A 57,671-nucleotide genomic window follows, 5' to 3' on the forward strand; every position below is an offset into this window, starting at 1 on the left:
GCAAGGAAACTGAACATGTCTATGGACCAGGTGGTCGTTACCGTCAATGAGCACGGCAACACCTCAGCTGCATCCATTCCCCTGGCCCTTGATGTAGCGGTAAGAGACGGTCGCATCAAGCGCAATGAAGTACTGCTGCTGGAAGCGTTCGGCGGCGGCTTCACCTGGGGCTCAGCGTTGCTGAGATACTGAGTCAGCCTACGCACACCCGGTTGCGCCCCGATTCCTTGGCTTCATAAAGGGCTGAATCGGCTCTATCGACCAGCCCCTCGGGCGTGACCTCCGTTGCCACGCCCGTTGTGGTTAGGCCAAGGCTGATGGTTACGTACTCTGCAACTGAAGACAGCTCGTGGGGCATTGCCCGTTCAAGAACCCCTTTCCGACAGGACTCCGCAATCACCCCGGGATCGGCAGTGTCCGGCAAGATGATTGCGAATTCCTCACCGCCATACCGTGCGACCAGGTCCCCGGGCCTCTTTGCCATATCTCTCAGAATGCTCGCGACCTCTTTCAGACAAGCATCGCCTGCCGGGTGACCATATTCATCGTTGTATTCTTTGAAAAAATCGATATCGATCATGATCAAAGACAACCGGGTACCGTCTCGCCCCGCCCGCCTGACCTCTCGCTCAAGCACGGTATCGAAATGTCGCCGATTAGCGAGCCCTGTCAGGGCATCCGTAAGTGAAATCTGCTCCAACTGGGCCTTTGCATCCGTCAACGCCAGGTTGCGCCTGGCACCTGCCAGGAAATACCCGACAACAACGCACACAAGAACAATGCCGGAAGAGGCCACAAACACTGGCAGCAGGCCGCGTTTTTCGCGAATCAAGCGGGCAGACGGAACCGCTTCGACGGTCCACTGACGACCCGCAATCTCGAATTCTCCCGCCCGGTACCGATTATCGTACTGCCATGATTCGGCCGCCGGATCCCCGGATCTGAAAAGCAGCGTCTCATCACCCCCCGTTCGATCAATCACTTCCAACAGAAGATCGCTTCCAAGCTCACTTCCGACCGCTTGCCCAACCAGCTCTCCAACCCGGAAAACACCGTTGATAAAGCCGGAATGATAAGCTTCGGAGTCACCTTGCCCAGCCATGGCGCCCGGCTCGACCCTATACAGAGGCGCAAACACCAGAAACCCTTTTTGATTCTCCGGTTCCTGAACCAGACGGATTCCTGCCGTCGCCACCATTTCACCGGTCGCCTTTGCCCGGTCAAGCGCCTCGAAGCGGGAGCCTTCACTGGCAAGATCAAATCCAAGCGCCGCCCGGTTATCAAAAAGCGGCTCAATGAACTGAACGGGCACGTACTGCGCTCTCGAATTCACTGGAACCAGCCCGTCCGAACCTGCCTCGCGAACAGTGAAGTCCTCAAAAACCTCGCTTTGCTTGCGAGTGAATTCGCTGAGTTGGTCCTGCTCCAGCACAGGCGCCCAGGCAAACGCCTGGATGGCCGGGGATCGATCGAGGACGTTCCTCGTAAGTGTCTCGAAACGGGCCCGGGTCATTTCAGGCATGATTCCCACGGCTGACTTCAGCGCATAGAGAATCTCGAGGTTCAACAAAACCTCGCGTTCAATGCTATCGGAAAGTTGATCTATGTCCGCCTTGAACTCGAGCTCAACGGCTTTCGATTCCTCGATATAGAACAGTCTTCCAAGGGCAAGACTGATGACCACGCCTACGGTAAAAGCGACTGCGGCTGGCACAAATATTCGTCTTTTCGGGTAACCTGCTGCGGACAATCTGAACATCCTCTCGAGTCGCTGGAATTGGCACCAAAAGCCTGCAAAAACACTTGCTCAGATAGCTTTTACGTATCCCGGCATTCCCGGGATGTGAGGGAATGTAAATAAGCAGTGAAGCGTTCCTGAATGAGATTGGCACCCGAAAGGCCATTCGGTTAAACTGTATTTTTATACAGTAATGAGCAATCCCACTGCGAGGAAAAACCATGGCAGTACAAGCAGTCTACTTTTCTGATAGGGACGGCCTGGATATGGCACTGAAAAATCCTGAGACGATGCTGTTCACTTCAAAAGCCGAAGCCGACGCACGAGACAAAGTGCTCGAGTTGGCCGAAGAAATTCAGGTATTCCTGGGCCGCAAGGTCGAGGGGCTGGGTGACGATCTGGCCGAACGCTGCGCCATGGCCATCGCCGAGGATAAAGAACTGTTCCAGAAGGCCCTCAAAAAGCCAGAGCTTCTGAACGCGGATCAGTAAAAAACGTCATGGGCGGCAGGCAGTTGCCGCCCTATTTTCACCCAACTTCTATCCATCTGCCATTGTCATAGCGCTCGATTCCCTGGTCAGCCATTCGGTGCAGACTGACCCACTGGTTATCCACCAGCGCGGCTACATCCCGCTGGCGATGCAATACCGATTCGATTCGATCCTCTGGTGCATCAATAAGAACCGTCAGACGGACCGGTTCATGACGCCAATAGGTGCCGTCATGCACAGACTGTAACGGCAGACCGATTCTCAAATGCGCGCCGTTGCCTTCGACCACACCCACGTTACCCCCAACCACCGAATGCAGCAGCTTATTACCGGCACCGTAAACCTCGGGAACGGTAACGGACGCGAAATACTGGAGGTTGATCCAGTTGGCGACCACCATGGGTGCCGCCAGTAGAGATTCAAGGAGAGAACCATCAGCGTCTTGAGCCGGGTCGTAGTCATGCAGGAATACCCGCCCCGACAGGTCGCACCCCCGGGTTTTGTTTCGTTTGGCAAAAATGATGGCCGCGTTATTGGCCAGGCCCCACTCCGGGCGCACCTCAGACCAATCCCGGGTTCGGGTTTCCATCGCCTGCTTGAGGTTCGCATCGTCCAGACCATTCATTTTCAATGGTGTGGCCCGCTCCTTCCGCACGCGAACGCCAGCCTCTGCAAACCCGGCTTCAAGGTCCGCCAGCCTCTGTACATGGGAATCCGGAACCAGGTGGCGATCGGCAATCGTTACTTTATCCGTCGCCGTGCAATGCTCGGCAGCCACCACCCACGTAAAGTCCGGGATCCTGATGCCCTCGTCCGCCAAGCCTGCCCGAACCTGTGGGTCGTTCAACAGGCGCGCCGCCAGCCGCGCGTTGACGCCGCCACTCTGTCCACCGCAGGCGCCACACTCCAGCCCGGCCCGGTTCGGGTTGTTGTCGGTATGACTTCCGTGGCCAACCAGCGCCAGCAAGGGTGCAAACCCCTTGGTCAGAGACATGCCACGGAGCATATTTGCGACCAGCGCAACCTTTTGGGGATCCGACAGCGGGTCCCCGCCAAGACTGTGCACCAACCGGCCCTCGACGGTTTTTTCATCTTTCGCTTTATGGCCTTTTTTCAACGAGTCCTTCAGCAGCTTCCAGGCCCAGGCCAGACCGGTCGTTTCGACCAGCGTGAAGGTCGACAGGCTGGTGTATTTCGCCTTCCTCACCGATTCCCGGGCAATTTCTCTCTGATCCAGGGAGCGGTTCTCTGCCAAATCCTCGCGCAAGCTGCCCCTGGTATCGATCAACCGGTACGAGGCGGGCAACAGACCCGGCAAACGGCGAGCCGGCGCGAACGGTCCGTGCTGCTGGTGGTCAATTGGCATCCCGAAGAACCCGGCAAAGCCTAGGGTCTGAACCCCGGGGTAAACCTCCTCCAGGTGGCGGCGAATGACTTCAGAGCGAACGTCAATACAAAAGACGGCCTGGGCGTCCGGTCTTTGGCTTTCATGATCGGATGCTTGTTGCTTGTCGGGACCAGCCGCGAGCCTACTCCAGAGAGTGCGTTGATAGCCGATTTCAAAGGCACGTTGCCAGCCCCAGAGCCTCGTGCGAATGTCGTGGTCTCCGTTGCGACGCGCCCGTGCTCTTTGCCTCTGCCACTCGGCTTTCTGGGCCGTTGTTGCAAAGGCAACACCGGCGGATTCCCATACCAGCATGATGGCCAGTATCTCCGCGCACCGATCCGATGAGCGGCCCTCAAGGCCGGCCCGCCAATCCTCACCCCGGCACCAGGACGCCCAGCCGTTCACCTTCAGCAACAGGCTGTGGCACAGGGCCTCAAGCTCTTCCCCGAAGACACCGATCCGATTCAGGGCATCAGGAATGGCTTCGTCCATCTTGTCTGGCACGCTTTTGAAGAAGGCCCTTGCGCCTTTGAGGCCGGTACTGAAATCGAGAGAAAGGTCGCTGCGAACAGACTCCAGCCAGAACTGGAAAAGACCCGTTTCGGGGCTATCGTCAACAGCTGACCAGCGGCCCTGCCGCTGATCGAAGAAGGCGCCACACACACGCGACACCTGATCACAGGCCGTGTCGGCCAGACCACCCTGATCGTCGCCGCTTGCCAACCTGTAGGTATCGAGTATGGAGCTTTTCAGGGGTGCTCTTGTGGAAGGTGCCCGACCAAGCCAATCCAGATACCAGGCTGTGTTCTGCACATCGCCCCGTTCGGCGATGCTTGCCTGCAAATCCTCCTGGCGGATCCGACCACCTTGCCAGGCCTCCCGATAGAACTCTGTTGGCATAAGCATGCTGAATCCGCCGCGCTCGCCGAGCACCTGGTCAGCCCGCGAAGCCGGCAGGTGCCGCAGCCCCCAGAACGGATTCACCGCAATCCACTGGTCCAGGGGCCAGACTGGAGCGATAAGCTCGCAGGCCTGCCGGAAAGGCTTGTGCCAGTCATCCGTCATTGAACGCAGCTCCGGGACCGACTCGCTGACGCCACTCATGATCTATCCTCCAGTCTGAACGGATGGTGAGGAACACGGTGAAACATGGCCGGCACCTTGAGGGCTTCCGCTGCCAGGTAATGCGTCAGCCGGTCAAACGGCAACTCGAGATAAAGCCCCTGACGGAAATGGACACACAGCGTTCGGGTTATCCGGAAACGGGCCCCGAATACGATCATCAAAGAAAAGACAGCCAACACCGCGATCATTGCGGACGCAACCGACCAGGCTGCAATGGGGATAACGAAACCCTCGTGCACAGGCACTGCCGGGCCAACCAGGAAGTGCAGCAGCGAGTACAGGGGAACCAGCAGCACCGCCAGGCCTGCAAGCCTCAGCTTCACCGCAGAGGTCGCTCCGGCCGGAATACCCATGGCAGCCGCGGAGACCGCCAACACCAGCAAGGCTCCGAATACCGGGTTGTTCTCCACGATCCACGGAGCCAGAACGAGGATAGCGGCGGCCAACAGGCCGGTAGAACCGGCCCAAAACAGCCGACTGGCCGGCGACGATTCCGGAAATGGATTTGCCGCAGATACTGCCACGGTGCGACCGGAAGCCAGGAAAGAGTGTGCCTTGTACAGCGAGTGAGCCAGCAGATGCAGCAGAGCCAGGGTGTAAGCGCCCATACCGATCTCAAACAGCATGAACCCCATCTGCGCGCAGGTGGACCACGCCAGGGCATGCTTGACGGAGTACTGCGTCATCATGGTCAGGATCGCAACGATCGCTGTCATACCACCGAAGACCAGCAACACCATATGGCCGGCCGTAAAGCCGTCAAACACGGGGAACAGGCGCAGCCAGAGGAACCCCCCAAGGTTGATTACACCGGCGTGAAGCAACGCCGATACCGGCGTCGGCGCTTCCATTACGCGGATAAGCCAACCGTGAAAAGGAATCTGGGCGCACTTGAGTACTGCCGCCAGGGCCAGAACAACCGATGCCACAGTCAGGGCAGTGGATCCGCCTTCACGGGCGGCCTCAGCCTGAACCATTTCCGGCAGGTAAAAGGTGCCGTAGTGAAGATACAGGGCCACCACACCGGAGATGACCAGTGCATCGCCTACCCGACTGACAATAAACTTCTGCACTGCCGCCATACGGGCCTGGGGGCGGTCCTGGTAGAGGGTCAGCAAATGATGCAAGGCCAGACTGACACCAATCCAGGCGCCCGCAAGAATCAACAGGTGGTTGGTGAATACCAGGATCAGGACAGAGGCAACGGTGACCAGAAACCAGGGGAAAAACCGGTCGCGGCCGGGATCCTGGCTGAGGTAGTTGTTCGCGAACCGCAGTATCACCCAACCGATAAAGGCCACCATGAGCGCCATCCAGACTGCAATACCGTCCGGGTAGAGACCGTATCGACTCCCCAGGTTCGCCAAGGTATTACTGTTTCCTCCAACGCTGGCCTGCAACAAAAGCAACACGCCCACCGTCAGAGACGCAGCCATAGAGGACACCAGTAGCCATCCGGCTACTCTCCAGCAGTGGTTCAGCTTCAGCGGGCTTTTCAGCCAGCCACTCAACCCTGCCAGTACGAAAAGACTCACCGGAAGCAGCAGCCAGATTGCGAGGATCAATAGCGATGACGATTCAGCGATTGGGTGCATATCAGCAAACCTCCTGTTTGCCAGTACTTTGCCTTGACCAATCACATATAAAAAATGGTTTATACTGATCACTTCATTCTTTTTTTGAGAACGAAAAGCCATGAAGCTCAACTACCACCATCTCTACTATTTCTGGAAGGTTGCCCGAACCGGCCATCTGACCCGGGCCGCCGACTCGCTGCATATTTCCCAGTCCGCGCTGTCCGGACAGATCCGGAAGCTGGAGGAGAGCCTGGGGCATGACCTTTTTATCCGTGAGGGGCGGCGCCTCAAGCTGTCTGAAGCGGGCCGCATGGCCTTTTCATACGCAGAAGAGATATTCCGGCAGGGTGAGGAACTGACAGCGTTGTTTGCCTCTGGCGCCCAGCCCAATCGGGAGATCCTGAGGATCGGGGCGGTCGCTACCCTTTCCCGGAACTTCCAGGAGGGGTTTCTCCAACCCCTCCTGAACCGGGAGGACCTGGAACTCAGCTTGCAAAGCAGTCACATCGATGAATTGCTCCGGCGGCTTTCGGCCCACCGGCTGGATTTGATCCTTGCCAACCAGTCGGTACACGGCGACGAGCAGAATCCGTGGCGGTCGCGTTTGATTGCAAAACAACCGGTCAGCATCATCGGCCCCCGGGGGGTGGATGTTCAAGGCGATTTTGTCGACGTGCTGCGCGGCAGGAGCCTGATCGTTCCCGGGCCCGACAACAACATACGCCAGGCCTTTGATCAGCTGTGCGAATACCACCGGCTGCGGCCGAGCATCGCCGCGGAAGTGGACGATATGGCCTTGATGCGACTGCTGACCCGGGACACCGGCCACTTTGCCATCATGCCGCCGGTGGTCGTGCGGGACGAAATGAGAAGCGGTGCTCTGGCGGATTATGGCGCTCTGCCCGGCGTTTTCGAGGAATTCTACGCCATCAGTATCCGACGCCAGTTCGAGACGCCGGCGCTTCGGGAACTGCTGTCTCAAACCGAGGACAGTTTCCTGAGCCGCACGCCGATTGGTCATTCTGACTAGCCCGTGTGGCGAGAAATGTCATCCCTACCGGGTGGTTACATGCGTATACTGACTTCGAAAGACCACAATAATAATGTCGGACACCTGAATATGATCCAAGGCAGTCGCCGTGAACACCCGTCCATTCTGATTATCGGCACCGGTTTCGGTGGCCTGGGAATGGCCATCAAACTGAAACTGGCAGGCTTCACCAACCTGACTCTGCTGGAAAAAGCCGACCATGTTGGCGGTACCTGGCGCGATAACACCTACCCCGGCGCTGCCTGCGATGTACAGTCACACTTCTACTCCTACTCCTTCGAACCGAAGCGCGACTGGTCGCGAAAATTCGGGTTGCAGCGGGAAATACTCGGCTACATGCAGCACTGCGTCGAGAAATACCGGCTTGGCGATCACATCCGTTTCCAGGCCGAAGTACAGGAAGCCACCTTCGACGATCACTCGAACCAGTGGACAGTCACATTGGCTAACGGTGAGCAACTCACCGCGGACGTACTCATTACCGCCACGGGCCAGTTGAACCAACCTGCCTGGCCAAAACTCGACGGCCTGGATCGCTTCCAGGGCAAGATGTTCCACTCGGCCCGGTGGGATCATGACTACGACCTGACCGGTAAACGGGTGGCCGTTATTGGTACCGGCGCCAGCGCCATACAGTTTGTCCCGGAGATTGCACATAAGGTTGAACAGCTGGACCTGTTTCAGCGCTCCGCAGCCTGGGTGCTGCCCAAACCGGATCGGCCATTCAAGCACTGGGAGCAGACGCTGTTCCAGAAACTGCCTCTCTGGGACCGCTTTTATCGTTACCTGATTTACTGGAAAAACGAGAGCCGGGCCCTGGCGTTCACCAAATTCAGTGGCCTGCTGGAGTATTACGCCAACCAGGCCAAACGTGAGGCGAGAAAGCGGGTATCGGACCCCGCCAAACTGAAAAAGATCATTCCCGACTACAAGATCGGCTGTAAACGCATTCTGATTTCCAACGACTGGTATCCGGCCATCAACCGGCCCAACGTGAACCTGATTACAGACCCCATCGAGCGTATTGATGAAACCGGCGTGATCACCCGGGACGGTCACCACCATCCTGCAGATGCCATTATCTGTGGTACCGGTTTCCGGGCCTCGGAGTTTCTTTCGCCCATTCGGATAACCGGCCGTGACGGAAAAACCCTGAACGACGCCTGGAAGAATGGCGCCGCCGCCTTCAAAGGCATTACCGTAAGCGGCTTCCCCAACATGTTCATGCTGTATGGCCCCAACACCAATCTGGCCCACAACTCGATCCTTTACATGCTGGAATCCCAGTTCCGATACGTCCTGGAATGTCTCGAAGCACTGGAAAAATACCCCCAATCCGCCATGGATGTGCGCCAGGACCGTCAGGACCGCTTCACCCAGGTGGTTCAGCAAGGCCTGGAAGATACGGTCTGGAGCTCCGGCTGCACGTCCTGGTATCTCGACGCCAACGGCCGAAATACGGTCAACTGGCCGGGATTCACCTTCACCTACCGATTCGCTACCCGCCACGTGGACACCGCTGATTATCAATTTCTCTACCCGGGGCAGCCCCCGGGCTAGGTGTCCGATTTCAACATTCCCTTGAAGGCTGGCTTAATTCATAGGATGATTGGGTTATCGGTTTGAGGGATGATAAACACTATGCTGGAACGTATCCGCAAAGGCTCGCTGGTGGAAACCGCCATAGAGAGCCTCAGAAACGCTATCGAGAAAGGCGATTGGTCGGTGGGAGATCGCCTGCCCGTGGAATCGGAGCTGTCTGATTCCCTCGGAGTCAGCCGAAATACCGTGCGGGAGGCAGTTCGCGTACTTGTGCATGTAGGCATGCTGGAAACCCGCCAGGGCGATGGTACCTACGTGCGCGCCACTCGCGACGCCGGGGAAACCCTACGGAGGATTGCCCGCACCCAGCTGGCGGACCAGCTCGAAGTACGCATCATGCTGGAAACGGAAGCCGCCAAACTGGCCGCGGCGAGGCGAACCGACCGGGATCTGCAGCAGATGACCAAGGCCCTGGATGCCCGCGCCAGGGCGGGACAAAACCTTCAGGCCCGCATCCGCCACGACGAAGCCTTCCACCACGCCCTGGTCGCCGCGTCCCATAATTCCGCGCTGGTAGAGCTCTACGATTACTTCTCCCACGCCGTCAGCCAGACCATAGAGCAGACCGAGACGGATACGGATCTTCCGGAGCCCTCCCAGGAAGACCACGAACTGCTGCTCGCCGCCGTCAGACGGCAGGATGAGAGCAAAGCCGAGACTCTGGCCCGGGAACTTCTTAAGCCAAGCCTGCAGGCGCTCAAGCGCAGGGAGTCCTGATTCATGAAATTCCGCATCGACACCTTTACCTTGCTGCTGCTCGGTGCCATCGTCCTCGCGACGTTCCTGCCGGCCACCGGCCAGGCCGGGGACGCCCTGGCAACCGCCGGAACCGTTGCCGTCGCCCTGCTCTTTTTCTTTCATGGCGCGGCACTCTCCCGGGAACAGATCATCGCCGGTGCCACTCACTGGCGACTGCACATCCTGATCACCTCGCTCACGTTCATCTTCTTTCCGCTGGCGGTGCTGCCGATCAACGGACTCAGCGACATTGCGCCTTCCTGGATGCCGAGGGATCTCGGGCTCGGATTCCTTTACCTGGGCGTGCTGCCGTCGGCGGTTTCTTCCTCCATCGCCTACACAGCAATGGCCAGGGGCAATGTACCCGCAGCCATCTGCAGCGCAGCCGCCTCCAATGTCTTCGGCATGATGCTGACGCCGTTCCTGCTGTTGCTGCTGGTGAGTACATCCGGTGGCGGGGATTTCTCCATTGCGGAGGCCCTCAAAGACATTATCCTGCAACTACTGCTGCCCTTTGCCATGGGCCACGCCCTCAGGCCCTGGCTCGGAGGGTTCCTGGGAAGAAACGAGACGCTGATGTCGCGCTACGACCAGTGCGTGATCTGGCTGATTGTTTACTCGGCCTTCTCGCATTCAGTGGAAAGCGGGCTCTGGGAGAACCTGCCGCTCCGGGCCATTCTGTTCGCCATCGCGCTGTGCCTGGGCTTGCTGCTGTTGTTTATGGTGTTCGCGAAATTCCTGGTGCGGCGATTTGGCTTCAGCCTGGAAGATGAAGCTGCGGTGGTGTTCTGCGGCTCGAAGAAGAGTCTGGCGTCTGGCTTGCCGATGGCCAAAGTTCTGTTCTCGGGCCATCCCGGTTTCGGCATGATCGTGTTACCGATCATGTGCTACAACCAGATACAGGTGATTGTGGGAGCCATCCTGGCCCAGAAGTACCGCGAAAAAATTGAACGGGCAAACGCGAGCGAGACCAGCTAACCGGGATGGCGGAATTAACCGCCTCCCATTCCGCCAAACAGCGCGGCCAGGATCACCAGGCCGACAATCCAGCCAATAACCGCCGGCCAGAAATTCACCATCTGCGGAGGCTGGTCACCCTGCTCTTCTGCCATGCCGGGTTCCGGGTAGTTGCGCTCGTCGGCTACCTCAGGAGCCTCCTCCATGCTGAACCAGCCAAACCACTCCCCCAGAAACTGGGCAACCGGGGCCGGAAAGGTTCCGTTTTCAGCCATTGGTCGCACCTGGGGCTCCAGTTGCCTGCCAATTTCACGTCGCAACTGCGGCTGATCGGCAGGCGGTTCGCAAAGAATGGCTTGCCAGATACCCGCATCCTTGCTTCTGGATGAATCATTGAGCAGTGCCTTGATCTGAATAACAACCTCACGAACTACCTGCCCATCATTGGCATCGAAGGGACGTTCACTTGCCTCTTCTACCTCATGAGTCGGCTGGCCGGGCTGCGCAGTGTCGGCTGGCCGGGTTGCCGGCGCTGGCGCATCACCCACCGCTTCCCGAAACGCCTGCTCCAGATTTCTTGCCTCGCTTTCCGAAGCAAATTTGAGCTGTTGCTCATACGCATCCTGGATTCTCCGACGATCGTCGGTGGGTTCAATTCCAAGGATTTCCCAACAATTCATACAGCTGCCACTCCCGGGCCGAGATACATTACATTTAAGAGAGACAAAACGTCTGTAGTCCCTTACGATAGGACCCAATGATAATAAAACCGCTTTATCCGTTTTTCTCGGCAGATTATAGAACGTCAACCATGCATCAATCGACCAAAACGGCAGGGATGGGTAAGCGCCACCCTCGCGTAGCCTGCTTCGGCCTCAGCCTTGCCCTGTCCGCTCTGCTACCAACCACAGCAGTCGGCCAGACCGATACCCCTGATTTCATACCCGGCTTACTTGCCCTGGAAGGCGAACAAAGCGAAATCCCCGAAGTGCTGACGACAACACGATTGCGCCAGTCAAAACTCCGAGTGCCCGGAACCACTACGATCATCACCGGAGACATGATTCGCGACCTCGGCATCATGAATCTCGTAGAGGCACTCCGGCTGGTTCCTGGCATGGTGGTTGGCCACTGGGGAAGCACCAATCCGGTGGCAACCTACCACGGTACCTCCCAGTACGAGCAGCGCCGGCTGCAGGTTCAGATTGACGGGCGAACTGCCTATCGAATCAGCCTTGCCGACGTCGACTGGCTGGGCATGCCGGTGGCACTGGAGAACATTGAACGCATTGAAGTGAGCCGGGGACCGAATTCCGCCGCCTATGGCATCAATGCCTTTCTCGGTAGCATCAATATCATTACCCGCTCACCGCAGGATACAGCCGGCGTGGAAGCCTACACCTCGGTAGGGTCCCGCGGACATCTGCGCACGTTTACGTCGGTGGGTGATGCCGACGCCGATAAAAGCTGGCGTCTGTCCTATGAAAAGCGGAAATCCAACGGTTTTGACAACCAGATTGATGGCGGACAGGAAATCCCCTTCCACGATGGCCACGATATCAACAACTTCAATTTCGACAGCGTATTTCGCATTGACCGCCAGCACTCCATTGACGTGCGGGCAGGCGTTCTGGACGGTGTGAATGAAGAAGATCTCGAGAAGTCGGGCAAGCTGGGAGCTACCACAAACCCGGACATCATCATGGACGATTACTACCTCCATGTCCGGTTCGATGGAGCGACCTCGCCTGATCATTTCTATCATATCCAGGCCAGTTACCAGAATCAGCGGCAGCGCCAGCGCTGGACCGTTGCAGCGCCTGCAGCGGAGATAAACGCACTGCTGCCGACCGGGTTCCCACCCTTCCCCGAGGACCAGGGACCGTTCATCGCTGACCTGAATGAAGACCTGGAAGAAACCCGGCAGGAAATCGAGTTCCAGGACACCATCATTTTCAGCGATCAGTTCAAGCTGGTCTCCGGCCTGGGCTATCGCAAGGACTCGTTCAATTCTGAGACCTTCTTTAACGGGAAAGGAAATAACTACCAATCCAGGGTATTCGCCAACGCCGAGTACTCGCCTTTCCGCTGGCTGACCTTCAACGCAGGCGGCAACTGGGAGCAGACCACAACCACCGATGAAGATTATTTCTCGCCCAGAGCCGCCGCGAACTTCATCCTGAACAATAACCATGCCCTGCGGTTTGTGTTTTCCCGGGCGGTACGCACACCGGACGCCTTCGAACAGAATCCGGACTGGGGCTATACGCCGACCAATGTTCAGCCACCCTTCGAGGCATTGGACGGCCAGCGAATCGAGGTCGAAAACCTCCTGGATCCAGCCACATCCACATACGGACAGAGGCTGGAGGAGGAATGGATCACCTCCAGGGAAATCAGCTACTTCGGGCAGTTCCATCTGGAAAGGGCCCTGCTCTCCGTGGAAGTACGCTACTTCAATGACGACTTCCGCGACATGATCAGCGGCGTCATCAACGAAGAAGCATGGTATATCGCCAACAACGTGGATCTGGAGCAGGAGGGCGTCGAACTGGAAACCTCCCTGGAATTCTCAGGCACCAAACTCCGAGCCACCTACGCCTATCTTGAGCAGGAGGGCAGATACACGGGTGATCCCAACGCACTCCCGCTGAACAAACAGGAACGGGCTGTCGATCTTCTGGCCCGTCTGTCCGCCCGCGATTCCGGCAGCTTCGCCTGGATCCAGGATCTACCGAAGGGCTTCATGACGTCAGCGGCGATGTACTGGACCAATGAAGTCAGGGAAACCCGGTTCGAACGTGCCGATTTTCGTTTGGCGCGCCGGGTGGACAAAACAGATTACAGCTATATGCTGGCATTGACGATCCAGCATTACCTGAACGCCAAGCCATGGATCAGCCCGGATAACCGGATTGAAGATCATAACCAGTTCTTTGTTGAGGCTGGTATTCGTTTCTGAATTTAACAAGGAAAGCATGAGCCCTGGACGGTATGGAGCGAAGGTCAGGCACGAATCACCCTAATCGGCCCGGAAGCCGAATCCAGGGTCTTGTCCACAAGACCCTGTGGCTTCTGCTTTTGGCCGTTTTTTCCACGTTTGTCAGCTCTCAGGAATCGACGGCGAGAACTGTCTACTTTGCCGGCTCGGGCAACGCGCCACTTGATCAGCACCTCGTGCAGCTCCTCAAAGCAGAGCTTGAGCCATCCATTTCCCTGGTGGAGGTCACCGACGAGCAGCTGGCCGCGCTTGATTCCGGACCAATCATTACTGCTGGACCTTCCGCCTTCTCCCGCGCTCGCCAGGCAAATCGCTCCGCGCCCGTTCTCGCGCTGCTGGTTGATAAATCCTTCATTTCGGGTTTTGCGGACCGCTCCCCCGGCCAGATCACAGGCGTTCTGTATGACGTCCCTCTCATCCGTCAGGCTCTGACGGGAAAGGCCATCCTGCCACAGGCTACCAAGATAGCCCTGCTGGCAACCGCAGATTCGGTGGAACTTTACGAACCACTGATTGATAAGCTGCCGACCTATGGCATGTCGGCCCGGCTGTTTCTTGTCGATGACGACGACAAGCTGATTCCCACGCTCGTCCGGGCTCTCGGTTACGGTGATTTTCTGTTAGCCGCCCCGGACAGCGCCATCTACAACCCCAGAACCATCAAACATATTCTGCTGACCGCTTATCGCCGTAATCAGATCGTCATTGGACCAACGCAAGCTTATGTGAAGGCGGGATCACTCGCATCCAGCTATGCGCCGTTTCCGGAAATGATCGAGATGGCAGATGAGTTTCTGACCACGTATTTCGAGACAGGAGAGTTTCCCTCACCCTCCTATCCGGAAAAATTCCGGGTTGAAGTGAACGCTCAGGTTGCTCGTTCCCTGAACATACCCCTTCCCAGCCGTGAAGACATTGCCCAACGGGTGGACAGACAACTGACCGTCAATGGGGAGGTGGCCGATGAGTAACCTCAAGAGACAGCAGCGGCCCCTCTCCCGCACGCTCCTGCTCCTGGGTGCGCTCCCGGCCGTTGTCATGTTCATCGTGCTCATGGTGTTCTTCACGTCCGCGCGCCTGGAGGACGCCCGCCGGGATTTGTCAGACAGCGGCCAGATGCTTGCGGATAGCCTGGCGCCCGCACTCGAGTACGCCGTGGTTTCGGGTAACACCCTGGCACTGGATCAGATCCTGTCCCAATCACTGCGACGCAGCAACGCAGACTGGATCCGTGTTTCAGACGTGATGGGAGAGCAGATTGGTTTCGTCTCCCACCAACCGGTCAATGCCGGTGACTTGCCCAGTCGCTACCAGATTTTCGAGGCCGATATTCTCCAGCAACCCCTGGAGCTTGGTTCGGAACGAACAGCGGAATGGTTTGAACCCGATTATGGCTTTGGCTCCGGCTCCCTGCGAGTCGGCACTGTACAGGTAGGCATGGATCACGATGTTCTTGCCGACAGGCGGCAGGATATTCTCTGGACGTCCATCGCCGTTGGCGTGGCCCTGCTTTTGTTCACTATTTTGATCATCAACCATTTTCTGGGGACCATCCTGGCGCCCATCCGGGACCTTGCCGGACGAATCGGAAAGCTGACCGCCGGCGACTATCAGGAACGCGCCCTTAACACCCACCAGAGTTCCCGCGAGATCGTGGCCATTGAGGAGCAACTCAACGAACTTGCCCGACACCTCGCAGGCCTGAGAACAGCTCGTGACCAGACACTCACAGCGTCTGAAAGCGCTCGGGAAAAAGCCGAGATGGCGAACCAGGCAAAATCCGAGTTTCTGGCCACCATGAGTCATGAGCTTCGCACCCCTCTCAACGGGGTTCTCGGCATGGTGGATCTGATCCAGGAAGAGCCGCTCACCCACCGCCAGCGGGAGTACCTGAACACCGCCCGGCAATCTACCGAGGATCTGCTCACGGTGATCGCCGATATCCTGGACTATTCCAAGATGGACAGCGGCACCCTGAAACTTGAGAGCCAGGAATTCGATCTCAGGGAATTGATTTCCAACTGCACCGCCACCTACCGGCACCTGGCGGAACAACAGGGCCTGGCCCTCAACCTCAAGTTCTACGGTGACTGGCCTGACAACCCGGTGGTGATCGGCGACCCGGCACGCCTGCGTCAGATACTTGCCGGATTGGCCGACAACGCTATCAAGTTTACTGGCGATGGGTTCATCAACATTCAGGCTGGATTTTTTGCCCTGGAAGACAACTGCATCATTCTTAATTGCTCAATCAGCGATTCCGGTTCCGGGATTCCGGTGGATCGCCTGCAGGACATCTTCAACTCTTTCGAGCAGCTGGACGGTGGTGATAGCCGACGGTATGGCGGCACCGGCCTGGGATTGTCTCTGGTCCAACGGCTGGTGGAACTTATGGGTGGCCACATTCAGGTCGAAACCGATCTGGGCAAAGGCTCTTCGTTCCGCTTTGAACTGCCCTTCGAGCTGGCTAACCCGGCCAGCCAACCTGAGCCCTCGGGCCCGCCGCCCAGGGAAGCCATCAATAGCACCAGCCATGCCCTGGTGGTGGAAGATAACCCCGTGAACCAGCGCGTTGCCACGGCCATGCTCAAGCGGCTGGGCTTCCAGACGGATTCCGCCAACAACGGCAAGGAAGCACTTGAGAAGGTCACCACCAATCACACCGGTTACGACATTATCCTGATGGATTGCCAGATGCCGGTGATGGATGGTTATGAGGCAACCCGGTTTATCCGGGAATGGGAACAGAGTAACGGCCAGATCGGCACGCCGATCATCGCCTTGACGGCCGATGTACTCCCCGGCACCGAGAAGAGCTGTCTCGACTGTGGAATGAATGACTATCTGGCCAAACCGGTCCGCAAGGAAATGTTGCGGGAAGTGCTGAGCCGCTGGATTCAGCTCTAGAAGAATGCCGGCGCCGTCATCGCGGGCGCCGGCGCAGGATCAGGCGACGGGTTCCCGCATGGTGACAAACTCTTCCGCAGAGGTGGGGTGGATGCCCAGGGTAGAATCGAACTGGGCCTTGGTGGCTCCGGCCTTGATGGCTACTGCCAGGCCCTGCGTAATTTCGCCAGCGTCCGGGCCAACCATATGGGCACCGAGTACCCTGTCGGTCTCATCATCCACCACCAGTTTCATCAGGCTTCGCTCATCCCGTCCACTGAGGGTGTATTTCATCGGGCGGAACTCGGAGCGATAAATCCTGAGACGATGCCCCGCTTCCCGGGCCTCTTCCTCGGTCAGCCCCACGGTGCCGATGTTGGGCTGACAGAACACGGCGGTTGGAATTGCGGAATAGTCCATGTCGCCTTTGCCATCCCCGAACAAACGCCGGGACAGCACCATGCCCTGGGCCAAAGCCACCGGCGTAAGCTGTGGGGTTCCGATTACATCACCCAGCGCGGTAATAGAAGGCACCGCGGTCTGGAAATGATCATCCACCACAACATGGCCTGACGCACTGAGCTGAACACCAAGATCGGTCAGGCCAAGCCCGTCGACGAGTGCCCGGCGTCCGGTCGCCGCCATCACCAGCCCGGTTTCCAGGGTTTCACCATTGTTCAGTTGGACCCGGTAATGGGCATTCTCGGCTTCGACCGATTCAATGGTCACACCAAAACGCAGGTTTACGCCTTTCTTTCGCATTTCCTGTTCAGTGAACCGGCGGATGTCTTTATCAAACCCACGCAGGAACAGATCGCCGCGATACAACAGCGTGGTCTCAACACCCAGTCCTGCCAGGATGCCGGCAAACTCTACGGCAATATAGCCGCCGCCCCACACCACGGCCTGCTTGGGCAGCTGTGGCAGGTAGAACATCTCGTTGGAGGTGAGGATGCACTCCTTGCCAGGCACGTCCGGAATGACCGGCCAGCTACCCGTGGCAATAGTGATGTGTCTGGCCCGGTAAGACGTTTCGCCGACCACCACTGTGTTGGCGTCTGACAGAGACGCGGTCCCTTCGATGATGGTTACGCCCGCATTCTCCAACAACCGGCCATAGATGCCGTTCAGACGCTCGATCTCGGCGTTCTTGTTCGCCACCAGCTTTGGCCAGTCGAAACTGACATCATCGAGAGGGACCTGCCAGCCATAGCCGGCGGCGTCTTCCAGCTCATCATGAACATGAGCGCCGTATACAAACAGCTTCTTGGGCACGCAGCCCACGTTCACACAGGTTCCGCCAAGGTACCGGGATTCAACCACGGCCACTTTTGCGCCCCTCTGGGCGGACATACGGGCCAGACGAACACCGCCAGAGCCGGCTCCGATAACGATCAGATCAAAATCCTGCTGGTCAGACACAGCTTCTCCCGTTAAACGTTAAAAAAGTCAGGTTTGGCCGGGCGCGGCCGTTTTACTTTCCGGATGCACTTCCCTGAACAGCACGTGATCCTCGAAATCGCCTAGCTGTATTTTGCCAAGGCTCCGGAAACCCTCGGACTCGTAGAAAGGCAGATAGCGATTGTTGCCTGTATCAAGCACCAGGCCGCTACCCCTTGGATTCTCTGCACACAGCCTTTCAACAGTTTTCAGCAACAGCCGGCCATAGCCGCGATTCTGGTATTTGGGATTTACGCCCATCATTGGCAACTGGTGCGCCAACGGCTGTGGCAACATGTCCCGGATTTTCTGGTGGTAATCCAGGTATCGGCGCGTGGATGCAAAACCGGTGGTCAGCACCATACGGATCCGCCAGCTGAGCTGGTCAGCCAGGTTCATCCTGAGCTCCGGGTCCCCGATAAACGCCACGGCAACGAGCGTGTCGTCTACCATCACACCAATGGCCTCCTGATCGAGCTCAAAATACAGGTCGATCAGTTCCCGTATGGTTGCCCGAACCCGTTGATCGTAACCGGGGCGCCGATGATCAAAAAGGTACTGGAACGTCGGCTCGTTTCGATAGGCGTGAAACAGAATGGATCTGGCTTCATTGACCGCTGTTTCGTCCAGGCGAACAATGGCTGGCTCGGATTTGTTCTTGTTGTCGCTGCCGTTACTCATCGCTTCCCTCTCCTGCATCAGTTCCGGACGGAAGGCCCGGAATCTGGTTTTCAGAATCAGATGGCCAGGGTTAAACGAACGGACACCCGGCCCGGTTCACTTGCCCGGTCCATGGCTGCCTGGTCGATCACAACACCATGGCTGCCATTCAGCCGCTCCAGCCACGCCGCCACCTCTGCAAAAGGTGCGTTCTCGAGCCAGACGCGGATTGCATCTTCCCCGCTGGGTTCAAACCGCTGGAGCGACAAACCCGCCTCACCGGCGGAACGGGTCACCAGGGCCATCAGGGCACGGCCATCGGCAGGCTTGTCTGCCGAGGCCGACGTGCTGGCACCTCCAGAATTACCCAAACGCTGGATCGTCTGTTCATTTGCCTGCATCCAGGCCAACAGCTCGCCGGCATTGTTCCGCGCAGATTCCGCTTGATCATTGAATACGGCCGCCGGGCGCCAGACGGCGAAATACAGAATGCCAAGAAAAACAGCGATGGCGAGCACGACCAGAGCCTGCTGGTCGCGGCGGGGCAATTGATCATACTGTGCAATGAGTTTGCCGACTGCCGGCTGATCCTTGATTCGTGAAAGCATAGCCTTAACCTCCTGAAACCGTCAGGCGGCCGCGGGCGCCGCTCGCTTCGTTCACAACCGAGCCAATCTGCGCTTCCAGGCCCTGGTTCGCGAGGCCGTTTCGCAGGGCGCTCAGGCGATCGTAGCTGTCTGCTCTCACATCCACGATAAGCTCACCCCTTGAGCGGCTGTAGTTCACCGAATTGAAGTTCACCCCCTGACTACCCGGGAGGCGGGCATATTGCTGGCCGGTGTATTTCATCAGGGTGATGAAGTCCACTTCCGGTCCACTGGAGCCGGCCACCCGCAACTGACCTTCGATCACACGCCGGACATTACCTGCGTGAGTACGCCGATCATTGGGGAAAGCATCGCGATAGATTGCCATGGCCTCGTTTTGTAGCTCTTCCGCTTGATTCTGATAGTACAACCCCATGCCCAGGTTCAACGCCACCTGAACGCCGAACCAGACTGCCGCCACCGCAATCAACGGTTTCCAGGGTTTCAGCGGGCTGGCTTTGCCCGATTTGGACGAAAACACGCCCTGACACAGATTCACCGGCTCGCAGAGATGATGGTGATGGGCGTAGGCGAGCAGTTCCAGCGGCATAAGCTCCAGGGTTTCCCGACGAACCGCAAGACGGCCCGAGCCAGCTAACTCGGTAAGTGCAGATTGCTGGACATCGAACTCTTCGTCGGTGCCGTACACGGTGACCGGGATCTCCGCCACCACTTCTTCGGCGGATGGCGCCGCGAGGGTGTGGGCAAACATACCAAGATTGGCAGACTGCATGCTCAACCACTCGCCCCGCTCGCTGACCATCATGGCCGTTTCGCCGTCCAGACAGACAGACCAGCCGCCTTCGGTGCGGGGCAGCAACGAGGCGTCCGGGAAAATGGCATCCAGGCGGAGATGGTCCCAACCGCTGAATAACTGCACCCATTGCCCCATACGCTCGCGGTCTATGGCAGCGACCCGGTAACCATGCTCGGTATGGGAGCCCAACGCCAGGTGCACGGAATCTATATCCTGGGCAATCTGCTCCTCAACGGCGTAGGGTAAGGCCTGATTGATAAACCGACTTTGCTTTGCGGGAATGTCAGCCAGGCAGTAAATCGCTTCCTCACCGGGAATCAGGCCGATCAACAGAACGTTATCCAGGGCATTCTGCCCCAGGGTATGCTCGATGGCATCACGGCTGTCGCCGGCACCCCGGGCCTGGGCATCGCCGCTGGCGTCGTGCAGCACCCAATTGAACATCTGGGCGTCGGGATCCTGGTCAGCGTCCGCGAACGGCGGTATCGGGCGGACGTAGAGGCGATAAGACATGATTATCCTTCTGAAATGGTAAAGGGCTCTTTGGTAATTCGGTTCTTCTGCCCGGTATCCCTGTGAACCGTCTGGACTTCCCCTTCCGGAGTACGGAACACGGTACTGACCATATTCACGACACGGTTATCGTAGGTAATCCGCGAGGCAACTTCAAAAAACCGTGTCTGCAACCCCAGGCCGACCGATTTGAGCCCGAGGCCCGCGAACTCCGGTAATGCCATAAAGTCCTGAAGGTTCTCGAACCGTTCCTCTTCCCGCTTCTCAAGAATAGACGCAGCCTGGGCGTCCGTCAGCTCCTCATGCAGTGAGCGGATCACCATGGCAGTGGCGGTGTTCACATTTATGCCCGCCCCGTTTACCGGCAGTGCCGTCACGTGAGGCCGCAGGGCCCGATAAATCTCTTCGGTCATGCCCTCGATCAGGCGTAACTCAGTCACCGTTGTAAAGGGCTGGTTCGCCGCGCGGTATCCCTGCTCCGCCATCAGGTACTGGCCATCCTCGGCGCCATAAGCGGTTACCGTTTGGTCGTTCGGGTCTATCCAGTCCACCAGCGAGTCCACGGAAACGGCCGTAATCCCCAATGCAGCGAACAACTGAACAAATCGATCCCTGACGATAGGGTCCACCTGACCATTGGCACCGACCAGATCATTCAGGTTCAGTCGACCACCCAGGTCGTCAATCTGAACTTCGGCCACGCCGTTATCATCCAGTGGCAACACGGCTGCATTGGCAGCCCAGAATTCGTCCAGGCTGTCGACCATCAGGTTTTCTTCCTTGTCCTCGTCGTAATCCCTGCGCAGGATCTGGCGAGCAAAGGCTTCTGCACCCAGCGCAATACTCTGGCCCTGCTGCTGTGCCAGGTAGTGACCTGCCTTGAACACCCGGAGGCTTTGTTGCTGGGTCATGCCTGACGCCAGCATGACCACCAGTGCCATGGCCAGCAGCACCATAATCAGGGCAACGCCGCGCTGACGGTTTGGAAAAGCCGGGATCTTCACCATATTGGCCTAGCCTCCCTGCCCCGTTGCGCCGGTGGTTTCACCGGGTTGTTGCGTGGTGCCCTCTTCTTCGGTGCTTTCTTCCTCCGCTTCACTGGCAGCCTGGTTGGCCTGGTTCAGCGCACCCTGGGCGACCGCCGGATCAAAATCCGGCAGGGCAAAGGTCCGTACGAGCGTGCCAAAACGCTCGTGCTCCAGGGTCACTTCCATACCCAGTGGCAACGGAACATCCGGGCGGCTGCCCGGGGTCAATCCGGCCATGACTTCATCGGTGGGCCACTGCGGCTGCCAGCTTCGGTTGGAATCCAGAAACCTCACTTCCAGGCGTTTTATGCCTTCCAGAAGCAGCACATCGCGGCTGTCATCTTCCTGCCCCTGGTCCACCATGGGCCAGTACCGGCGCCGTAATTCGCTGCCGGTGTATTCCCAGCCAACACGCTGCAAGCCACTGCGGCGAATTCCAAGGGGATTACGCCAGCCCTGACGGGTCAACACCAGGGAAAAATCATCATCACGACTCGACAGTGCCGGCTGAAAATCTCCGTAAATATCCCTGGCCGGCCGGTTTACCACCTGCATGATATCCCGCTCAAGCAACAGCATGGCCCGCTGCAGGCCGTCGAACTGTTCAGCCAGCTCATTCACCCGATCTCGGGAGTTGACCACCCCATTGATAACCTGCCACACGCCCAGCCCAATGACGGCGGTTATGGTGACCGCGATCAACACCTCCAGCAGGGTAAAGCCCTGTTGCAGCGATTGGGAGGTCTTTGGTGGGGCGATCATCACTGTGCCCCCACAAAAGCAGACAGGGTATGGACCGGAACCGGAGCCGCGCCTTCCTCACGGTACAGGGCAACTGTGACCTCCACTCGCCGCATCTTTGCTTCTGCAGTGGCGAGAACTGCCGTGGTAACACGCCAACGATAGGGCCCGAAATCAGTGTCCTTGGAATTTTCGGAAATGCCGGGGATAGTTTGCTGCAGGCGGATTTCATTGATCCGGTTATCCGCCAACCAGCTGGCAAGGGTTTTATCCCGAACCCGCTCGTAGCTGGAAATGTACTGGCTCCCTACTTCGGCTGCTGCAGTTGCAATCAGACCAAAGACAAGCAGCGCGATGAGCACTTCAATCAGCGTGAACCCGCTTTGCGTTTTCACCCGCTGCTCCCCTCATCGCCCGGCTTGCGCCACTCCATGGGCGATACACCATCAGAGGCAAGGACGTGTACGTTGTCAGACCCGCTGCCGATGGTGAATTCAAGCTCGAACGGTGTTGTCTCGCCACTGGAAAAGAACACCACGTCCGGGAGCAAGGTGTCTTCAGAGGACGCCAGCCTCGGTGCATCGCTCTCGATAAACTCGGTAACCGTTAACCATTCGGGAAGGCTACGGGCCCGGAACATGCGCTCGCCAGAGGCTTTCCAGTCCCCCGTCTGATCCTGGAAGGCTACGAACTGGTAGCCGTCATCCTCAAGCCTCAAGCCCAGTTCCAGGTTGTTGAGTACGGCCTGCTCAGACGCCGTCTGCATGAGCAGATACAGCTCCCTGACTTCGTTCTCCAGTTCCCGCTGCTGAGAGCTCCCTCCCATGGTAAACACGGCAAGGGATGCCAGCAGACCCACAACCACCAGGACCACCAGTATCTCAATCAGGGTGAAACCGGTCTGTCGGGAGCTGACCTGCACAGTTATTTAGCCTTCGGTATCCCAGACACTGATATCGGCGGCATCGCCGTCGCCGCCTTCCTGGCCGTCAGAGCCGTAGGAATACAGATCATAGGGGCCTTCAGTGCCCGGGCTCACGTACTGGTATTCAGATCCCCAGGGATCTTCCGGCACGCTCTTGAGGTAACCATCCGCGTTCCAGTTCTTCGGTTCCGGGCTGCCGCTGGGCTTGGAAACCAGCGCTTCGAGACCCTGCTGGGTAGACGGGTAATGACTGTTATCCAGGCGATACAGGTCCAGCGCATTGGCAATGTTGCTCAACTGGGTTTCGGCCACGGTGACTTTTGCCTGATCACTACGGCCCATAATGTTTGGCGCCACGATGGCCACCAGCAGGCCGAGGATCACCATCACCACCATGATTTCGATAAGGGTGAAGCCGCGGCTGTGGTTGTGTGTGTTGAGTTTCTTGATGGTCATTGTCTCACTCGTCATTGGCATTGATTGCTTTCGGTCCGGATTCGTCTACTGACAATCCGGCATGGGTGTCATCCCACGAGATTACTCATATTCAGTATCGGTAACATGATGGCCAGCACGATTATCAGCACCACTACGCCCATTACCAGCAGCATCATGGGCTCAAACAGCCCTACGATCGCAGCAATCTTGGACTGCAGAGTGTTTTCCTGCATTCGTGCGGTCCGCTCCAGCATGCTGTCCAGTTCACCACTGGCCTCCCCGCTGGCGACCATGTGCAGCATCATCGGCGGGAAATACCCGGTCTGATCCAGGGAACGGTGCAACGAGCCGCCTTCACTCACTTTCCTGGCCGCGTCCCTCAATTCCTGCCTGAGAAAATCGTTGGAGAGCACCTCACCGGCAATGCGCATCGCTTCTACCAGCGGCACACCACTGGTAGTCAGAATACTCAAGGTGCTGGCATACCGGGCAGTGTTTACCCCGCGAACCATCCCGGAGAACAGGGGCAGATGTAGCAGACGCTTGTGAAACCGCAGCCGGAATCCGGGTTTGGTCAGGAAAAAACGGAACACCATCAGCGCCGCAACCAGCAGTACAAACAGGTAGACACCGTAATCCGCCAGAAATTCCGACACTGCCAGCATCGCCATGGTCAGCGTTGGTAACTCCTGCCCCTGCTTGAGAAACACATCAATGATATCCGGCACCACGTAGGTGAGCAGGAACACCACGATGGCTATGGCGACGATACTCAGAATGATGGGATAGATTGCCGCCAGCTGAATCTTCTGGCGTGCCTCCTGACGGCTTTCCGTGTAATCCGCCAGCCGGTTGAGCACCAGGTCCAGATGGCCGGCGTGCTCGCCTGCGGCAACGGTGGACCGATAAAGCCGCGGAAACGCGCGCGGGAACTCGCCCAGGCTGTCCGCCAGGGTGTAACCTTCCATGACCTTGGCCCTGATAGCGATCAGCATGCTGCGAATTCTTGGCTTCGGGGACTGCTGCGCGGCGGCAGAAAGTGCCTGCTCGATGGGAATACCCGATTGAATCAGCGTTGCCAACTGGCGGGTGACCAGGGCCAGGTCGGCAGCCGCCAGGGAGCCCCGGCTGCTCAGGGGATTGCTTCGGGCCTGCTTTTCTGCTGCCGGCTCAACCGCCAGTGGCGTCAGGCCGCGCTCCCGCAACTGCTGGCGAACGGCTCTCGGGGCATCCGCCTCGACCACACCATGTTTCTGCTTGCCGCGGGCATCAAGCGCCTTGTATTCGTATGCAGGCATGGCTTACTGACCCCGGTGTGTAACGCGGAGCACTTCTTCCACCGTTGTCACACCATCCAGTATCTTCTGCACGCCGTCTGCGTGAATACTCGGGCCATGCTGGCGCGCCACCTTTTCAAGGTCCAGTTCACCAGCCCGCTTGTGAATCAGAGCGCTGATTTCCTCGGAGATCTCCACTACCTCATAGATACCGATACGGCCGCGGTAACCCAGTTGGTTGCAGTGGCTGCAACCCGTTGCCCGGTAAATCGTGGGCGGATTGGCGGGGTCCTGCTGCAGGAACTCGCAGTGCTCTTCGGTTGGCGTGTAGGGCTCCCGGCATTCGTGGCACAGAACCCGGACCAGCCGCTGGGCAACAATGCCGACCAGGCTTGATGAAATCAAGAAGGGCTCAATCCCCATGTCCATAAGCCGGGTAATGGCGCCAACGGCTGTATTGGTGTGCAATGTGGAAAGAACCAGATGGCCGGTCAGACTCGCCTGAACCGCGATCTCCGCCGTCTCCAGGTCCCGGATCTCACCAATCATCACCACGTCTGGATCCTGACGCAGAATGGCCCGAAGGCCCCGGGCAAAGGTCATGTCCACTTTGGTGTTGACCTGAGTCTGACCAATGCCTGGCAGGTTATATTCAATGGGGTCTTCAACGGTCAGGATGTTGCGGCTGCGATCGTTGATTTCCTGAAGCGAGGCGTAGAGCGTAGTGGACTTACCCGAACCGGTCGGGCCGGTCACCAGCAGGATGCCATAGGGCCGGTAAATCAGCTTGCGCAGAACTTTCAGGTCCCGCCCCGCCATACCCAGGGATTCCAGCCTTATGGCACCGGCCTGTTTGTCCAGCAAACGCAGAACCACGCGTTCACCGCTTGAAGACGGCATGGTCGACACACGAATATCCACTTCCCTTCCGGCAACCCTGAGAGCGATACGACCATCCTGTGGCACCCGCTTCTCGGCGATATCCAGCTTCGCCATAACCTTGATCCGGGACACCAGCAAAGGCGCCAGGGCCCGCTTGGGTTCTACGACTTCCCGCAACACGCCATCCACCCGGAAGCGAACCACCAGCCGCTTCTCATAGGTTTCGATGTGAACGTCCGAGGCGCTGGTTTTCACCGCTTCGGTAAGAATGGCATTGATCAGACGGATGATTGGAGCATCGTCTTCCTGCTCCAGCAGATCCTCGGTTTCCGGCACCGAGTCCGCCAGGGAGGCCAGATCCATATCGTCGCCGATGCCCTCAACCATCTGCATGGCTTCGGCGGAGTCGTTCTGGTAGGCGGAGTTCAGGGCCTGATCGAATCGATCCGGGTCAATGGTGGCGAAACGGGCCCGGCCGCCACTGATTCGGTTCGCTTCTGCAAGGGCTGAATGGGACGCACCGGGGCGAACCAGAATAACCGGTTCACCGGCATCCGAACGGGTCAGGATTACTCCGTTGCGCTTGGCGAAAGTAAACGGAAGACGGCCCAGCGGAGCATCCTGCGGCTGAAGTTCAGTATCTGTGTCCAAGGTCGTCCTCGTTCGTGAAACCCTTTTCGATTCAACTAATTCAGAAAGGCTACCACAGGATATGGACCCGCTGAATAACTCTATACACTATACTGCCAATAAAACGTTGCAGTCTGATAACCTGTGAGCTTTTTCCCGGCCCACAAACTTGCATTCAGGATGATCAATGCTCCTAAATAATGAACGGCTTCCCCTGATTCTTGCGCTTGTGGCAGGGGCTGCCATGGTGGCTCTGACAGCCTGGCAGGGTTACCGCTTCTGGCAAATGGAAAGCCAACGAGGAAACTACGACACTGCGCAGCCATTGGTCACAGATCCGGCTGCCAGCCGTGAGCCACCGAGCGTAAACCTGTCGTCCCTGGACCTATTTGGGGCCGCATCGGGTGAAGCCGCGCCGGCGGAAATGGATACCGAGAACCTGCCGGAAACCAACCTCCGATTGTTTCTTCGCGGTGTTCTGGCCGCTGATGGCGAATTCCCCGGCAGCGCTCTCATCGAAGATGACAAAAGTAACACCGAAGCCTACCTGGTGGGTGATGAATTGCCTGGTAATGCCAAGCTGCGCTCGGTCCACCCGAACCGTGTGATCATTGAACGCTCCGGCAAACTCGAGAACCTGTATTTCCCGGAATCCGAGGACCGCAGCGGCATGTCCTTCACCGCCGACGAACAGGAACCGTCCACGCCTGCAACGCAACAGGCTGCCACCCCCTCGCCCTCAAGAGCGCCCGCCTCCGCCACCAGCGATGAGCAGCGCCGGGAAGAAATCCGCCGGCGCCTTGAGCAGCTCAGGGAACGCCTACGGAACAATAACTGAGGCGCGCTATGGAAACGGCCGCTATCCAGATACGCCGCCGTTCCAGCCTTCTGCCGGCGCTGTTATTAGCAGTTTCCGTTGTGGGTGCCTTTGAGCTCAGTTCCCGCCTGATGAACTATGTACAGGAGGAATTCGGCACCGAGGCCCACCAGCGCCTGGAAAACTGGCAGCGCCTTCATGCCCTGGCCGCGAACGCCCCCGTCGACCGGCAGCTTCGACTGGTCAACTCCTTCTTCAACAGGGTTGCTTTCGTCAGCGATATCCGCCATTGGGGCGAGGAAGACTACTGGGCAACGCCAGTGGAATTGCTCACCACGAATGGCGGCGATTGCGAAGATTTTTCGATCGCGAAATATCTGACCCTCAAATCCATGGGTGTTCCCGATGACCAGTTGCGGATTGTGTATGTCAAAGCACTGGAGCTGAATCAGGCCCACATGGTGTTGGCATGGTACCCGGAGCCAGACGCGGACCCGCTCATTCTGGACAATCTTATAAATGACATTAAACCTGCCTCTCAACGCACTGATCTTGAACCGGTTTATAGCTTCAATGGCGAAGGCCTCTGGCTCAATCGATCCGGCGGAGCCCGCAAACGAATCGGGGAAGCGGGACGCCTTTCCCGGTGGCAGGATCTGAACAGCCGGCTGACCGAATCACTCCGGCCCTGACCCCTATTTCAACAAATCGGCTGGCGGCAAATGACAGCGCGACTGGCGCCAAGCGACATCTGCAGGGCGCCCGGACCCGCTAGAATGCGCCACACTGCTTTTTAATCAGGAGAATGAAACACATGCGACGCTGGAACGGCTGGGGCGATGAAGGATTCAACCTGGCAATGCCGGAACAGGGCCAGGATTTTCTGGTTTCGCGGATTGGAATCGGCCGCCCTCTGGCCGACGCCACTCTGGAGTCAGTCTGCGCCAAAGTGCCGGATTCCCGGCTGAAGCCGCCGGCAGAACTGGAATCACTGATCGACACAACCCCGGAAGCAAGGGTGCGGCATGCCCGGGGCCAGAGCCTGGCTGACTGGCTGGCCATGCGCAGTGGCGAATTTGGCGTGTTTCCTGATGGCGTTGCTTTCCCTACCAGCAGCGACGAAGTTCAGGCTTTGCTCGCCTGGGCCGCCGAGCAAACCATTCACCTGATCCCCTATGGTGGTGGTACCAGTGTGGCTGGGCATATCAACCCGCTCGACAAAGGCAAGCCCGTGCTTACCGTGGATATGGGCAAGATGAATCGCCTGATGGATCTGGACCGGGAAAGCCAGATCGCAACCTTCGGCGCGGGTACGCCTGGCCCACTGGTCGAGTCCCAACTCCGGGCCCACGGCTTTACCCTAGGGCATTTCCCACAGTCGTTTGAGCTGTCCACCGTGGGCGGCTGGGTGGCCTCCCGCTCCAGTGGCCAGCAATCCCTCCGCTACGGACGAATTGAACAACTGTTTGCTGGCGGCCGGGTCGAAACCCTGCAAGGCACCCTTGATCTGCCTACCATTCCGGCTTCCAGCGCCGGCCCGGATATCCGCGAAATCATTCTGGGCTCCGAAGGCCGCATCGGGCTGATCACCGAAGTGAAGGTTCGGGTAACCCCGCTTCCCGAACACGAAAGCTTCCATGTGGTGTTTTTCCCTGACTGGAACAGTGCCCGGACTGCCAGCCGCCAGCTGGTGCAGAACCGCACGCAGCTGTCCATGCTCAGGCTCAGCAACGCGGTAGAAACCGAAACACAGCTCGCCCTGGCCGGTCATCCCAAACTGATCGGCATGCTCGAGCGCTTTCTGTCACTCCGTGGCGCAGGCACTGGCAAATGCATGATGACCTTCGGCATCACCGGCACCCGGCGCCAGACCCGGAACGCCCTCAAAGAGGCCCGAGGCATCTGTAAGGCCCAGAATGGCGTCTATACCGGCACCCGGCTCGGCGATAAATGGGCAGCCAAGCGTTTCACCATGCCCTATCTGAGGGAAGCCCTCTGGCAAATGGGCTACGCCGTCGACACTCTGGAGACGGCCACCGATTGGGACAACGTCGATAATCTCCTGGGATTGATCGAGACCAATCTACGGGAGGGACTGACCGACCAGCAGGAGAACACCCACGTATTCACCCATTTGTCGCACTTTTACAGCCAGGGCTGCAGCATTTACACCACGTACGTGTTCCGGGTGGCCGACAGCTACGAGGAAACACTCGCGCGCTGGCAAAAGCTCAAGACCACAACCTCTGAACTGATCGTGAAAAACCGCGGCACCATCAGCCACCAGCACGGTGTTGGCAAGGATCACGCGCCCTATCTGCCGGTGGAGAAAGGCGAACTGGGAATGCTCGCCATCCGATCCCTGTGCAACACCTTTGACCCCAATACCATCCTGAACCCGGAAACCCTGGTGAAGTGAGCACAACGCCGAATGGGAGCCTCGTTATGACCCGGACTGAAAGCCTCAATGCGCTGCGTTCAGGGACAACCGAATATGATGTGGTGGTGGTCGGCGGCGGCATCACCGGTGCCGGCGTGGCGCGGGAAGCAGCAGGCAGCGGCCTGCGCACCCTTCTGGTGGAACAGAAGGATTTCTCCTGGGGCACCTCCAGCCGCTCCTCCAAGATGGTCCACGGCGGCCTTCGGTACCTGGGCAGCGGCCATTACGGTCTTACCCGGGATGCTGTGCGCGAGCGGGAACGGCTGATGGCGGAAGCACCGGGGTTGATTGACCCCCTGCGCTTCATCATGCCGCATTTCAAAGGCCAGTTCCCCGGACCGCGCCTGTTTCAGACGCTGCTCCGGGTTTACGACTTTATTGCCCGCAATCGCAGCCGCCACTTTCTGACCCCGGCGGAATCCATTCTCTGGGTGCCTGGCCTGACCAGCGAAAAACTTGCCGGCGCTAGCGGTTTTACCGACGCGGTTACCGACGACTCCAGACTGGTGCTGCGCCTGATTGCCGAAGCCCGACGTGATGGAGCCCTGTGCCTGAATTACACCCGGGCGATGGAAGTAAAGCGCAGCGATGACGGAAAGGTGTCTGGATTACTGATTCAGCCAGAAGAAGACGATACGCCCATCATGATTTCCGCGCCCCTGGTGATCAATGCCACGGGCGCGTGGGCCGACCGGCTGCAATCGAGCCAGACCAACGGGGACACCATGCACATCCGGCCGTTGCGCGGCAGCCATCTAGTCCTCCCGTGGTCCTGCCTGCCGGTGTCCTGTTCCGTTTCCCTTTTCCATCCTGAGGATGGTCGTCCGGTGTTCGCCTTCCCCTGGCTCGGCACAACCGTTCTCGGCACTACTGATATTGATCATGAAGGCGATCTTGATCAGGAACCGGTTATATCCCCAGGAGAGACCGCCTATCTGCTTGAGGTCGCGTCACGGCTGTTTCCGGGAAGCCCCATTGCCCGCAAGGACATTCTCTCAACCTGGGCCGGGGTGCGGCCCGTGGTAACCGACGGCACGGGCAAAGCGCCCTCGAAGGAAAACCGGGAACACGAACTCAGGGTAGACCGGGGCCTGGTCAGCATTGCCGGGGGCAAGCTCACCACCTTCCGGGTTATCGCCCGGGAAGCGCTCAACCGGGGACTTGGCGAAGACGCCGCCACGGTTCTGCGGCCAGAATCCGAGCCGGTATTCCAGCCAGAACATGGTTCGGCAAGACCAGCCGCGATCGGCCATCAGTGCTGGCAACGGCTCCAGGGGTTCTATGGCCCCTTGCTTGACGAGGTTCTTGCAGCTGGACCATTGGAAGCTGTTAATGCACACCAGGCTTCCGAATTGCTTTGGGCAGAGCTCTGCTGGGCCTGCCAGAAAGAAGATGTGCGGCACCTGGATGATCTGCTCCTGCGTAGAACCCGATTGGGCCTGGTGCTTCCGAAAGCGGCCGAAAGCCTTCTTCCGGAGATCCGCAGGCACTGCCAACCCCTGCTTGGCTGGGATGACGAGCGCTGGGACGATGAACAGGCCCGCTACCTGTCGATCTATCACAATGCCTATTCGATGCCGTCGGGGGAGCCGTCCGATGCCGGCTGATCCACTGATTCTGGCCATCGACAATGGCACCCAGAGCATTCGCGCGCTGTTGTTTGATACCCGCGGCAACCTTGTGGGCAAAGGCAAGCAGGAAATCGAGCCCTACTTCTCGCGGGAGCCCGGCTGGGCCGAGCAGCATCCGGATTATTTCTGGGAGCAGCTCGGGGAAGCCTGCAAGCTACTTTGGAGTTCCACGGAAGCTACGCCAGACCGGGTTGCCGGGGTCACCGTGACCACTCAACGGGGCACCGTGATCAACCTGGATGCAAACGGCCAACCTCTGCGCCCTGCGATCATCTGGCTCGACCAGCGCCATGCCAGAGTTGATGGCCCGGTCAAAGGGCCCTGGGGATGGCTGTTCAAACTGGCCCGGCTGGAAGACACCATCAACCGGTTTCGGGAAAAGACCCAGGCTAACTGGATTGCCCAGAATGAACCCGAGATCTGGGCAAAAACCCGACACTTTCTCTTGCTCTCGGGCTACCTCACGTACCGGCTAACAGGAAAATTCAGGGATTCCACCGGAAGCCAGGTTGGATACCTGCCCTTCGACTACAAGAAGCACCGCTGGGCCGGCCAACGGGATTTCAAATGGCAGACCATGCCGGTCGAGCGTTCCATGCTGCCTGAACTGGTAGCGCCCGGGGAAACATTGGGGCATCTGACCGACGAAGCCTGCCGACACCTCGGCTTGCAAAAAAGCCTGCCCGTTATCGCAGCCGCCTCCGACAAAGCCTGCGAGATACTCGGGTCCGGCGGGCTGACCCCAGACATCGGTTGCATGAGTTACGGCACCACCGCCACCATCAACACCACCAGCAAGCGCTACGTGGAACCTATCCGGCTGATGCCGCCCTATCCTTCTGCACTGCCCGGTCACTATTCCACGGAAGTGATGATCTACCGGGGTTTCTGGATGGTGAGCTGGTTCAAGCGGGAGTTCGGCCTTCGGGAGAGGAAAATCGCCGAAGAAAGGGGCATTGAGCCCGAAGCGCTGTTCGATGAACTGGTCAAAGCCGTTCCCCCCGGATCCATGGGCCTGATGCTCCAGCCCTACTGGTCGCCCGGTGTTCGTCAGCCGGGGCCGGAAGCAAAAGGCTCGATCATTGGATTCGGGGACGTTCACACCCGCTCGCACATATACCGCGCGATCCTTGAAGGCCTTGCCTATGCGCTGCGGGAAGGAAAGGAAAAAATCGAAAAACGAAGCGGTGTGAAGATCCGGAAGCTTCGAGTGGCAGGTGGCGGCTCCCAGAGTGATGCCGCCATGCAGTTAACCGCCGATGTGTTCGGATTACCGGCCGAGAGGCCTCATACCTATGAAACCTCCGGGCTCGGTGCCGCCATTGATGCGGCGGTAGGCCTGGGCCTGCATCCGGATTTCGATACGGCAGTGACAAACATGACCCGGGTTGGCGACGTTTTCCATCCCAACGAAGAAACCCGGGCCCTGTACCAGAGGCTCTATTCAGAGGTGTACCTGCGGATGTACCCCCAGCTCCAGCCCCTCTACCGGAAAATCCGGGAGATTACCGGCTATCCCCGGTAACACGCTCCGCGACCATTTCAGCGGTAATTGCGGAGAGGGTCCAGCCAAGGTGGCCGTGCCCGGTATTGTAGAACACGGTTGGCAGGCGCCCTGGCCCAACCCTGGGCATCATGTTCGGTAGCATTGGCCGCAATCCGGCCCAGGGAACTACCTTGCGAGTACAGACTCCAGGGAAGCACTGCTCAACCCAACGGGTCAGCGGGCGGATTCGGTCGTCCTTGATGTCGCGGTTGTAGCCGCTGAACTCGGCAGTACCGGCAACGCGGAAACGGCCATCGCCCAGGCGACTGGTGACGATCTTGGTGGCGTCATCCAGCAGACTGACAGTGGGTGCAGCCTTCTGCGAGGCTTCGTCTTCCAGCTCTACGGTAATGGAGTAACCCTTCACAGGGTAGATATTCACCCGGTCACCCAGCTTCTTGGCCAGCCCACGACTGCCGACACCGGCACAGATCACCACGCCGTCGAAGGTATCCCGGGTTTGCTCGGTGCCGTCATAAGCGGTCACCCAGGCATTACGCTCATCGGCGCTCAGCTCGGTCACGGTATGGCCATAACAGGTTTTTACGCCAAGGCGCTGGATGGCGTCGGCCAGGCCGTTGGTGAACTTGTGAATGTCACCTGTGGAGTCACTCTCGGTGAAAAAGCCACCGTAGTAGGTACCGGCCAGAGTCGGCTCGATGGATTTCATTTCCTCCGGGGTAACCGAACGGCGCTCAAGGCCGCCAGCGGCCAGAAGCCGAGACACTTTGGCGGCGTGATCGAAGCCGGCCTTGTCCCGGTAGATGTGCAGGATGCCCTGCTTCTTCAGATCAAAATCGATGCCCTCTTCCTGCGCCCAGGCAAACAGGTGGTCGCGGGCAGCAATGGCCAGACGGGCGGTTTCCGTGGTGTTTTTCTCGTACTGGGGAATTGCGGCGATGAACTCGGCGAACCAGCTCAGTTTATGCCAGGAAGGCTTCGGGTTGACCAGCAGTGGCGCATCACGGCGGGACATCCACTTGATGCCTTTCATGACGGTCTGCCAGTTGTTCCACACCTCGGCGTTAGAGGCAGAGAGCTGACCACCGTTGGCGAAGGAGGTTTCCATCGCCGCATAGCGGTGTTTCTCGTAAACCGTAACGTCAAGCCCGCGCTTGGCAAGGGTGTAGGCTGTGGTAATACCGGTAATACCACCGCCGATAACTGCAATTCGCTTCATTCCAATCTCCGTGAGCGCCAAGGGTTTCCTCCCTGCTCGACATGGCAGAAAGCACCCCTTCCGTCACGGGACCTGAGAGATTCACGGTCGGTTCAACAAAACCAGCCGCTTGCTCCTTCGGTGTGCCGACTGACGCGATTGTCGACAGCTCTTCGGAAAGTATTCATGTCAGCGGTCCTTTTGCCTGAGAGTTTCCGGGGCAGTTGCTCCTTCGGCGCTGATCGCAAGGGATTCAGTCTCTCCCGCAGACATGTCTGATTGGTAATAAAACCCAACCCACGGGCCTAAACATAGCAAATAACCCGGAGCCAGGAAACCAGCCGCTGCAAAGCATTCACCCTGCCACTAAGCAAATCAACTAGATAACACGCCGGCCCCGAACTATGATCAGTTCAATCGCATCATCGCTTTGCGGTGCACCAGTCGCTAACCAAGAGGATGCTTACCCGCAATGGGACAAAGACAAGGATTTCGATCAGCGATAGAAGATGGTGAAAGCAGGTTCTACGAGCTGATTGAGAGTCTGCCGATGATCGCTGTCCAGGGTTACGACAGACAGCGCCGGGTCATTTATTGGAATGATGCCAGCGCCCGTCTTTACGGTTACTCTCGCCAAGAAGCACTCGGACAGTTACTGGAAGACTTGGTCATTCCCGATCACATGCGTGACGGCGTGATTGAAGCGCATCGCGACTGGCTTGAAAACAACATCAGCATTCCTTCCGACGAACTCGAACTCAAGCATAAAGAAGGACACCTGGTTCCCGTTTACTCCAGCCATGTCATGATCAAACAGGAGAGCGGCGCCTGTGAGATGTTCTGTATCGACATCAGCCTGGAAGAACAAAAACGTGCCAGAGATGAGCTATACCGGCGAGCGAGTTTTGACGACCTGACCGGATTACCGAACCGGCATTTCATGGAAGCGGAGTTGTCGAGCCGACTCGACGAGGCAGATCGCCTGCAACAGGAACTGGCGGTCGTTTTCATCGATCTGGACAATTTCAAGATCATCAACGATACGCTCGGCCATCATCATGGTGACAGCCTTCTTAAAGCGGTGGCGGAAACCTTGAGGGCCGAACTACGGGGCGGCGACCTGCTGAGTCGCTTTGGTGGAGACGAATTTGTTCTCCTGATCTTCGACTTCGATGGTCCCGAAGCTCTACATGAGCTGATTTGTCGTTTGATTGATGCCCTGGAACATCAAGTCCACCTGGAAGGCGACTGTTACCAGGTTACCGCCAGTTTCGGTGTCAGCCTGTTTCCGCACAATGGCTCCACCGTTGCGGAGCTTATGGGTAATGCAGATGCGGCCATGTACCAGGCCAAAGAAACCGGCAAGAACGGCCTCTGTTTCTATACCCCGGATATCAATGATCGACTGGTGCAATACCAGGAAATCACCAACCTGCTCCGGGACGCCCTGAACAACGATGGCCTGGAACTGGTGTTTCAGCCCCAGATCAGCCTTAGCGAACGGAAAAGTGACTCCTGCGAGGCCCTTCTTCGGTGTTTTGATGGACAATCACGGGCCGTTTCGCCCGCCATTTTTATTCCGGTGGCAGAGAAGTCCGGCCTCATTAACCGGATTGGCGACTGGGTGATCGAAGCGGCCTGCAAACAACTCCACGCCTGGAAAAGAACGCCTCTGGCCAACCTGCGGGTTGATATCAACCTGTCGGGACGTCAGCTCACGAATCCGCACCTTGCCAACCATATTCTTGAAACCCTCGAACGCTATGAGCTGGAGCCGCACCAGTTAGGGGTCGAGCTGACCGAGAATGAAGTTTTTGGCAGTGATGAGAACCAGACCAGACAACTCGAAAAACTGAAAGAGGCTGGCTTGCACATTTCCATCGATGATTTCGGCACCGGATACTCATCGCTCGTCTATCTCAGAAAACTCCCGGTCTGTGGCATAAAAATCGACCGGAGCTTTCTCCAGCATGCGATGCAGAACAACGCCGACATGGCCATCATGGAGGCCATGATTACGGTCGGGCACAGTCTGGGTTTGAGCGTGCTTGTGGAGGGCGTCGAGACGGATGAACAGGCCCAGCTGGTGACAGACCTGGGCTGTGACCTCGCCCAGGGTTTTCTGTATGCCAAGCCGATGCCGGCCCAAAAGATGGAAGAGTTCCTGGCAAGCTTCTGAGCAGAAAACCTTATCCCTGCTCGTATTCCCGAACCAGCTCCTGCAAGAAATACAGCCCGGCAGAACTCAGGAAACACCGCCCTGCACCGGCACGAAACAGAAGATGGCGTTTATCGAGGTAGTCCAGCGCTTCCGGCACGCCTTTTTCGAACCGGGCTGCCCTGAGGATCTCCTGATACTCCTCATCGCTCGCCAACGCCGACAGGTCTTGCTCATTCAGCCCTGCATCGGGGCGCCCCAGGTATTCAAGATCCCGACCGCTGCGCGCGAAATAGCGCCCGATCAGCAGCAGGATCACCTGCACCCGGAAGGCGTTTTCATCGTGTTCCTCGTTCTCGTCGTCACTGCTCTCCTTGAGAAAGAAAAACGCGCCGGTTTCGTTGAACACCAGTTCGCTGCCCAGGTGCTCGTAGAAGGTCCGGAAATGGGACAGATGGTTGTACAACAGGTTGTAAAGCGGGTTGGCTCGCAGTTCGGAACGGTTGCTGTCCCACACATCACGCACAATCACCCGGCCGGCCTGGAACTCCCGGTAGATCGCGGCGCTCTGGGCCGGCAGGATCTGCTCGAAGTTGCTCGAGCCCTGGGTTTGATCCACAGATTCGGTGGTTTCCATCGCATCAGAGAAATCAGGCATGGTGTTGCTCTTCTTGGTTGACCGGGACGTTTCTTTCAGTCGTTTCCAGACGGCGCTTGCGGTAGACAAACTGCTCGCTGTCCGATGACTGATCCAGGATTCGGAAACGGTTGGTGGTGACCACCTGCAGGCCCTCCGGCGGCGAATTGACCAGCCGATTCAGGGCCGCCAGCAAATCCGGGAAGCGATAGCCCGGAATAAAGCCGTCCAGACGGCCGTGTAGCTCCCGTACCAGATCGAGTGTTGGCCGAAGCTCCAGCGTTTCCAGCCATTGATAAAGCTGGTTGATGCGCTGGACATCGATTCGGGTATGACGACCACTGCCCTCCACTTCCTGTAGAACCGGAACCTCGGCCTTGCGACGAAGGTCGTTCAGGCGAAGCTCCAGTTCGCTGAACAACAGCTGGTAGTAGCTGGACGATTCACCGAAGGCATAATGTTTGGGGCGCTGCTGGGCCCGCAAACCCACCAGAAAGCCGGTACTGCGGGCAAAGTCACCACCTTCCAGCCACTTTCGTTTCAGGCTGAGGGTCTCGGTTTCGCCCTTGAGTTCCTGCAGCTTGCCGTAGAAATGCTCCATGGCGTTGTACTGGACCATGCCCTGGCGAGTCTTGCGCAGGAAGTGCTCCACCTCCTGAGCCACCACCTGAATGGGTTTGTACAGGGCGTTCAGGCTGATGGAGGAACGGAACAACTGGTCCGCCAGGCTGTGATCACCATGACTTTCCAGCAGCCGAACCATGGCTTCCAGGGTCTCAAACAGGTTGCTGCCATCTGGCAGCCGGGTATCCGGGTTCAGGAACACCAGGGTTGGCTTGATGTGGCGCTCGTAGAGGGTAACGATCTGCTCAAACAGGTTCTGGCGGAACTCCAGGAATTTCTCCGGCGCCCGGCTGGCGTCGCCGGACAGATCCGCAAGCTGGGCACTGATGGTCTGCATACGCAACACGTTCTGGCGCAACAAACCAATCAGCTGACTGACCCGCTCGTTCAGATCATCCCGCAGTTCAGTATAGTCCGGGTCCGCGTCGCTGAAGCTGCTGGTTTCCAGCCGATTGCGCACATCCCGCAGGGTTACCAGATGACCCCGCAGGCGGGCATCCGTCAGTTCCTGGTACAGCGAGGCGTTACAGGCCCGCATCAGGTTGATCAGGGCATCCTGGAACACAAGACGCCGCTCGCCCTCGGCCTTGATGATGTCAATCACCAGGCCACTGCGGAACAGATTGTCGGTATTCAGCGCAAAACGCACACGATCCCGGTCGGCGTTGCCCAGGGTGCGCGTGTAGTCCATCACCTCTGCCACCAGATCGCTCTCGCGGATATACCGGGCTTCGTTCCGGTCCATTCGCTCAATCATCCGGAACAGGATCTTCGGGTGCTCGAACAGCAGCCGGGTGGTATCCAGGGTGCTGAAGCGTTTACTCATCCACCGGCTCCATCAGGCTAGCCTGGGTCTGGTCGGCCCAGTGGCTCATGGCCTCGCCGTTGGTGAAGCCTTCGGCCCCGCCCCAGAACACCAGAGTTCGCTGAGGGCTGTAGGGCCGCGCCGTCCGCATCTGGCCTACTTCCAAATGCCGGCCGATCAGGTAGATCACCTCCGCGCTGGCACTGTGGGTGGCCGCAGAGAACAGGTTGAAGCCTTGCTTGCGGAGACGCTCCAGCAGTGACGGCATCTGGCTAATGTCCACGCTGGCCAGCTCATCCAGCACCATGGGGAACGACAGCTGCACGCCCGGGTACAGCACCCGTTTCAGCAGCCGGTACACCAGCTCCAGATTGATCAGTGCAGTGGTGGAGGTGGACTGGCCTTTTTTGTCCAGGCTCGCGGCGTTCTCCTTGCGAGTGCGGTAGGAAATGCCGGTGATCACCTTGTCCATGGTCAGGCGCTTACTGCCGCCCTCCCCGAAAAAGTCCGCCACGAACACCCGCAAGCGATCGTAGAACGCATCGGACTGCAGCTGGTTGCCATACGGGTCGATGTTGTTGGCTTCTTCCACCAGGTTGCGGAATTTCGGATCGGTGTGGATGTCCACCCGGATTTCCACCAGATCGTTGATCCGCACGCCCTCCAGCTCGCGGTTGAGCTGCGCTTCGAAACGGGCAACGTGCTCGTGGTTGGATTTCAGGGCCTGCCGGTAGCTGGCTACGGTTTCGTTGTGGATGCCCACCTGCTGCTCCAGCACGTTCCAGCGTTCGGCCATGCCGGCAAACAGGTCAGAGAGGCTTTTGAAGGTTTCCCGGATAACCGATGACGCGGGGCTGTCTTTCTGCAATTCGCCTTCGGTATCTTCATGGATGCCCAGATAAACGAACTGACGAAGGTGGTCGAGGATGCTGCGCCGACGCTCTTCCAGGTCGTCCAGCTGGGTTTGAAGGTCGTCAAATGCAGCTACGGACACCCGTTCGATGTCCAAAGGCTGTTCCGCTTCCACCGCTTTGAGATGCGGGAATCGATGCTCCACGGTGCCGACGCTGCGGCTGAGGCCCGCCAGCTCCCGCTCCCTTTCTTCGATCCGCTCTTTCTCGGCTCTGGCCTTGGCGGCTTTCTGCTGCACCGCATCCTGCTTTTCCTGCTCCAGCCGGGCCTGTTCTTCCAGTTTGGCCAACTGTTCTTCGGCCGCCTGCTTCTCCTCAGTGGCATCCCGCAGGGTGGTCGCGGTGGCCGGGTAGCGCTGGAGCGTTTCGAGATCCTTTTCGATGGCTCGGATCTCTTTCTCGGTGCGCTCGATCAGCCGTGGCCGATCATGCTCCTGATTGGCGGTGTCTGCCAGCTCCGCCCGCTCCTTTTCCAGGCCATGAAGCTCGCCTTCCATATGCCGGCGCTGCTCTGCAAAGTCGGTCTGCCGGGCCGGCTGTGCCTGGTATTCCGTATCGAACCAGTCAAAGCCTTTATCATTGGGCACGAACAGCCGGGCGAAAGCCTCAATGGCAGCCTTGCTGTCGGCATCCAGATCCCGGCCCGGGCTGGCCATCACTAGGCGGGGGTCCACGGCCCGAAGCGGTGCAGCGGTAACTTCGTCCAACTGGTTCTGCAACTGCCAATGCTGCTTGCTTTCCCGTTCCTGCAGGGATTCCAGCTTGCGCTCAAGCTCCTGTTTTTTCTTCTGGATCTGCTCCAGCCGAATTTCCGCCTGGGCGGCGCTTTTCAATGCGGCCAGGTGGCCTTTCCTGCTATCGAGTTCCTCCTTCTGGATCTCCTCGATTTCCTGCAGGGTCATTTCTCCATATTGGGAGACGAGCAAATCGCCATCTTTCTGGTTCTGCTCCGCCTGTTTGATACGCCGATCAGCGGAACGGATCTCGCCCTTCAAGCCGCTGGCGTCCTGCTCAAGCTTTTTCAGAGCCTGCAGCACATGGCGCAGGGTCTCGTTCTGTTCATTGAACGCCTCCACTGCGGCTTTGCGTTTTGCACCAATGTCCTGCAACGCATTGCTCACACCATCCCGAAACGCGGCGAAATCGTGCTGGCTGCGAAGCAGCGTCTGGTAGGCCTGATAATCCTTTTGAAGCCTTTCAAACCGCGAACGCTCTTTCTCGATCCGGTTAAGCTGGGTTTGCTGCTGCTTCAACTGGTCATGGCGGTTCAGGAAGTCGTCGATGTTGAAATCAAAGGCATCGTCGGCGAATTTCTTGTCTGCCTCGATGATGCTGGCCACCGCATTGGACATGGCCTGATCGTCTGCCTTCATCTCAAACAGCAGCAGGATCAATGTGCGCAGCGACTGCACCCGGCGTTCGTCGGACTCACCCAGGGGCAGCACGGAATAGCGCACCGCATCGGCGTTCATCAGCTCGCTGCTGTACAGCATCTGTTTGAGTTTGGCCGGGTCATTCACCAGCCGGGTTTCTTTGGAACGCTTTTTCAAAGCCTCGGACAAACGGCTGAACGACAGTTCCGGCACCGCCTGGCCAATTCCGTCCTCATCATCCCCGTCCCAGAACAACGGGCGGAGTTGATCGTAACCCACCGGCACAAAGGCGCGGCCATAGCTGAGCTGGCTCGCGCTGTCCCGATACAGAATCTGGCAATGCACACCGGCCGGGTTCTCGGCTTCCATGATCAGGAAACTGAACTGGCTGGGAAAATAATGCTGGTAACTTTCCTCGTTGGTGTAAAAGCTACCGGCACTGGCATTACGGAAGGCAAATTTCTTGCGGCTGTTCTTAAAGGTGTTTTCCGGCAGCAGAAACAGACGCAGACTGTTTAGAAGGCTGGATTTTCCAAGATTGCCCGGGCCCAGGATCAGACCGTGGTTGTCCACCGGAATTTCTACGTAACAGAAGCCGGCGGAATCCACCAGTACCAGACGACGGATACCAAAATTGAAATTGCCTGGGCTCCCCTGGGAGTCACTCATCCAGAATCATCTCCTGTTCCATGAATTTGCCGGTCGATCGAAAGGCCTCTGCCAGGCTATCAAAGCCGAGCCCTTCCGCCAGCGATATCGCTCTTGTAAATCGTTCGGTACTGTCCGGTGTGTTGCGAAACCGACCCAACCAGGGTTGCCAGTCGCGGGGCTGAACAAACCTGGCTTTGTCACCAAGAGAGGCTGCGATTGTCGAGAACATTTGCAGACCACCCGCATCATAATCGAATGCACAGAATACTTCTTCGTAGCCCTGCAGCCAGTCAAGAATCGCGCCCCGGGTAATTCGGTTGCCACCTCCCAACATCACGTCACACTCCGCTAGCTCAAGAGAGTTGCCCAGTACTTCACCGGCGAAATCGAGCATCTGCGCATACTGATAAAAATTACGCTCATTCTCTACCACCAGCACCGACCGAGCTTGCTGAAACCCCATATCCACGGACTCCGTTCCAACAACGACAGTGTCGGGCCTGCTGTGCGACAACCCCTCATGGTAAACGAGAAGAAAACTGACCTCTGTGCCATGGCGGTGAGAGTTGCCCTTTTTCGCGGCGTCTACCCGGCTTACCGGCGTTTGCGCAACAGCCTGCAGCTCCTTGAAAGCGGCTTCATCCAGGATGAAGACAAGCCAGCGGTTGCCTTTGACCTTTTCCGTCGCGAACAATTCTCTATGGCGACGTCGAAAAGCCTCGGGCAACTTCTTCAGGAAAGCTTCATAATTAATGGGCTGGCCACGGAGGATTTTCTGGAGGTAATCGTTCAATCGTTCTCCCCGGCCAGCATATTCATGATCAGTCGGATCATAGTGTTTTTGTTCGCAGGTTCGGATTCGGCCACTAACAATGTCAAGGCGGCCAGACCGACATCATTGATTACCGGCTCACCACTGTTGTTAAAAAGCCGACTATTGCGGTGCAGGAAATCCACAAACAGAAAGGCCGCGCTGCGTTTGTTGCCATCGGAAAACGGGTGATTCTTGATCACAAAATACAACAGATGTGCCGCCTTTGCCTCCACACTGGGATAAGCGGGCTCGCCGAAAACAGACTGGTCCAGGTTGCCCAATAGCGAAGCTAGGCCATCACCCCGGTCACGCGCGAACAACTCGGTCGCTTCGCCCCTAGACATTAACTCGCTCTTCAAGCCATCCAGGCCTGATCGAGCCTCCTTCAGCGATGGCAAAGTGCCACCGGCCTGAGACTGCGGATCGGTTAGCAGCCCTTCGTCATAACGTTGCAAAAGAAGAAAGGTCTGGGCATAGCGGCTGACGATGTCGACCAATCCACGACCGCTGTCTGTGTCGAACGCAGGACTCTGGGCAGCCTTACGAACCAGTCTCAAAGCCGCTTCCAATTCCTGGGCGTTTTCTTCAAAACGGTGCCGATTGATGGTCCAGCCCTGAGTGAGGTGCTCACGTAGAATACGGGTGGCCCACTGGCGGAAACGCGTTGCTTGACTGGAATTAACGCGATAGCCCACAGAAATAATCGCATCCAGATTAAAATACTCAACCTGATAGGTTTTGCCATCCGCGGCAGTTGTTGCATTTTTTGCAACAACTGCCTCCCGGTCCAGCTCCGCGTCGCGGAATATGTTCTTCAAATGCCGAGAAATTACTGATTTATCGCGACTAAAAACATCTGCAAGCTGCTGCAGGCTAAGCCAGACAGTTTCTTGATCAGCATCCAGGCGAACTTCTACTGCCCGATCGGCACTCTCATAGATAACGATCGGGGTATCGCTTCCTTCACTCATGCTACTTCTCCATCCTTGAAAATTGACTATCAGCCCCTGCTTTACGACTAGTGGCCTCAACTACGAAATCGTCCATCAATTCCTTTCCCGGAAGCTTTGTTAAGCTCTACTTTAAAGCTCAATAGCAGATTCGCAATAATACGAAGAAAACTGCCAGAACCCTGACTTCCATTGGCAGCCACTCGGTGACCAGGTCATTGGCAAGCAGTCTGATGGCGAGGTTGTCTGTCACGATGACGGTATTGGCCTCTTTCACGGCACTGTACGACTGGACAAAGACGACGGATTTTCGTCTGTGAAAGCTGACTTGGCGGCTATTCCGTAGCTAAGCTGGCAAGGCTTCAGTGATGCCGCTGGCGATCATGATGATGCGTTTTACGATGCCCTTATCGGACAGAACCGGTAAATAGCTGGCTTCCAGCCAGACCGACTGCCCGTCTGCACCAAGATTCAGGAATCGGCCCTGTTGCACCTGGCCTGTAACCAATTCACGCCAGAACCTGATGTACGCCTCACCACGCGCATCCTCCGGCTTGCAGAGCACCCGATGATGCTTTCCAATCAGCTGTTGCTCCTGGTAGCCAAGCAACTCGAGAAAGACATCGCTGACCGACTCAAACAGTCCATCGCCGCTCATTACCGCAACTGCCACTGACCGCTGAATCGCCTGCCAATAGGCCTCCAGTTCGGACACCCGGTTCTCGGCAGCCTCCAGCTTTTCCAGAGCGGCCTGTAGTTCCTGCTTTCGTTTGCTTTGAAACACCATCAGTTTCCTTTTGTTCAGCGTATGCCTTAACCGCCGGGTATGAGAGCATTACGATGCTCAAAAGAATCAGGATTCCCGGCACAAGACGACCATGCGGAGTTTACAATGACCAAACTCGCCCTGATAACCGGCGCCAGCGCAGGCATTGGCCATGAGGCCTGCACCCTGTTCGCCCAAAAAGGCTACCGGGTTGTCGCCCTCTCAAGACAACCAACCGGCGTGGAGTCCGCAGATCGGGAACTGGCGCTGGATCTTGAATCCTTCGAGCAGATTGAAGGCCTGGCCGATGCGCTGGAGGCTGAAATTGCGGAGGCGGAGAAAGTCATTCTGGTGAACAACTCCGGCTACGGGCAGTTCGGCGCGGTGAGCGACCTGTCCCAGTCCATGTGGCAAAAGCAATTCAGCACCCACGTATTCGGCCCCATCAAGCTGGCGGCCGTGTGCCTGCGGCTCTGCGAGCAACATGGAACACCCCTGAGGGTCATTGCCGTAAGCTCCGTTCTCTCACTGACGCCCCAGAAAATGAAAGGCGCCTACTGTGCCGCAAAATCCGCAATGAACACGGCCCACGAGAGCTTCTGGTTTGATGAACAGGGCAGCGAAAGCCTGGAGAGTGTCTCGCTGGTGCTCCCGGGCCCCGTGAAGACCCGGTTCAGAGAACATGCTCTGGCCGCCTTGCAGCCGGTGCTTGGGCAAGCAAGCGAGGTACACCGGGAAAAGTATGAAGCCATGAGAGCAGCGCTTGCGCCGGGTGCCAGCTTCAAGCCGTTTACAGCCAGTGCATCGGATGTCGCCAAAAAGATCCTCACCGCTGCCGAGGCGACCAGACCCAAACCTCGATACCTGGTGACACCGCAGACCTACGCCGGCGAATTCATTACCCGGTTTATTCCCCGCTCAATCCAGAGAATCATCTTGAGGTAGAGCGAGCTTTCTTTATCCGCCGGGCCCTACTTAGTTCATCCTTCACGTAAGCGCCGATGGCCTTGAGGATACCCAGGTCCGGATCGGCCTCTTCGTCATCTGCCAGCCGGAAAATCTGCTGGTAGTACCACGCCTGACCACCCAAAACATTAATCACCTTGAACGGCATCAAAGGACTGGCCGGTGAGAAGATCCCGCTCTGGGCGAGTTTGATGTCATCCTCATAGCAGACCGTCTTCTCGATGCGCCCTTCAAGCAGATCCCTGGGCGTATCCGGGTCCGTACAGAGCGGTCGGCCCAGGCCAATGACATCGGTCTCCCCGTTGGTGACCACCTCCTCCATAAAAGCCCGCGTCCGGAAACCGCCGGTAACCATCAGCGGGCAATCGCACACCTCGCGAATCTTCTGGGCGTAATCCAGGAAATACGCCTCCCGCTTGCGAAAGCTCTCCCGCATGGCCGGCCCCTCACTGGCCGTGTCGGCATCACCGCTGTACCCAAGCAGCCGTGGCTGTTCGTAGGTGCCGCCAGACACCTCCAGCAGATCAATCCCCTCCTCATTGAGCCAGCGCACCACTTTCACAGACTCATCAAGACTAAAACCGCCCTTGCGGAAATCGTCGGAATTCAGCTTTACCGCGACCGGAAACTCCGGCCCGACAGCAGCGCGAGTCGCCCGCACCACTTCCAGCAGGAAACGGGCGCGATTCTCCAGCGACCCACCCCAGCGATCGGTGCGCTGATTGGTGACCGGCGACAGAAAAGACGACAACAAATACCCATGGGCCCCGTGCACCTGAATGCCAGTGAAGCCCGCGTCCTTGGCGATTCGGGCTACATTGGCAAAACACTGGATAAAGTCGAGAATCTCCGGCTCCGTGAGCGCCCGAGGGCGCGCATAGTTGCCCATCAAAGATAGTTGCACCGCCGAAGGCCCCATCGGGCGCGAAGTCACGTAACGCGGCGACTGGCGACCGGCGTGGGAGATCTGCATCCACAAATGGTTTCCGTTACGGGTGCCCGCTTCGGCCCAGGCACGCAACTGCGCCATAGCCTCCGGTTCGCCCTCAGCCGGCGCGGGATCAATCGCTACGTTACCCGGCCGCTCCAGCACACGATGATCGATCATCACGTTGCCGGTAATCAGCAGCCCTGCTCCGCCATCGGACCAGCGACCGTAGAGGGATTCGTGGCTGTGGGTGGCGTGGAGATGATCGTCCGCCAGCCCTTCGGTCATCGCGGCCTTGGCGATGCGGTTGGGCAGGACTGCTCCGCAGGGGAGTTTTAGGGGTTGGGAAAGGGGCGATTCGAGCATGGCATCGTCCTTGGTATTCGGATTTGTATTTATCTGGAACATGTTATGCGGGTTTACCTATCTTATTCTATGGTGTTCAACACGTTACCCAACAAAATCGGCCTAAAAAGCCGATTTCACTCAGCCCGAAGCCAGTAAAGTGATGCATACAAAGACACAGCAATACTCGCAGGAATGCTATGCGCAAGAGGTCGTTCCGCGATGGTAATGCTTGCGGGAATCGATTTGGCATGGCAAAGCACAAGAAACCCAACAGCGATAGCCTTTGGCGAGCTCGAAGGTTCTGTGCTTGAACTGACGGAAATTAAGGAGGGGGTTTTTAGTCCGGAGTCGGTATTAGCCGCGCTTCAATCCGCCCAGTCGCTCCAAGGAATTGCTATCGACGGCCCACTTATTATTAACAACGAAACTGGGCAACGGGCCTGCGAGCGATCACTGAGCCAACAATATGGTTCAAGGCATGCTTCCTGCCACACCTCAAATCTTACCCTGTACCCGAATGCGGAGGGTGTCCGGATTGCAACTGAGCTGGAACAACGTGGTTTCAGACATTTAGGTCAGCAAGGCAAGAAGTGGCAATTGGAGTGTTACCCGCACCCTGCCCTTATTGAGATATTCCAACTTCCCGAACGACTGAAATACAAGAAAGGCACGGTTGCGACGAAGCGTGAGGGGCAGCAGAAGCTCGCTGACCTGATGCTCGGCCTGAAAGAAACAGGATCAATCGAGCTCAGCATTCCAGATCACTTGCGCCACTTTTTCGACCCTCAGCATATTGCCGGTCTTCGAGGTCGCGCGCTGAAACACAATGAAGATGTGCTTGATGCCGCGGTTTGCCTGTATGTCGCAGCTCTTTATCAATCCGGCCATCTGGTAACGATTTTCGGCGACGCCGAAGACGGCTATGTGGTTGTGCCTGACTGCGCCAAGTAAACATCATTACTGGGCTTCAGCGCACGCATGCTTCCCATAGCCATTCCTCTAATGTTTTCTCCTATTTGTCTCAAAACCGCCACAAAGAATTACTCGATAAGCGAAGGCATCTGCTGTTCTTGCTCCTTTCTTCGCTCTCGATTTCCTGAAAATAGGATGTGTTGGAGCAAACTTGTTAATTCTGTATTTTTCTCGTGCCGCAGCTTGAGCAACGCGCTTCTCTTCTCGCCTCTCCTCAGTCCTCTTAAGCTCTTTTGCGAGCTGCTCGAGCACTGCTTTTGGGTGCTTGTATTTCGACAACTGACGCCTCAATTCAGTAATTGCATCTGCACGGCCTTCTTTGGCTCCCCGCATCAGAATCAGTAGTTGTGAAGGAGCGCTTGCACTGTCTAATTGAATCGAATTCATCACCTAAACCTCAATCGCTAATTCCGATTTAACAAAATGATCAGCCTCTCTGGAAACCGCTTTAGCGAGTTTTCAGAGTAGTGAGCAAATCGGACATTCTTTTACCCGAAAAGTGATGAATTGTGGCGAACCCCTGCGCGTACGGAAATTGCTTCAACGAACACACAAAACAATTCAAACCGTCGGTCTTTAAGAGTTATAGTTGTAGTGGAAAGCAACATTCTGCTGAGGCAAGTCTCACAGCAGTTTGTCGGATATATTTCACATCGTGACGGATATTAGGTTTATGACGGAAGAGCGCTGTCCGTTTTGCAACATAATCAAAGATCGGATTCTCTTAGAAAATGGCAGTGGTTACGTAATAAGCGATGGATTTCCAGTTTCACCTGGGCACAGCTTGATTATTCCCCGAGATCACTATGCAGATTTTTTCGATATTCCGGAAACCGTTCGCTATGACCTTTTTCGGCTAGTTGATGACGGAAAGAAATTCCTCGATAGCCAGCTATCCCCGAACGGCTACAACATTGGAATAAACTCGGGAGCCGCGGCTGGCCAAACTGTGCCGCATCTTCATATTCACTTAATCCCTCGGTTCAATGGTGACCAAGCTGATCCAAGAGGTGGGATTCGCTGGATATTTCCTTGCAAAGCGAATTACTGGTCATGAAGAGGTCACTGCCGCCTCAGCTTGGACTCGACATTGGGTCGCTAAGCAAGCTGTTCCATAACACGACAACCTCTTATAAGTACCTTTTTTTCATTGGACTGCTGAACTGCTTAGTAAAGCGATTAGAATCTCAAAATCAGTCGAGGATTTTTGACCTTCGGGAAATTATTCAAGAGCTTCTTGCGTTTGGTTGGTATCCCCACAAATTCTTCAGACTTTCCTATGGCCATGCTGACCAGGTTGGCCGCATGCTTGATGACCTTCACTTTGACCTGAGCGAACGCGCCATAACAAATCCAAGCAACGTCATTGCACTGCGCAAAGCTATTCAAAATCAATTTGATGAAATAGGGGCAGGCCAGCTGAAACGATTCGTTCCTTTCCGCTTGCTCTCTCCATTCTATCAGAGCGAACTAAAAGGAGTTCCGGATCATAGAAAAGACCGTTACATTTTAGCTCTCGCAAACGCTCAATTTGGGATGGGCGATCCGCCCATTTACCAGTTTATTGGACAAACTGAATCAATAGAATTGCATGAAGCCTGGGCAGATTATTTCGAGAAGAATTTAACGATAGTTCGTGGCTGGGCCCTCAACGAATGGGCTTTCTATCTGCAAAAGCGCAACCCGAATACTCCAGCGATCATCAAGAAGATTCAGCCCCCGCTTACAAAATCAACATTAAGCACCCAGCGTGATATTTGGAAATTGATCCTAGAGGAACAAGAATTTATCTGCATTTACTCCGATGAACCCATTGAACCGGGACACTTCCAACTCGATCACTTTATCCCTTGGTCTTTCATTTGCCATGATCAGCTTTGGAATCTGATTCCTGCCATGCCCCGTGAGAATACCTCAAAAGGCAGAGTCTTACCTAGTGCACGCCAGGTAGAGAAGTTTATAGCGGCGCAGCAAAGGACAATCGCGGCTTCTCACAAAACAATGAAAACAGAAAAATGGCATAGCATTGCCGAAGACTATTCCGCAGGCCTAAATCTTCGCTACGATGAACTCCTGGACCCGAACGCTCTAAGAAAGGCCTACGAGCAAACCTTATACCCGCTTATATCCCTTGCTCACCAGCTTGGATACTAGGTAAGAGTCCCAATTAGGTAGGCGGCAGAAATTATGAGCAAGCAAAAAGCAAACTGGGGCAAGAAAGTAGGATCAAACCTGTATCTTCACCTGTCTTCCATCAAGTGGGCCTCACCCGACCTTCAGTCAAAAGTTAATCAAGCTTCCCAAATAGCGAATCTAGTGCCGGGAAAAGACTTTAACGTGATTAAAGCGGGCGACAATCGCAAGGATTTGTCTCTACTAGATTACCCAAACTTTTTTGACGAGGCTTTCCCAATTTTGAACCGTTACTGGTCTTTCGATTTAGACCAAGAAACCTTCCGATTCCGCACCTACAAAGAGTCTTTCAATCCTCCGTTACTGCATCGTAAAGAATTATTACTAGACCCAAAGCATCCTGACAGAGACCGTTTTACACAGCTCACAAAAGAAGCTGAAGCTATTGGGCTGTTCGATGATGCTTCTCGGATAGGCTTTATCCAGGATTGGGATGCCTCATTAAAAAGCCGTGGTTACCAGGTCATTGGTCATGAACTAGTGCCAGTGGGCAATGCAGAAGCTTTTGATAATGAGATACCACAAGACCTCTCAGATACGATCATACGACGCCATTTGACTGCCTTATCTAGAGCGAATCTTTCAGCTCCGATGCAGACCCTCGCTCGTTTTGGATACCTCGACGGAAGCAAAACCATTTTTGACTATGGGTGTGGGCGCGGTAGCGACGTCACTTTCTTGACCGAAAACAATGTTCAGGCAACGGGATGGGACCCTCACTACGCGCCCCATAATCCAAAGCATACAGCAGATATCGTCAACCTAGGCTTTGTCATCAACGTGATTGAGGATAGGCAGGAGCGAAATGAGGCATTACGCGGAGCATTCGAACTCGCAAACGAATGGTTAATGGTTTCGGTAATGCTAGAGCATTGCAATAGTGGTAACGGAAAACCCTATGCTGACGGAGTATTGACGTCACGAAACACCTTCCAAAAATACTATTCCCAAGGAGAGCTTGCACAGTACCTGGAGGCGTTATTAGATATAGAACCCGTGCCAGTTGCCCCCGGTATTTTCTATATCTTCAAAAGTTCAGAGGCAGAGCAACGGTTCAGCACCCAACGCGTCGCAAAGCGACGCTCACCAATTAGACGCGTTTGGATGCCATTAAGCGTAGAAGACCGAGCCGCTCGCGCAGCGCACCGATTAGAAAGAAAATACGATGAGAACGCGGAATTACTAGAAAGACTCTGGGGAATTTGGCTAGATCTCGGTAGAGAACCCAAGCCAAAAGAAGTTGGATTTCTTGCGGATATCCGCAGCCAAGTTGGATCTTTTCCTTCGGCATTAAAACTTATTCTTCACAAGAAAGGAGAAGCCGGCTCCTCTGAGTTAGTCGTAGCCCGCCAAAATAGAATTGATGATTTAACCGTCTATTTCGCGAAGCTCCGGTTTTCGGGAAAACGACCACCACGGCCATTAGCGCCAACCCTCAGAGAGGACGTTAAAAATTTCTTCGGCAACTTAGAAAATGCAATGACGCATGGCGAAGAGCTTCTCTTAAGAGTCCTCAACAAAGAGGCCATTAACGCAGCCTGTGAGTCCGCCGCGGAACTCGGTTTAGGTTGGCTGAATGAAGGCCATTCCCTTCAACTTCATACAAGCCTAGTATCCCAGTTACCGCCAATTTTAAGGACATATGTGCACTGCGCAACCAGCCTATACGGCGACATCACTAGCACCGACCTGGTGAAGATCCACATTCGTTCCGGGAAGCTCACTCTCATGGGATTTGATGATTTTGAGGGGAAGCCCCTACCTCGCATGCTCGAACGCATCAAAATCGATCTGATGAGCCAAAGGCTGCACTTTTTTGACTACGGTGACGCCTATACACCGCCTTTCCTCTATCTTAAAAGTCGTTACATTAATGAGAGCTGCCCGAATTACAGCAAACAGCTCAAATTCGATGAGGGTCTGCTGAAAGTACCGTTTCTCAACCTCGAGAACTACGGGCCGGCACCAAAAGATTTCGTCAGTAAGTTGGTAAAATATAGATATCAAGTCGACGGCTTCGACCTCACGCGAAGCCAATCAGTTCCAAACTTAGATGATGCTTGTGGCGATAATTTTAAATATCGCGACCTTATCCAGTGCGGCGAAACGCAAAAAAGAACCGGCATCGAAAACCTCCCAAAACAACCGGAAACCTATTCTGCGCTTCTTGATTTAGCTCTACACCTATTAGACCCAATTATAGATTACTTCGGAATGATAAAAATTACATATGGATTTTGTTCTTCAACACTTTCAAAATCAATTCCCCGGGGAATCGCACCCAAAATTGATCAACACTCTTCTTGCGAACTAAACGCATCTGGCAATTTCGTATGTCCTAGATTAGGCGCCGCAGTGGATCTTATTGTGGAAGATGAAGATATGTTTGAGGTAAGTCAATGGATTGTTGAAAACCTCCCCTTTGATCGGCTTTATTATTATGGCCCAACCAGACCCATACACATAAGTTACGGGCCCGAGCAATCGAGAAAAATCGTAATCATGGGCGATACCGGATATAAGAAAATAGGAGCAACCAAAACCTTTACCAAAACAGCATTCCTAAAAATACAAAAAAAACCTTAAAATCATTACATATTTGGTTCACTAATTAACGAATTCAACTTCAAAGGGCGAGATACCCGTTTATAGTGCATCCATTTTTCTCTAAATTCATGATTAAAACACTCTTTGATCATTCCAATAAACTCCCCTTGCGCTTTTTCTATCGCTTCATCGGAAAAATATAAGAGCCCGTGCCCAATAATTGATTTATTTCTACCGCTTATAAAAGCTGATAAAGAAGTGGAAAACGAAGAAGCTGTAGTTGCCCCCGCTAAACCGGACACCACCTCATTCGTTTGATGCCAGTTCTGCCCGATATTCCCAGGGCGATTTCATTTTCAGCCCCTTGTGCGGGTGGCTTCGGTTATAGTCCTCGATCCATCCCGGCAGCCTGGCCATCACCGTGGCGGCATCAGGGAGATCGTTCAGGTACACATAGTCCCGCTTAAACGTCTTCACGAAGGCCTCCGCCATGCCGTTACTCTGAGGGCTTCTCACCGGTGTGGTACACACCACAAAGCCCAGAGAGGACGCGAAGGTCCGCGTTTCTTTGGCAATGTAGCAGCTGCCATTGTCTGTCAGCCACTCCAGCGGATGAGGCACCCTCTCTGACTGGCCGAACCGGTATTCCAGGCTTTCCAGCAGTAGGTCCTGAATCATCTCACCGGTGATGCCACCAGTGGTCGCTACATAGCGCATCAGCTCGCGATCACAGCAGTCCAGGCTGAAGGCTACACGGACAACCTCCTTGTTCCAGCAGCGGATCTCAAAGCCATCCGAGCACCAGCGAAGGTCCGGCTTCAACGTAATAACCTGGCCATTGTGGCAGCGCTCTTGAGGTCGCCCTGTATACCGGGGTAACAGCAGCCCATCCTGCTTCATCAGTCGGTACACGCGCTTGTGGTTTACTCGCTCATCGTTGGCTGCGAGCAACCGATTCAGTCGAGCCGTGATCCTTCGATAGCCATTGGCCGCACGGGCCTCGCACAGCTCGCGGATAAACGGTAAATGCCGGTCATCGTCCTGTTTGCTGTATCTCGGGCTTCGGCCTTTCTGGCGACCATGAAGGCGATCCAGAAGATTGGAGCGCGACACCTTCAGCACTTCCGCAACCCGCTTCAGAGGGTATCGTCCGGTGGCAGCAACGGCATGCGCGAGATCAACTTTTTTGACTGAGCCACCTCCAGGGCTTCCCGGAGTATTTCAGCTTCCATCGTCTTGCGGCCCAACATCCGCTCCAGCTCCCGAACCTTCTTGTTCAGGGCTTTCACCTCGGATGCGCTTACAACCTCATCACCGGATTCAATCGCGGACATGCCACCGTCTTTCATCAGCTTCTTCCAACGGAACAACAGACTTGCTGATATACCATGACGCCGGGCGACAAGCGATACCGACATGCCTGGCTGCTCACACTCTGCAACCATGAATGCTTTCTCCTGCGCGGAATACCGGCGACGGCGCTGCACTCCGGTTATGACTTCGATTCTCTCCACCTTGGACACTCCTTTGCACTAGGTCTATGCCTAGGCCTTTGCTTCTACCAAGGTGTCCGGTTTAAATGGGGGCTACTACACGGCATGAACTGCTTAGCCGCGTCGAATCCCGTATCAGGGAGCAACACCGCAAATTCGTCGCCACCAATGCGTGCTGGGAAGTCGCCGCTACGAAGGCCAGACTTGAGGGCATCCCCCACGTCTTTGAGCACTTTATCGCCCTCTGCGTGCCCGTAGTCATCGTTGATCGGCTTGAAGTTATCTAAATCAATACTGATTAGCGTGAAATGTCGGCCATAGCGGGAAAGACGCTCGATCGAGCGTTCAAGCTCTGCTCGAAAACTGCGTATGTTAGCAATTGATGTAAGGGGATCTGTCCGGGCCAGCATGCGTTCTTGATCTAGTTCATTCCGTAACCCAGTTACGAGGTATCGCTGTTCGGACACATCCTGACAAATCGCCAGGGTGTAACTTCCGGACGCCAAGGTAATCTGCCTTAAAATAATAACAATCGCGAAGTGCGTCCCATCGCCTCGCACAGCTTCCAGTGCAGAATTTGCAATCCGTGTCTCTTTCTCTGGAGAGGCGTGGAAGCGGGCCATCTTATTATCATGGCCATCGCGCTTCTCCACTGGAATAAGCTCCCCAACATGGTTTGCATGGAAGCCATCTCCGCTGGACTTGAAAACCCGCCTGGCCATTTCGTTCGCAATAAGAATTTCACCGCTATCGCCAACCACGAGGGCAGCTTCAGGAAGGGTGTTCAGGAACCAGTTGTAATCGGAGAGACAAGGCAGATTTTCAGTATTCACAAAGTGGGACTCAAAGGTGATAAACCCAACACTAAACAAAGTCGACCGGGAAGAAGTAACTAGTATATCGACTTGAGTCCAAATCTTGGTCAATCATTGGACATGTTTGACAGGAATTTACGAGCACCGTTCGTTCTAGTTCCGTAAGGAAGCAACCCTAAAATTGCTGAGTCATGTCCAATTTAGGGCAGCCGTAACCGGACAAAATCCAGGTAGTTGTTCAGGCACATCTGCGCGAGTAAAGTGTGAAATCGAGGGCATAGGGCAGCGGTCACTTTGGTAGTTTTGCGACGATCTCAACCGGACAACCCTGTGCCCAGATTCGGCCTCAATCGTGTAACTATCGGTATTAAATGAACTTTATCGAGGGCGAAGCTTGAAACATAACCGCTTGAACCGCCTCAAATTACAACGATTAACCCCTAGCTAAAGCACCTTGGTACAGTGCACTCCGGAGGCAAAGGTCATAGGTTCGAATCCTATCGGGCGCGCCATTATTTTCAAAGGCTTACGTGAAAACGTAGGCCTTTTTTATTTGTCTGTGTCCAAATTGTGTCCATGGTGTGTCCGCACAAATTCGAAAGGAAATTGAGGCGACCGCATTCTGACCTTTGCACTGAAAGTAACCTAAGCACCTCTTGAAAAGAAGGTTCATTAAGGTCGCTATGGTCGCAAAGCGAACGTTCAGTCGGAGCGCAAAACCATAATCAATTGTTAGAGATTTGCCAACTATTGCTCATTCTCTAACCGGTCCCAAGCATTTAATCAAACTGCTGGCCTGCCCAGAATCGTTGAACCATTAGACCGGTCTGGTTCTAAACAAGTTGAAAATGAGTTCAAGCAGGTGAAGTATCAACAAAATCTGATGCATTCATCGTTTCATATGGTGTCGAATCAACTTGGACTGAAGGGATGCCACCCAATCCATGTTACTAAGACTGTGTGTTTTCACCCTGGTGATTATCGGGGCTGCTTGCAGTGTCCAATCGCAACCCGTGAACGCTCAAGAGAGCGAAGGCCTGACGGTTAATTTAACCAGCGAGGCCATTGAAGCTGCGGTTATCTCTGAGGGGGCTATTTGGCTGAAACTTACACCAAGTGGAAGTAGCCAACTGGCTGCCACAGCAAAGGACAACCTGGGCAGTCAGGTAATGATCCACGTGCTCGGCCATGAGGCTCTTTCAATGATGGTCGTGCAAGATATGGCATCGGAACGATTGGTCATTAGGAACCCATCACCAGAGCTTAAAGCCGTGCTCACATCATTTATCCGGCACAGCAGGACAACTGTTTTACATCCTTGGTGAACGTTTGCGCACAGAGCTTGAGTCCTTCAACCATGGTCAAATAAGGGAACAAGTCATCGCCGATTTCCTGAACGGTCAAACCTGCTCGTAACGCCATCACTGCCGTTTGGATAATTTCACCGCCTTCCGCTGCGACAATCTGCACCCCAAGCAAACGGCCTGAGTTGCGCTCTGCCACCATTTTAATAAATCCTTGGGTGTCAAAGTTTACTAGCGCACGCGGCACGTTTTCCAAGTCGAGCAGCCTGGTGTCCACGCTATAACCCCGAGCAACTGCTTCGGCTTCAGAGAGGCCAACGGTGGCGACTTGAGGATCGGTAAACATGACCCCGGGCATGGCACTGAGGTCGAGTTTGGCCTCGCCTTCCGTCATGTTGATGGCGGCCCGGCTGCCCCCGGCAGCGGCCACATAGACAAACTGCGGTTGATTGGTGCAGTCTCCGGCAGCGTATATTCCGGGGACCGTGGTTTGCAGATGCTCATCCACCTGAATTGCGTCGCGTGAGGTTTCCACGCCAATGCTCGCCAGGTTCAGGTCCTCGGTATTGGGAGTTCGACCGGTCGCCACCAGCAGTTGATCGGCTCGCAAGGTGCCGGCAGGCGTCTCGACGATGAACTCGTTGTCGCTATAGTCCACGTTGCTGGGCAGGGTCTGGCTAAGCACCTCAATACCTTCGCGCTTGAACGCTGCATCCATAGCTTCCCCGATTGCGGGGTCCTCACTGGACAACAAACGGCTCCGGGCCAAAACGGTAACCTTGCTGGCCAGTCTGGCGAATGCCTGAGCCAATTCCAGGGCAACGAAACCGGCACCAATCACGATCAGCCGTTTGGGAACGGTATCCAGCGCCAAGGCACTGGTTGATGTCAGGTAAGGAGTGTCTGCCAGCCCCGTTATTGGCGGTTCTGCCGGTCTGGCTCCGGTTCCAATAAAGGCGCGATCAAAATGAACCGGTTTTTCACCACCCTCAGCCAACGTGACTAACAGGCTATTGGTGTCGAGAAACCGGGCCTCACCGTTCAGGACTGTGATGTCCTTGTGTTCTCGAAGTATCTTTTCGTACTTGGTGTCACGCAGCTCCTCCACTCGTGCCAGCTGTTGCTGAAGCAGTTTCGCTCGGTCTACCTCAGGAGCCGCAGCACTGATGCCCGCGTCAAAAGGGCTTTCTTTTCGAAGATGCGCGATATGTGCTGCACGAATCATAATCTTCGAGGGCACGCAGCCAACATTTACGCAGGTGCCGCCGACGGTCCCACGTTCGATCAGGGTGACGCGGGCACCGCGCTCTGTTGCCTTCAAGGCAGCCGCCATGGCGGCTCCGCCACTGCCGATTACAGCAATATGCAGTTTTTGGTCATTTTTCACTCGGGAAACTCCTTGGAGCTTTGGAATTGCTCTCGTAGCTGGCGTCATAGTGTTTTTTCCGCCAGAACGCATAGACCGTAAGGCCGATGAATACCGCCAGTGCCGGAAGAAGCACATAGTCGAGATAGCCCGTCAGGGCGGCCAGTCCCACGGTGGACATAAGAATGACCAGAATCGGTGTGAAGCAGCATAGTGCAACCAGAATAGTCCCTACTATGCCAACTCTGAGCAGGTTCTTCGGATTCTTCATTGCCCCTCCGGGGTCGCCTCTGAGGCCGTGGGAGTGGAGGGGTAACCAGCGTCGCTCGTGGCCTCGGTGAGCGCCTCTATGGAAGTGAGCGCATCGTCAAAGGTGACGACGGCTTCTCGATCAGGGTAGCTCACGGAAACTTGCGACACCCCTTCCACCTTACTTAAGGCCAGCTTGACGGTGATCGGACACGCAGAACAGGTCATGTCAGGCACCGAGAGAGTCACTTTTTGAGACGCAGCCCAGGTGGACATGCTGAGCAAAGTGAGGAACATGGCAAGTACAAGCTGTTTACGCATGAGGAAAATCTCCGTTTAGTAGAATAGGGGCAAAATGTAAGGGAACACTAAAGCGACCAGTACCAGAGCCGTAACTACCCAAAAGATCACCTTATAGGTCTTTCGGACTTGAGGGATCGCACACGTTTCACCGGGTGAGCATTGCTCTACAGGGCGATAGATTCGTCGCCAGGCGAGGTACATGGCGACGATGGCCGCGCCAATGAACAGCGGTCGATAGGGCTCCAAAGATGTCAGATTGCCGATCCAGGCACCGGAAACGCCCAGAGTGATAAGTACCAATGGCCCGAGACAGCAAGCCGAGGCGAGAATTCCAGCAATCCCCCCGACAGCGAGAGAAGCACCTCCGGATTTAGATTTGAATTTCGACATGACGTTTACACCTGTTGCCCATGG

General features: G+C 56.3%; 51 protein-coding genes, 1 pseudogene and 1 riboswitch (1 of these 53 only partly in view). Of the genes and pseudogenes, 22 read left to right on the top strand and 30 right to left on the bottom strand.

Translation table 11 applies throughout. From position 1 onward, the window contains the following. On the top strand, positions 1–192 hold the final stretch of the coding sequence (locus tag WA411_RS05660; protein WP_069185264.1) for a beta-ketoacyl-ACP synthase III. 777 nt of this gene lie to the left of the window's left edge; 192 of the gene's 969 nt are visible here — the last part of the coding sequence; the start codon falls outside the window, past its left edge; its stop codon occupies positions 190–192. 1 nt (position 193) lies between these two features. Here WA411_RS05660 and WA411_RS05665 read toward each other — a convergent pair whose 3' ends face one another. Next, positions 194–1,714: a CHASE domain-containing protein gene (locus tag WA411_RS05665; RefSeq protein WP_291908687.1), complete on the bottom strand. Its 1,521-nt coding sequence runs from the start codon at positions 1,712–1,714 to the stop codon at positions 194–196. Between the two features lie 245 nt (positions 1,715–1,959). On the opposite strand from WA411_RS05665, the gene WA411_RS05670 reads away from it, so the two are divergent. Further along, positions 1,960–2,229 carry a YebG family protein gene (locus WA411_RS05670; RefSeq protein ID WP_069185266.1) on the top strand — a complete coding sequence of 90 codons (270 nt, stop codon included), beginning with the start codon at positions 1,960–1,962 and terminating at the stop codon, positions 2,227–2,229. 37 nt (positions 2,230–2,266) lie between these two features. On the opposite strand, the gene WA411_RS05675 is transcribed toward WA411_RS05670, so the two are convergent. Then, positions 2,267–4,720, bottom strand: coding sequence for a YbcC family protein (locus tag WA411_RS05675; protein ID WP_291908690.1), 2,454 nt, complete (start codon positions 4,718–4,720; stop codon positions 2,267–2,269). Beyond that, entirely contained in the window at positions 4,717–6,336 is a 1,620-nt protein-coding gene (locus tag WA411_RS05680; protein ID WP_291908692.1) for an NADH-quinone oxidoreductase subunit L, read from the bottom strand. The genes WA411_RS05675 and WA411_RS05680 overlap by 4 nt, the downstream gene beginning before the upstream one ends. Before the next feature lie 100 nt (positions 6,337–6,436). Here WA411_RS05680 and WA411_RS05685 point away from each other — a divergent pair, with 100 nt between their 5' ends. From WA411_RS05685 to WA411_RS05700, 4 genes are all read left to right on the top strand, one after another. After that, positions 6,437–7,348 carry a LysR family transcriptional regulator gene (locus WA411_RS05685; protein ID WP_069185268.1) on the top strand — a complete coding sequence of 304 codons (912 nt, stop codon included), beginning with the start codon at positions 6,437–6,439 and terminating at the stop codon, positions 7,346–7,348. A 90-nt stretch (positions 7,349–7,438) separates the two neighbouring features. Continuing rightward, on the top strand, positions 7,439–8,929 hold the full coding sequence (locus tag WA411_RS05690; protein ID WP_291908794.1) for a flavin-containing monooxygenase: 1,491 nt from the start codon (positions 7,439–7,441) through the stop codon (positions 8,927–8,929). Between the two features lie 81 nt (positions 8,930–9,010). After that, entirely contained in the window at positions 9,011–9,688 is a 678-nt protein-coding gene (locus WA411_RS05695) for a FadR/GntR family transcriptional regulator (protein ID WP_222464436.1), read from the top strand. Positions 9,689–9,691: 3 nt separating this feature from the next. After that, positions 9,692–10,687 carry a bile acid:sodium symporter family protein gene (locus WA411_RS05700; protein ID WP_291908697.1) on the top strand — a complete coding sequence of 332 codons (996 nt, stop codon included), beginning with the start codon at positions 9,692–9,694 and terminating at the stop codon, positions 10,685–10,687. A 14-nt stretch (positions 10,688–10,701) separates the two neighbouring features. On the opposite strand, the gene WA411_RS05705 is transcribed toward WA411_RS05700, so the two are convergent. Continuing rightward, positions 10,702–11,346 (bottom strand): J domain-containing protein, encoded by a 645-nt coding sequence (locus WA411_RS05705; protein ID WP_291908700.1) that lies wholly within the window; start codon positions 11,344–11,346, stop codon positions 10,702–10,704. Positions 11,347–11,477: 131 nt separating this feature from the next. Between WA411_RS05705 and WA411_RS05710 the strand changes: the two genes are divergently transcribed. The 3 genes from WA411_RS05710 to WA411_RS05720 are packed head-to-tail and all read left to right on the top strand — an operon-like array spanning position 11,478 to position 16,574. Continuing rightward, positions 11,478–13,628 carry a TonB-dependent receptor plug domain-containing protein gene (locus WA411_RS05710; RefSeq protein ID WP_291908703.1) on the top strand — a complete coding sequence of 717 codons (2,151 nt, stop codon included), beginning with the start codon at positions 11,478–11,480 and terminating at the stop codon, positions 13,626–13,628. 32 nt (positions 13,629–13,660) lie between these two features. Then, the gene (locus tag WA411_RS05715; RefSeq protein ID WP_291908707.1) at positions 13,661–14,638 is read left to right on the top strand and encodes an ABC transporter substrate-binding protein; all 978 of its coding nucleotides are present in this window, start codon (positions 13,661–13,663) and stop codon (positions 14,636–14,638) included. Beyond that, positions 14,631–16,574 carry an ATP-binding protein gene (locus WA411_RS05720; protein ID WP_222464432.1) on the top strand — a complete coding sequence of 648 codons (1,944 nt, stop codon included), beginning with the start codon at positions 14,631–14,633 and terminating at the stop codon, positions 16,572–16,574. The genes WA411_RS05715 and WA411_RS05720 overlap by 8 nt, the downstream gene beginning before the upstream one ends. A 39-nt stretch (positions 16,575–16,613) precedes the next feature. On the opposite strand, the gene gorA is transcribed toward WA411_RS05720, so the two are convergent. From gorA to gspE, 11 genes are all read right to left on the bottom strand, one after another. After that, a complete protein-coding gene (gene gorA, locus WA411_RS05725) occupies positions 16,614–17,975 on the bottom strand; it encodes a glutathione-disulfide reductase (protein ID WP_291908712.1) in 1,362 nt (453 codons plus the stop codon). Between the two features lie 27 nt (positions 17,976–18,002). Beyond that, positions 18,003–18,674 (bottom strand): GNAT family N-acetyltransferase, encoded by a 672-nt coding sequence (locus WA411_RS05730; protein ID WP_064227988.1) that lies wholly within the window; start codon positions 18,672–18,674, stop codon positions 18,003–18,005. A gap of 56 nt (positions 18,675–18,730) precedes the next feature. After that, positions 18,731–19,261, bottom strand: coding sequence for a type II secretion system protein GspM (gspM, locus tag WA411_RS05735; protein WP_069185275.1), 531 nt, complete (start codon positions 19,259–19,261; stop codon positions 18,731–18,733). A 4-nt stretch (positions 19,262–19,265) separates the two neighbouring features. Next, entirely contained in the window at positions 19,266–20,570 is a 1,305-nt protein-coding gene (gene gspL / locus WA411_RS05740; protein WP_291908719.1) for a type II secretion system protein GspL, read from the bottom strand. A 2-nt stretch (positions 20,571–20,572) separates the two neighbouring features. Continuing rightward, entirely contained in the window at positions 20,573–21,577 is a 1,005-nt protein-coding gene (gspK, locus tag WA411_RS05745; protein WP_291908721.1) for a type II secretion system minor pseudopilin GspK, read from the bottom strand. A 6-nt stretch (positions 21,578–21,583) separates the two neighbouring features. Then, a complete protein-coding gene (gspJ, locus tag WA411_RS05750; RefSeq protein WP_291908724.1) occupies positions 21,584–22,360 on the bottom strand; it encodes a type II secretion system minor pseudopilin GspJ in 777 nt (258 codons plus the stop codon). Beyond that, positions 22,360–22,734: a type II secretion system minor pseudopilin GspI gene (gene gspI, locus WA411_RS05755; protein WP_291908727.1), complete on the bottom strand. Its 375-nt coding sequence runs from the start codon at positions 22,732–22,734 to the stop codon at positions 22,360–22,362. Before gspI ends, gspJ begins: the two co-directional genes overlap by 1 nt. Next, positions 22,731–23,261 (bottom strand): type II secretion system minor pseudopilin GspH, encoded by a 531-nt coding sequence (gene gspH / locus WA411_RS05760; protein ID WP_291908729.1) that lies wholly within the window; start codon positions 23,259–23,261, stop codon positions 22,731–22,733. Before gspH ends, gspI begins: the two co-directional genes overlap by 4 nt. A gap of 6 nt (positions 23,262–23,267) precedes the next feature. Next, positions 23,268–23,720 carry a type II secretion system major pseudopilin GspG gene (gene gspG / locus WA411_RS05765; RefSeq protein ID WP_064227995.1) on the bottom strand — a complete coding sequence of 151 codons (453 nt, stop codon included), beginning with the start codon at positions 23,718–23,720 and terminating at the stop codon, positions 23,268–23,270. 68 nt (positions 23,721–23,788) lie between these two features. After that, positions 23,789–25,000 (bottom strand): type II secretion system inner membrane protein GspF, encoded by a 1,212-nt coding sequence (gene gspF / locus WA411_RS05770; RefSeq protein ID WP_291908733.1) that lies wholly within the window; start codon positions 24,998–25,000, stop codon positions 23,789–23,791. 3 nt (positions 25,001–25,003) lie between these two features. Beyond that, positions 25,004–26,512, bottom strand: coding sequence for a type II secretion system ATPase GspE (gene gspE, locus WA411_RS05775; RefSeq protein ID WP_064227997.1), 1,509 nt, complete (start codon positions 26,510–26,512; stop codon positions 25,004–25,006). A 166-nt stretch (positions 26,513–26,678) separates the two neighbouring features. Between gspE and WA411_RS05780 the strand changes: the two genes are divergently transcribed. The 5 genes from WA411_RS05780 to WA411_RS05800 all read left to right on the top strand — a co-directional run bounded on the left by WA411_RS05780 (position 26,679) and on the right by WA411_RS05800 (position 32,904). After that, positions 26,679–27,329 carry a type II secretion system protein N gene (locus WA411_RS05780; RefSeq protein ID WP_291908737.1) on the top strand — a complete coding sequence of 217 codons (651 nt, stop codon included), beginning with the start codon at positions 26,679–26,681 and terminating at the stop codon, positions 27,327–27,329. Positions 27,330–27,337: 8 nt separating this feature from the next. Next, entirely contained in the window at positions 27,338–28,000 is a 663-nt protein-coding gene (locus tag WA411_RS05785; RefSeq protein ID WP_153637215.1) for a transglutaminase-like cysteine peptidase, read from the top strand. Between the two features lie 122 nt (positions 28,001–28,122). Then, the gene (locus tag WA411_RS05790) at positions 28,123–29,727 is read left to right on the top strand and encodes an FAD-binding oxidoreductase (protein WP_291908742.1); all 1,605 of its coding nucleotides are present in this window, start codon (positions 28,123–28,125) and stop codon (positions 29,725–29,727) included. A 26-nt stretch (positions 29,728–29,753) separates the two neighbouring features. Beyond that, on the top strand, positions 29,754–31,355 hold the full coding sequence (locus WA411_RS05795; protein WP_291908745.1) for a glycerol-3-phosphate dehydrogenase/oxidase: 1,602 nt from the start codon (positions 29,754–29,756) through the stop codon (positions 31,353–31,355). Next, the gene (locus WA411_RS05800; RefSeq protein WP_291908748.1) at positions 31,345–32,904 is read left to right on the top strand and encodes an FGGY-family carbohydrate kinase; all 1,560 of its coding nucleotides are present in this window, start codon (positions 31,345–31,347) and stop codon (positions 32,902–32,904) included. The genes WA411_RS05795 and WA411_RS05800 overlap by 11 nt, the downstream gene beginning before the upstream one ends. Here the strand turns inward: WA411_RS05800 and WA411_RS05805 are convergent. Further along, positions 32,885–34,105 (bottom strand): D-amino acid dehydrogenase, encoded by a 1,221-nt coding sequence (locus tag WA411_RS05805; protein ID WP_291908750.1) that lies wholly within the window; start codon positions 34,103–34,105, stop codon positions 32,885–32,887. The two genes, WA411_RS05800 and WA411_RS05805, sit on opposite strands and share 20 nt — an antisense overlap. A 162-nt stretch (positions 34,106–34,267) precedes the next feature. Further along, positions 34,268–34,360: riboswitch (glycine riboswitch) on the bottom strand. A gap of 196 nt (positions 34,361–34,556) precedes the next feature. Here WA411_RS05805 and WA411_RS05810 point away from each other — a divergent pair. Further along, positions 34,557–36,263: a putative bifunctional diguanylate cyclase/phosphodiesterase gene (locus tag WA411_RS05810; RefSeq protein WP_291908753.1), complete on the top strand. Its 1,707-nt coding sequence runs from the start codon at positions 34,557–34,559 to the stop codon at positions 36,261–36,263. Positions 36,264–36,273: 10 nt separating this feature from the next. Here the strand turns inward: WA411_RS05810 and WA411_RS05815 are convergent, their stop codons facing one another. The 5 genes from WA411_RS05815 to rhuM are packed head-to-tail and all read right to left on the bottom strand — an operon-like array spanning position 36,274 to position 43,028. Beyond that, positions 36,274–36,900, bottom strand: coding sequence for a condensin complex protein MksE (locus WA411_RS05815; RefSeq protein ID WP_291908756.1), 627 nt, complete (start codon positions 36,898–36,900; stop codon positions 36,274–36,276). Further along, positions 36,893–38,329, bottom strand: a complete 1,437-nt coding sequence (locus WA411_RS05820) for a hypothetical protein (protein WP_291908759.1) — start codon at positions 38,327–38,329, stop codon at positions 36,893–36,895. The genes WA411_RS05815 and WA411_RS05820 overlap by 8 nt, the downstream gene beginning before the upstream one ends. Beyond that, positions 38,322–41,261, bottom strand: a complete 2,940-nt coding sequence (locus WA411_RS05825; protein ID WP_291908761.1) for a hypothetical protein — start codon at positions 41,259–41,261, stop codon at positions 38,322–38,324. The genes WA411_RS05820 and WA411_RS05825 overlap by 8 nt, the downstream gene beginning before the upstream one ends. After that, positions 41,254–42,036, bottom strand: coding sequence for a hypothetical protein (locus WA411_RS05830; RefSeq protein ID WP_291908764.1), 783 nt, complete (start codon positions 42,034–42,036; stop codon positions 41,254–41,256). Before WA411_RS05830 ends, WA411_RS05825 begins: the two co-directional genes overlap by 8 nt. Next, the gene (gene rhuM / locus WA411_RS05835; protein WP_291908768.1) at positions 42,033–43,028 is read right to left on the bottom strand and encodes a virulence protein RhuM/Fic/DOC family protein; all 996 of its coding nucleotides are present in this window, start codon (positions 43,026–43,028) and stop codon (positions 42,033–42,035) included. The genes WA411_RS05830 and rhuM overlap by 4 nt, the downstream gene beginning before the upstream one ends. 181 nt (positions 43,029–43,209) lie before the next feature. Between rhuM and WA411_RS05840 the strand changes: the two are divergent. After that, positions 43,210–43,353 (top strand): annotated as a pseudogene (locus tag WA411_RS05840) (CIA30 family protein); the annotation flags it as partial. On the opposite strand, the gene WA411_RS05845 reads toward WA411_RS05840, so the two are convergent. Then, the gene (locus WA411_RS05845; RefSeq protein WP_291908771.1) at positions 43,354–43,794 is read right to left on the bottom strand and encodes a PAS domain-containing protein; all 441 of its coding nucleotides are present in this window, start codon (positions 43,792–43,794) and stop codon (positions 43,354–43,356) included. A gap of 105 nt (positions 43,795–43,899) precedes the next feature. Between WA411_RS05845 and WA411_RS05850 the strand changes: the two genes are divergently transcribed. Then, entirely contained in the window at positions 43,900–44,718 is an 819-nt protein-coding gene (locus tag WA411_RS05850) for an SDR family NAD(P)-dependent oxidoreductase (protein WP_291908773.1), read from the top strand. Here the strand turns inward: WA411_RS05850 and WA411_RS05855 are convergent. Continuing rightward, the gene (locus WA411_RS05855; RefSeq protein WP_291908776.1) at positions 44,705–46,033 is read right to left on the bottom strand and encodes an NADH:flavin oxidoreductase/NADH oxidase family protein; all 1,329 of its coding nucleotides are present in this window, start codon (positions 46,031–46,033) and stop codon (positions 44,705–44,707) included. The two genes, WA411_RS05850 and WA411_RS05855, sit on opposite strands and share 14 nt — an antisense overlap. A gap of 201 nt (positions 46,034–46,234) precedes the next feature. Between WA411_RS05855 and WA411_RS05860 the strand changes: the two genes are divergently transcribed. Continuing rightward, positions 46,235–46,966, top strand: coding sequence for a DUF429 domain-containing protein (locus WA411_RS05860; protein WP_291908778.1), 732 nt, complete (start codon positions 46,235–46,237; stop codon positions 46,964–46,966). 48 nt (positions 46,967–47,014) lie between these two features. Here the strand turns inward: WA411_RS05860 and WA411_RS05865 are convergent, their stop codons facing one another. Next, positions 47,015–47,374, bottom strand: coding sequence for a hypothetical protein (locus tag WA411_RS05865; protein ID WP_291908782.1), 360 nt, complete (start codon positions 47,372–47,374; stop codon positions 47,015–47,017). Positions 47,375–47,660: 286 nt separating this feature from the next. On the opposite strand from WA411_RS05865, the gene WA411_RS05870 reads away from it, so the two are divergent. Genes WA411_RS05870 through WA411_RS05880 form a run of 3 tightly spaced genes read left to right on the top strand, consistent with a single transcriptional unit; the run spans position 47,661 to position 51,766 of the window. Next, positions 47,661–48,044 (top strand): HIT family protein, encoded by a 384-nt coding sequence (locus tag WA411_RS05870; RefSeq protein ID WP_291908785.1) that lies wholly within the window; start codon positions 47,661–47,663, stop codon positions 48,042–48,044. Continuing rightward, a complete protein-coding gene (locus WA411_RS05875) occupies positions 48,020–49,141 on the top strand; it encodes an HNH endonuclease domain-containing protein (RefSeq protein ID WP_291908788.1) in 1,122 nt (373 codons plus the stop codon). The genes WA411_RS05870 and WA411_RS05875 overlap by 25 nt, the downstream gene beginning before the upstream one ends. 33 nt (positions 49,142–49,174) lie before the next feature. Next, complete coding sequence (locus tag WA411_RS05880) at positions 49,175–51,766, top strand: DNA phosphorothioation-associated putative methyltransferase (protein WP_291908790.1); 2,592 nt, start codon at positions 49,175–49,177, stop codon at positions 51,764–51,766. A 267-nt stretch (positions 51,767–52,033) separates the two neighbouring features. On the opposite strand, the gene WA411_RS05885 is transcribed toward WA411_RS05880, so the two are convergent. Together WA411_RS05885 and WA411_RS05890 are read right to left on the bottom strand one after the other, a co-directional pair. After that, positions 52,034–53,241, bottom strand: a protein-coding gene (locus WA411_RS05885; protein ID WP_094182537.1) for an IS3-like element ISMaq2 family transposase whose coding sequence is annotated in 2 segments (ribosomal slippage) — positions 52,034–52,914 and positions 52,914–53,241 — 1,209 coding nt in all. Because the reading frame shifts where the segments join, the coding sequence is not laid out codon by codon here. A gap of 44 nt (positions 53,242–53,285) precedes the next feature. Further along, complete coding sequence (locus WA411_RS05890) at positions 53,286–54,053, bottom strand: GGDEF domain-containing protein (protein WP_291909179.1); 768 nt, start codon at positions 54,051–54,053, stop codon at positions 53,286–53,288. A 926-nt stretch (positions 54,054–54,979) separates the two neighbouring features. Between WA411_RS05890 and WA411_RS05895 the strand changes: the two genes are divergently transcribed. Beyond that, positions 54,980–55,360: a hypothetical protein gene (locus WA411_RS05895; protein WP_273167690.1), complete on the top strand. Its 381-nt coding sequence runs from the start codon at positions 54,980–54,982 to the stop codon at positions 55,358–55,360. Here WA411_RS05895 and merA read toward each other — a convergent pair. The 4 genes from merA to merT are packed head-to-tail and all read right to left on the bottom strand — an operon-like array spanning position 55,320 to position 57,647. Then, a complete protein-coding gene (gene merA, locus WA411_RS05900; protein ID WP_273167692.1) occupies positions 55,320–56,726 on the bottom strand; it encodes a mercury(II) reductase in 1,407 nt (468 codons plus the stop codon). The genes WA411_RS05895 and merA overlap by 41 nt on opposite strands. Then, positions 56,716–56,976, bottom strand: coding sequence for a mercury resistance system transport protein MerF (merF, locus tag WA411_RS05905; protein ID WP_014575810.1), 261 nt, complete (start codon positions 56,974–56,976; stop codon positions 56,716–56,718). The genes merA and merF overlap by 11 nt, the downstream gene beginning before the upstream one ends. Next, positions 56,973–57,275, bottom strand: a complete 303-nt coding sequence (gene merP / locus WA411_RS05910; protein ID WP_062785075.1) for a mercury resistance system periplasmic binding protein MerP — start codon at positions 57,273–57,275, stop codon at positions 56,973–56,975. The genes merF and merP overlap by 4 nt, the downstream gene beginning before the upstream one ends. 15 nt (positions 57,276–57,290) lie before the next feature. Further along, on the bottom strand, positions 57,291–57,647 hold the full coding sequence (merT, locus tag WA411_RS05915) for a mercuric ion transporter MerT (protein ID WP_148608182.1): 357 nt from the start codon (positions 57,645–57,647) through the stop codon (positions 57,291–57,293). Positions 57,648–57,671: the final 24 nt, after the last annotated feature.

This window comes from Marinobacter sp. CH_CUG1437-1, assembly GCF_037029655.1.
GTDB lineage: Bacteria > Pseudomonadota > Gammaproteobacteria > Pseudomonadales > Oleiphilaceae > Marinobacter > Marinobacter salsuginis.

Bases quoted from the DNA above. Each gene is read 5' to 3' on its own strand.
- WA411_RS05680 (WP_291908692.1), bottom strand. From the start codon at position 6,336: ATGCACCCAATCGCTGAATCGTCATCGCTATTGATCCTCGCAATCTGG.
- WA411_RS05815 (WP_291908756.1), bottom strand. From the start codon at position 36,900: ATGCCTGATTTCTCTGATGCGATGGAAACCACCGAATCTGTGGATCAA.
- merT (WP_148608182.1), bottom strand. From the start codon at position 57,647: ATGTCGAAATTCAAATCTAAATCCGGAGGTGCTTCTCTCGCTGTCGGG.
- WA411_RS05730 (WP_064227988.1), bottom strand. From the start codon at position 18,674: ATGAGTAACGGCAGCGACAACAAGAACAAATCCGAGCCAGCCATTGTT.
- WA411_RS05685 (WP_069185268.1), top strand. From the start codon at position 6,437: ATGAAGCTCAACTACCACCATCTCTACTATTTCTGGAAGGTTGCCCGA.
- WA411_RS05800 (WP_291908748.1), top strand. From the start codon at position 31,345: ATGCCGGCTGATCCACTGATTCTGGCCATCGACAATGGCACCCAGAGC.
- WA411_RS05825 (WP_291908761.1), bottom strand. From the start codon at position 41,261: ATGAGTGACTCCCAGGGGAGCCCAGGCAATTTCAATTTTGGTATCCGT.
- WA411_RS05705 (WP_291908700.1), bottom strand. From the start codon at position 11,346: ATGAATTGTTGGGAAATCCTTGGAATTGAACCCACCGACGATCGTCGG.
- WA411_RS05700 (WP_291908697.1), top strand. From the start codon at position 9,692: ATGAAATTCCGCATCGACACCTTTACCTTGCTGCTGCTCGGTGCCATC.
- WA411_RS05860 (WP_291908778.1), top strand. From the start codon at position 46,235: ATGGTAATGCTTGCGGGAATCGATTTGGCATGGCAAAGCACAAGAAAC.
- WA411_RS05880 (WP_291908790.1), top strand. From the start codon at position 49,175: ATGAGCAAGCAAAAAGCAAACTGGGGCAAGAAAGTAGGATCAAACCTG.
- gspM (WP_069185275.1), bottom strand. From the start codon at position 19,261: ATGCTTTCACGAATCAAGGATCAGCCGGCAGTCGGCAAACTCATTGCA.
- WA411_RS05785 (WP_153637215.1), top strand. From the start codon at position 27,338: ATGGAAACGGCCGCTATCCAGATACGCCGCCGTTCCAGCCTTCTGCCG.
- WA411_RS05870 (WP_291908785.1), top strand. From the start codon at position 47,661: ATGACGGAAGAGCGCTGTCCGTTTTGCAACATAATCAAAGATCGGATT.
- WA411_RS05805 (WP_291908750.1), bottom strand. From the start codon at position 34,105: ATGAAGCGAATTGCAGTTATCGGCGGTGGTATTACCGGTATTACCACA.
- WA411_RS05720 (WP_222464432.1), top strand. From the start codon at position 14,631: ATGAGTAACCTCAAGAGACAGCAGCGGCCCCTCTCCCGCACGCTCCTG.
- WA411_RS05850 (WP_291908773.1), top strand. From the start codon at position 43,900: ATGACCAAACTCGCCCTGATAACCGGCGCCAGCGCAGGCATTGGCCAT.
- WA411_RS05810 (WP_291908753.1), top strand. From the start codon at position 34,557: ATGGGACAAAGACAAGGATTTCGATCAGCGATAGAAGATGGTGAAAGC.
- WA411_RS05670 (WP_069185266.1), top strand. From the start codon at position 1,960: ATGGCAGTACAAGCAGTCTACTTTTCTGATAGGGACGGCCTGGATATG.
- gspL (WP_291908719.1), bottom strand. From the start codon at position 20,570: ATGTCTTATCGCCTCTACGTCCGCCCGATACCGCCGTTCGCGGACGCT.
- WA411_RS05710 (WP_291908703.1), top strand. From the start codon at position 11,478: ATGCATCAATCGACCAAAACGGCAGGGATGGGTAAGCGCCACCCTCGC.
- WA411_RS05790 (WP_291908742.1), top strand. From the start codon at position 28,123: ATGCGACGCTGGAACGGCTGGGGCGATGAAGGATTCAACCTGGCAATG.
- WA411_RS05855 (WP_291908776.1), bottom strand. From the start codon at position 46,033: ATGCTCGAATCGCCCCTTTCCCAACCCCTAAAACTCCCCTGCGGAGCA.
- gspF (WP_291908733.1), bottom strand. From the start codon at position 25,000: ATGCCTGCATACGAATACAAGGCGCTTGATGCCCGCGGCAAGCAGAAA.
- WA411_RS05695 (WP_222464436.1), top strand. From the start codon at position 9,011: ATGCTGGAACGTATCCGCAAAGGCTCGCTGGTGGAAACCGCCATAGAG.
- WA411_RS05820 (WP_291908759.1), bottom strand. From the start codon at position 38,329: ATGAGTAAACGCTTCAGCACCCTGGATACCACCCGGCTGCTGTTCGAG.
- rhuM (WP_291908768.1), bottom strand. From the start codon at position 43,028: ATGAGTGAAGGAAGCGATACCCCGATCGTTATCTATGAGAGTGCCGAT.
- WA411_RS05690 (WP_291908794.1), top strand. From the start codon at position 7,439: ATGATCCAAGGCAGTCGCCGTGAACACCCGTCCATTCTGATTATCGGC.
- WA411_RS05780 (WP_291908737.1), top strand. From the start codon at position 26,679: ATGCTCCTAAATAATGAACGGCTTCCCCTGATTCTTGCGCTTGTGGCA.
- WA411_RS05715 (WP_291908707.1), top strand. From the start codon at position 13,661: ATGGAGCGAAGGTCAGGCACGAATCACCCTAATCGGCCCGGAAGCCGA.
- WA411_RS05865 (WP_291908782.1), bottom strand. From the start codon at position 47,374: ATGAATTCGATTCAATTAGACAGTGCAAGCGCTCCTTCACAACTACTG.
- gspK (WP_291908721.1), bottom strand. From the start codon at position 21,577: ATGGTGAAGATCCCGGCTTTTCCAAACCGTCAGCGCGGCGTTGCCCTG.
- WA411_RS05795 (WP_291908745.1), top strand. From the start codon at position 29,754: ATGACCCGGACTGAAAGCCTCAATGCGCTGCGTTCAGGGACAACCGAA.
- WA411_RS05895 (WP_273167690.1), top strand. From the start codon at position 54,980: ATGTTACTAAGACTGTGTGTTTTCACCCTGGTGATTATCGGGGCTGCT.
- WA411_RS05845 (WP_291908771.1), bottom strand. From the start codon at position 43,794: ATGGTGTTTCAAAGCAAACGAAAGCAGGAACTACAGGCCGCTCTGGAA.
- merP (WP_062785075.1), bottom strand. From the start codon at position 57,275: ATGCGTAAACAGCTTGTACTTGCCATGTTCCTCACTTTGCTCAGCATG.
- merF (WP_014575810.1), bottom strand. From the start codon at position 56,976: ATGAAGAATCCGAAGAACCTGCTCAGAGTTGGCATAGTAGGGACTATT.
- WA411_RS05675 (WP_291908690.1), bottom strand. From the start codon at position 4,720: ATGAGTGGCGTCAGCGAGTCGGTCCCGGAGCTGCGTTCAATGACGGAT.
- gspG (WP_064227995.1), bottom strand. From the start codon at position 23,720: ATGACCATCAAGAAACTCAACACACACAACCACAGCCGCGGCTTCACC.
- gspJ (WP_291908724.1), bottom strand. From the start codon at position 22,360: ATGATCGCCCCACCAAAGACCTCCCAATCGCTGCAACAGGGCTTTACC.